Origin of the sequence: Inquilinus limosus (genome assembly GCF_002195995.1) — a bacterium.
GTDB lineage: Bacteria > Pseudomonadota > Alphaproteobacteria > DSM-16000 > Inquilinaceae > Inquilinus > Inquilinus limosus_C.
Genome location: NZ_NHON01000036.1, coordinates 1 through 54,602, shown reverse-complemented (window position 1 = coordinate 54,602; position 54,602 = coordinate 1). Strand labels below are relative to the sequence as shown.

The following is a 54,602-nucleotide window of genomic DNA, read 5'->3' as shown; positions in this document are numbered from 1 at the left end:
TCAGGAAGATCCGGTCGTTGACCAGGCCGACATCGATCCGCAGGGTGGTGCCGGCCAGCAGGGCGGGCAGCGCCGCCTCGGGCGTCAGCGGGATGCCCAGGTCGTGGGCGAGCAGGTTGGCGGTGCCCAGCGGCAGGATGCCGAGCGGGCGGGCAGGACGGCCGGCCCGGCTCTCCACCAGCAGCCGCTCGGCCGCGGCGATGATGGTGCCGTCGCCGCCGCCGACCAGGATCGCCTCGGCGTCGGAAGCCATGGCGGCGTCGAGCGCCCGGCACAGCGCCGGCCCCTCGGCCATGGTCACCCGGCCCTCGGCCCCGGCCTCCGCCAGGATCCGGTCCAGCGGCGCGGTGATCGCCTCCGGCGTCCGGCCCAGCAGGGCGCCGGCGGCGCCGTTCAGCACCAGCGCCACCCGCATCGCATCCTCAGCGGGCCGTGCCGGTGTTGCCGCCCTCGCAGGTGCAGGACGTGCTGGGGATGGCGCCGCCGGGGATCGGGCAGCTGCCAACCATCGTGACGCAGCGCTGCGCCATGCCGGCCGATGGCAGCGGCAGCAGCGGCGTGCCCGGCACCTTGCGGCCCAGGCTCTCCGCCCGGCGCGGCCGGGGAACCTCCAGCCGCGGGGGCGGCGCCAGCTGCGGTGGGGTCAGCTGCCCCGGCGGCGTGATCTGCAGCGGGGCGGGGGGCTGGCTGCGAATAAGCGGCGGCGAGCCGATGCCGCCGGCGCAGGGGCTGCCGATCTGGGATGGATCGACGATGCATTGCGCCGTCGCGGGCGCCGGAATGGCGGAAGCGGCCGCCACGGCGAGGCCGGTGGCGAGCGCGAGACGGATCAGCGGGCTCATGCTGATGACATGTGCGGGGGGCCGCCTTCTTCAATGGTCGAAGGGCGCGATGTTTCGCTGCGTTTCCGTCCCGTTTCGTTCTAAGCTCAGGCCAGAATCAGGAGTCGGGCGCGGTGCCGGGCCTTTTCCGGCCGGCCGATCGCGCAAGCCGAGCTTCAAAAGACTGTCGCAGATCCCATCGATGCACGCAGCCGGCCGGCGCTGTCCAGGTCGGCCGGCCGTGTCCTATCAGCCCCAGCCACCGAGAGGCAGCCATGGCTTTCACGTTGAAGATCAACGGCACACCGCATGAGGTCGATGTCGACGGCGACACCCCGCTGTTGTGGGTGCTGCGCGACGTGCTCGGCATGACCGGGACCAAGTTCGGCTGCGGCCAGGCGCTGTGCGGCGCCTGCACCGTGCATGTCGACGGCGCGGCGACGCGGTCCTGCATCACTACGGTCGACAGCGTCGGCGACAGCGCGGTCACGACGATCGAGGCGATCGGGCAGACGCCGCAGGGCGCCGCCCTGCAGAAGGCGTGGCTGGAGCTGGAGGTGGTGCAGTGTGGCTACTGCCAGTCCGGCCAGATCATGTCGGCGGCGGCGCTGCTGAAGGACACGCCGAAACCAACCGACGACGACATCGACGCCGCCATGTCGGGCAATGTCTGCCGATGCGGCACCTATCAGCGGATCCGCGCCGCGATCCACAAGGCCGCGGCGTGAGGGAGGGACGGATCATGCCTGATGGCTCTCACACCCTCGACCGCCGCGGGTTCCTCAAGGTCAGCGCTGCCGTGGGCGGCGGGCTGGCCCTCACCGTTGCCCTGCCATCCTCGTTGCGGCCCGCCCTGGCGGCGGCCGAGGCATCCGGCTTCGCGCCCAACGCCTTCATCCGCATCGACCGCCAGGGTCTGGTGACGCTGGTGATTCCGTCGGCCGAGATGGGGCAGGGCATCTACACTGCCGAGGCCATGCTGCTGGCGGAGGAGCTGGAGGTTGGGCTCGACCAGGTCCGGCTCGAGCACTCGCCGCCCAGCGACGCGCTCTACGGCAATCCGCTGATCGGCGCCCAGCTGACCGGCGGTTCGACCTCGATCCGCGGCTTCTGGACGCCGCTGCGCCAGGCCGGCGCCGTGGCGCGCACCCTGCTGGTCGCCGCCGCGGCCAAGCAGTGGAGCGTCGACCCGTCGACCCTGAAGGCGCAGCACGGCCAGGTCACCGACGGCAAGCGCTCGCTGGGCTATGGCGAGCTGGCCGATGCCGCGGCCAAGCTGCCGGCGCCGGACCCGAAGGCCGTGGTGCTGAAGGACCCGAAGGACTTCACCCTGATCGGTAAGCCGGCCAAGCGGCTGGACTCGCCGGGCAAGGTCAACGGCACCGCCGAATTCGGCATCGACACCAAGCTGCCGGGACTGAAGGTGGCGGCGATCGCCATCTCCCCCGTCCTCGGCGGCAAGCCGAAATCGGTGGACGAGGCCGCGGCGATGGCGGTCAAGGGCGTGCGCCAGGTGGTGAAGACCGACGAATCCGTGGCGGTGGTCGCCGACCATATGGGCGCGGCCAAGAAGGGGCTCGAGGCCGCGGCGATCCAATGGGATGACGGTCCGAACGCCAATGTGAACAGCTCCGACCTGATCCGCCAGCTCGAGGAGGAGTCGAAGAAGCCGGGCGCCGTGGCCCGCAACGAGGGCGACGCCGAAAAGGCCCTGGCCGGCGCGGCGCACAAGCTGGAGGCGGTCTACCAGGTGCCGTTCCTGGCGCATGCGGCGATGGAGCCGATGAACTGCACCGTGCATGTGCAGAAGGACAGCTGCGAGATCTGGGTCGGCACCCAGGTCCCGACCATGGCCCAGGCCGTGGCGGCGCAGGTCGCCGGCCTGCCGAAGGAGAAAGTGCAGGTCCACAACCACCTGATCGGCGGCGGCTTTGGCCGGCGGCTCGAGGTCGACGGCATCGCCCGCGCGGTCGCGGTGGCCAAGCAGGTCGACGGCCCGGTGAAGGTGGTCTACAGCCGCGAGGAGGACATCCAGCACGACATGTACCGGCCGTATTACTACGACCGGTTCGCGGCCGGGCTGGACGCGGAAGGGCGGCCGGTGGCCTGGACCCATCGCATCGCCGGCTCCTCGATCATGGCGCGCTACTTCCCGGCGGGCTTCAAGGACGGCGTCGATGCCGACGCGGTCGAGGCCGCGGCCGAGCCGCCCTATGCCTTCCCGGCGATCCGGGTCGAATATGTCCGGGTCGAGCCGCAGGGCGTGCCGACCTCCTGGTGGCGCGGCGTCGGCCCGACCCACAACGTCTTCGTGGTCGAGAGCTTCGTCGACGAGCTCGCGGCGGCGGCGAAGCAGGACCCGGTCGCGTACCGCAAGTCCCTGCTGGGCCACAATCCGCGCGCCCTCGGCGTGCTGACCCTGGCGGCGGAGAAGGCGGGCTGGGGCACGCCGATGCCGAAGGGCCATGGCCGCGGCGTGATGGTGCAGTTCGCCTTCGGCAGCTATGTCGCGATGGTGGCGGAGGTCGAGGTCGCCGGCGACGGGTCGATCAAGGTCCACCGCCTGGTCTGCGCCGTCGATTGCGGCCTGGCGGTGAACCCGGACACGATCGAGGCGCAGACCCAGGGCGGCTCCCTGTTCGGCCTGACCGCGGCGCTGCACGGCAACATCACCTTCGCCAACGGCCGGGTCGAGCAGGCGAATTTCGACACCTACCTGCCGATGCGGATCGACGAGGTGCCGGTGATCGAGACCCATCTGGTCAAGAGCGCCGAGACCCCCGGCGGCATCGGTGAGACCGCCACGGCCGCCGTCGCCCCGGCGGTCGGCAACGCGATCTTCGCCGCCACCGGCAAGCGCCTGCGCAGCCTGCCCTTCGACACGGAGTCGCTGAAGACGTCGTCCTGAGAAACCGTCCGATACCGCTACTGGCGTGGCCGTCTGATGGCGGCTTCTCCGCTTCCGGTGCTCACGGACCTATGTCCGCTGCGCTCCGGTTCTCGAAGCCACCACCAGCCGACTCACGCCAGCGCAGTCTCGAACGGTTTCTGGGCATCGGAAGGATGAAGAAGGAACAATCATGAAGCTGACGCAATGGGCCCTCGCGGCCCTGCTGACCGCCGGTGCCGCGTCGCCGGCCCTGGCCGATGGCGATGCGGCGCGCGGCCAGACCCTGTTCTCGCGCTGCAGCGCCTGCCACACGGTGACCGACCAGAACAAGCTCGGTCCGCACCTGTCCGGCGTCTTCGGCCGCGTGGCCGGGACGCTGGCCGGCTACACCTTCTCCAAGGCCATGGTCGCCTATGCCAAGGCCTGGGACGAGACGACGCTGGACGCGTTCCTGGCCGGACCGGCCAAGGCCGTGCCTGGCACCAAGATGGCGGCGCCGCCGATCGCCAACCCGCAGGACCGCGCCGACATCATCGCCTATCTGAAGACGCTGACGGCGTCGTAAGCGGGCCTCTGGCTTCCGAACCGTCATGGCGAGCCTCGCAGGGGCGTGGCCATCCAGGGCTGCACGCGCCGGCCTCTGGATGGCCGCAGCGCTCCGCGCCTCGCCATGACGAATTCAAGCCAGCCGGCGCCAGCCTCTCCAGCAGGATCCCGCGGTCGCCCCTCGCCGCCTTGCGGAAGCGCTGCGGCGAGACACCGGCGGCACGGTGGAAGCTGCGCACGAAGTTCGACAGGTCGCCGAAGCCGACATCGTAGGCGATGTCGGTCACCGGCCGTGCATCCTCCGCCAGCAGACGGGCGGCGCGGCGCAGCCGGGCGCGGACCAGGTACTGGTGCGGGGTGACGCCCAGGCTGCGGGCGAAGAGGCGCAGGAAGTGGAACGGGCTCAGGCCGACGGTGCGGGCCGCGCCGTCCAGGTCGACCGGCTGGTCGGCGTTGGCGTCGATCCACAGCGCCGCCTCCACCGCCCGGCGGCGGTCGCGCGCCGCGGGCTCGGTCCGGTGCGGCGGCCGCCCGGTCACCAGGGCGACGAAGCGGGCGGCGAAGGCGATGCCGACCTCGTCCAGTCCCAAATCGCTGCGGCCCTCGGCCGTGGCCTGGGCCAGCTCGCCCAGCACCATCAGCCCGGGCAGCGGCGGCATCGCCCCGGCGCGCCAGGCCGTGCGATCGTCGCTGATCGCCTCGACCAGCGCAGGGGCCAGCTCGAAGGACAGGCACTCGTCGCCGCCGTGATGGTGCTCATGGGTGCAGGTGAACTCGTCGCCCGGATGGCCGACCAGCACCGACCCCGCCACCAGCTCGTCCGCCCGGCCCAGCTGGCGGCAGCCGAAGCTGCCGCGCCGGACATAGGAGACGGAATGGCCCGCATGCAGCTCGGTGAAGGGGCGGTCGCCCGGGCCGGCGCTGCACCGGTAGTCGAACACCGCCATCATGGGGCGTTGCAGGATCGTCTCGGCGGGCATGCGCCGGCTCTGCGCGCGGCCGCCGTGCCGGGCAACGGGTTTCGGGCGGTCAGAACAGCGACGGCTGGCCGCCGGGGGCGGCGCCCTCGATCTGCAGCATGCGCAGCTTGGTGTCGACCCCGCCGGGGGCGGAGAAGCCGCCGGGCTTGCCGCCGGCGGCCAGCACCCGGTGGCAGGGCACCACGATCGGGAACGGGTTGTGCCCCATCGCCTGGCCGACGTCGCGGGCCAGCAGCGGGTCGCCCAGCCGTTTCGCGATCTCGCCATAGGTCATGGTCGACCCCGGCGGGATGGCGCGGGCGATGGCGTAGACCCGCTGCTCGAACTCCGGCACGCGGCCGAGATCGACCGGCACGTCCGACAGGTCGATGCGCTCGCCGCGCAGCAGGGCGCCGATGCGCTCGATCACCCGGGCGATGTCGGGCGGGGGCGCGCCTTCTTCGGCGCCGGGGCAGCGGCGGAGGAGGCGCATCCGCGTCTTCTCCGCAGTCGACCCCGGCAATTGCACGCCGGTGATGCCGCGCGGGCCCCAGGCAATGCCGCAGGGGCCGATGGCGGTCTCGAACAGGGTGTAGAGATGTTCGCTCATGGGACGGATGCTAGCACCGGGCCGGAAGGCGGTCGGCCCGGTTCTTGCGGTCAAATTCAGTGCCCGATGGTGGCTGGGTTCGGCTCCGCCGCCTCCACCTCGCGCGGCGCCGCGCTCGCCGGGCGCGGGGCGATCGGGATCAGCCAGATGGTGACGAAGGTCAGCACCGCCATCGCCACCACGCCCAGGAAGGTCCAGTGCAGCGCCTGGTCGAAGACGTCGCGGACCGACGGGTTGGCGGCCAGCTCGGCCAGCCCCTCCGGCTGGTTCAGCACGTCGTGCACGCTCGCCGCCAGCGCGCCGCTGCCGAAATGGACGATGCCGATGTTCAGGATGGCGCCCAGCGCGGTGGCGCCGATGGTGCTGCCCAGGTTGCGGCCGAAGATGATCGACGCCGTGGCGCTGCCGCGCATCGACCATTCGACGCTGTCCTGCACCACAGCGATGGTGGTCAGGCTGATCAGCCCCATGCCGAAGCCCATGATGAAGGCGCCGGTGCCGGCCACGGCCGGATGGGTCTGCGGTGTCAGGAACAGGAGGAAGCTGGCGCCGACCGGGAACAGCAGGCTGCCCGCCCGCAGGGTGCGGCGCACGCCGAAGGCGCGGTACAGCCGCTGCGACAGCATCACCGCCAGGGGCCAGCCGAACACCAGCATGCTCAGGGTGAAGCCGGCGGTGATCGGCGACCGGCCCAGCACGCCCTGGACATAGACCGGCAGGATGGTGGTCAGGCCGATCAGCGCCATGCCGGCCAGCACGGTGGCGATGTTGCTGGTGGCGACCAGCCGGCGGCTCCACAGCTCCAGCGAGATGATCGGCTCGGGCGCCCGCCGCTCCTGCCACAGGAACAGCCACCCGGCGACCAGGAACAGCAGCCCCAGCCCGCCCAGCAGCCAGCCATCGGCCTCGGTCTCGGTCAGGATCACCAGCAGCGACACGATGGCGACCGAGAACAGCGCGGCGCCGGTGTAGTCGATCCGGACCTTGCGCGGTTCGATCTGCTCCTTCAGGAACAGGATGAAGCCGGCGATGGTCAGCACGCCGAACGGCAGGTTGATCCAGAAGATCCAGGCCCAGGACAGGGTGTCGACGATGACGCCGCCGGCCAGCGGCCCGATGACGGCGGAGGTGGCCCAGACGCTGGCCATCAGGCCCTGCGCCCGGCCGCGCTCCTCCAGCTTGTACAGGTCGCCGACCACGGTCATGGTCACCGGTGTGATCGCGCCGGCGCCCAGGCCCTGCAGCAGCCGGAACAGGATCAGCGACCCCATCGACCAGGCGAAGCCGCACAGCACCGACCCGATCAGGAACAGGATGGTGCCGCCGACCAGCACCGGCTTGCGGCCGAACACGTCCGACATCTTGCCGTAGATGACGGTGGTGGTGGATTGGGCCAGCAGGAACGCCGAGAACACCCAGCTGTAATAGGTGAAGCCGCCCAGCTCGCCGACGATGCGGGGCATGGCGGTGGCGACGATCGTCGCCTCGATCGCGACCATGAAGGTCGCCAGCATGATCGAGGCGATGACGAACGGGCGCTTCGATCGATCGACGGCAGTGGACATCGGCGTTCCTCCGGGCCTCGGGCGGGCCGGTGCGGCGGGCGGGGGTCTCTGCGGATGACGGATGGCTCATCCTACATTCGACACCGGGCGCTTGGCGTGGGGGTGCAACGCAGCCATGCATCCCCCCGCCCGCCCCTTGTTCCGGCCGCCGGGATTGCCCATGGGCGCCGCCGGCCCAGCTTTCTGGACGGGCTCAGCACGGGGAGGGGACCATGCTCTACAAGGGAAGCTGTCATTGCGGCCGCGTCGCCTTCGAGGTCGAGGGCGAGCTGACCGGCGCCGTGTCCTGCAACTGCTCGATCTGCGCCCGCAAGGGCGCGCTGCTCTGGGCCGTGCCGCATCTCGACCTGCGGGTGCGGGCCGAGCCGGTGGATCTCGGCACCTATCTGTTCAACCGCCACGTCCTCCAGCACCGCTTCTGCCGGAACTGCGGCATCCATGTCTTCGCCGAGGATGCCGCACCGGGGACCGACCGGTCGGCCTATATCAACATCCGCTGCCTGGAGGACATCGACCTCGCGGCGGTGCCGGTGCATGAGTTCGATGGGCGATCGATGTAACGCTTTGGATGGTTGGGCCGGAGCTGCCCCCTCACCCGAAATCGCTGGCGCGATTTCGACCTCTCCCCAAGGAGAGGTGAGGGGGGCGCCGGCCTTGTTTCCCTCTCCTCGGGGAGAGGGAGGGGCCCATTCGCGTTGGCGAATGGGAGGGTGAGGGGGCTACCGCTCCAGCCCCGGGATCCGCGGCAGCTCGGCGGCCAGGTGGTCGACGAAGGCGCGGACCCGGCGCGGCACGAAGCGGGCGGAGGGGTAGACGGCATGCACCTCCAGCGGGGCATAGGCATAACCCCGCATCACCCGCACCAGTTCGCCGCGATCCAGCAGCGGCTGCACCAGCGGCAGCTGGGCGCCGCCGATGCCGATCCCGGCGCGGATCGCCTCGATCAGCACGAAGGCGTTGTTGGCCAGGAAGCGCGATTGCACCCGCACCTCCAGCGGCCCGTCCGGCCCGGCCAGGGGCACCGCGTCGCCCGCCGCCGCCCAGCTGAAGCGGACATGCGGGTGGTGGGCGAGATCCTCCGGCGTCTCGGGGCTGCCTCGGGCCGCGACATAGCCGGGTGAGGCCACCAGGATCCGGCGCAGCGTCGCCAGGCGGCGCGCCACAAGGCCGGGCGAGGCCAGGGCGCCGAGGCGGATGGCGACGTCGACGCCCTCGCCGATCAGGTCGGCATAGCGGTCGTCGGCGATCAACTCGACCGCCAGCGCCGGGTGGCGCTGCTGGAAGCCGATCAGGATCGGCGCCAGATGCGCCTGGCCCAGCCCGGCCGGGGCATGCACCCGCAGGCTGCCGCTCAGCACGTCGGAGGCCTCGGCCAGCCCGTCTTCGGCCTCGGCCACCGCCTCCAGGATGCGGCGGGCCTGGGCGTGGTAGCGCTCGCCGGCCTCGGTCAGGGCCAGGCGGCGGGTGCTGCGGTTCAGCAGGCGGACGCCCAGCCGCCGCTCCAGCGCCGCCACCTGCTGGCTCACCGCCGGCTGGGTCAGGCCCAGCGCCCGCGCCGCGGCCGACAGGCTGCCGAGCTCCGCCACCCGCACGAAGGTGGCCATGGTGGTGAAGCGGTCCATCCGGCGATCATCTCAAAGTCTTGCTTATGGATGATAGTCGATTCGGCTGCCTACTCAATCCAGTCGAAATGAATGATCTCTGGGCCAGGACACAGGCACGGAGAGAGAGCGATGGACCGGAAGACGGCGCTGGTGGTCGGGGGCCAGGGGGTGATCGGCCGCAACCTGGTGGAGCATCTGGCGACGCTGGAGGATTGGGACGTGATCGGGCTTTCGCGCCGCGGCGGCGAGGCTGCGGGCCGCGTCCGGCACATCGCCGTGGACCTGCTCGACCCCGCCGATGCGCGGGCGAAGCTGGGGGCTTTGCGCGACATCACCCACATCTTCTATGCCGCCTTCCAGGACCGGCCGAGCTGGGCAGAGCTGGTGGCGCCGAACCTGGCCATGCTGGTGAACGCGGTGGAGGCCGTCGAGGCTGCGGCGCCGGGGCTGCGCCATGTCAGCCTGATGCAGGGCTACAAGGTCTATGGCGGCCATCTCGGCCCGTTCAAGACGCCGGCGCGGGAGGATGATCCCGGCCCGATGCCGCCGGAATTCATGATCGACCAGCTGGCCTGGCTGCGCGAGCGTGCCGCCGCGCGCGGCTGGGGCTGGTCGGCGATCCGCCCGGCGGTGGTCGGCGGCACGGCGCTGGGCAACCCGATGAACCTGGCGGTCGCCATCGCCGTCTACGCCTCGATGGCGAAGGAGCTGGGGCTGCCGCTGCGCTTCCCGGGCAAGCCGGGCGCCTATGACAAGCTGCTGCAGATGACCGATTCCGGCCTCCTGGCCCGGGCCACGGTCTGGGCCGCGACCGACCCGCGCGCCGCCGGCCAGGCCTTCAACATCGCCAATGGCGACCTGTTCCGCTGGGCGGACCTATGGCCGCGCCTGGCCCGCTTCTTCGAGCTGGAGACGGCGCCGCCGCTGCCGATGCCGCTCGACACCATGATGGCGGACAAGGAGCCGCTGTGGCGGTCGATGATCGCGAAGCACGGCCTGGCGCCGACGCCGTATCGCGACGTCTCGTCCTGGCGCTTCGCCGATTTCATCTTCGGCCTGGACTACGACATGTTCGGCGACACCACCAAGGCCCGCCTCTTCGGATTCCATGACACGGTCGACACCGAGGCGATGTTCCTGGGGATCTTCCGCGACCTGCAAAGGCGGCGGATCATTCCGTGACGGCTTGCTGCCGGGCTGGGAACGGACGAGGATCAATTTGCTCCTATGTCGTCCCGGAGATGCGGGACGGACGGGTTCGCACGGATCTCTTCCCGATCATGAGACCTTTTCAGAACTCCCAACACCGTCATTGCTTCGCCTCCTCGCAATGACGGCGAGGAGTTGGGCGTTGTGAAGATGTCTCGATCATGGGGGATTGAAGAATGAGCGGAGAGACCGATTTGCGAGCGGTTATCGAGCGCGCGGTGGGTGTTATTCGCGAGCGGCTGAAGGCGGGAATTCCAGATGTCGATATATTCTGGTTCGGTGCCATAGATCTGAGTCCGAGGCATCTCGCGATTTGGGCGCGGGTTGGAACAGATGCGCAGCGAGATTTTCTGCTTGAGGACTATTCGGATCTCACGGCAGAGATTCGTGGAATCGTAAAGGGCTGTGGCTATCCGGAAGAGGCGTCGTCATTTGTCGGCTTCGCCGTGGAGTCCGATGAGACGGTGAACCGTGACTTCGATGGCAGCTGGTGGAATTGCATCAAATAGGCCGGCCTCGGCTTTGCCATACCTGCCGGGTCTTCACCTCCGGCTGGAAGGTCTGATCACTCCCGGGGGCACTTACCTCCGGATCCTTGCCGCGATGCCGTCGAGCAGCAGGCCGAGGCCATGGTCGAACTCGGCGTCCGGGTCGGCGTCGCGCACCGCCGCCATGCCCTCGGCCAGCCTCGGATAGGCGGCCAGGTCGGCGGCGGCCATGCGCTCGCCCTCGCCCTCGCCCTCGCGCTCGGCGGCGTCGGCGGCATCGGCCTGCTCCTCCAGCACCCAGCCGACGACGTAGCGGCCGATCGCGATCTGGGCGCGCAGCGCGTCGGCCGGGGCGAGGCCGGCTGTACACAGCAGGGCGGTCTCGGATTCGACCGCGGCGAACTCCGCCGGCTCCGGCCGGGTGCCGGCATGCAGCCGGGCGCCGTCGCGCCGCGACAGCAGCGCCCGGCGGAACTGGCGCGCATCCGCTGCCAGCCAGTCCCGCCAGTCGGCGCCGGGCTCGGCCGTCCGCCGCATCCCGCCCTCCTCCATCATCGCCGCGGCCATGGCGTCCAGGAGGGCGCGCTTGTTCTTGAAGTGCCAGTAGAGCGCCGGGGACTGCACGCCCAGCCGCTCGGCCAGGCGCCGGGTGCTCAGGCCATCGATGCCGACCTCGTCCAGCAGGTCCAGCGCCGTCCGGATCACCGTGTCCCGCTGCAGCTTCATCGCCCGCTCCCAGGGCGGGCTGTTCTCCCCGCGTCATTGTGAGGAGCGGAGCGACGAAGCAATCCAGGGGCCGGTGCGAGCGGCCCTGGATTGCTTCGCTGCGCTCGCAATGACGGTTTGGGGTGGGTCATCCGGTGTCGGTCCTGGTCGATCGAGCCACTTGACAGGCTAGTCCCAATCGGCTCCTTATCAATGATAAATTTATCATCGATAAGGACTCTCCATGACCTCCCTCGCCCCGGCCGCAAGGCTGGAGAGGATCCCGGCCGCGCTGTGGCGCCAGGCCGCGGTCCTGGTCGTCGGCGGCTTCCTGTCGCGGCTCACCACCTCGATCGTGAACATCGGCCTTGCGCCGATGGGCGAGGGCTTCGGCGTGCCGCTCGACACCATGCAATGGGTGGCCACCGGCTATCTGCTGGCCCTGGCCGCCGCGATCCCGATCAGCGCCTGGGCGGCGCGGCGGGTGGGGCCGACGCGGCTATGGTTCGCCAGCCTGGCCCTGTTCATCCTGGTCTCGGTCGCCTGCGCCCTGTCGGCCACGGCCGGGCAGTTGATCGCGACGCGGGTGCTGCTGGGCCTGTGCGGCGGCCTCTTGGTGCCGGTCGGGCAGATGCTGCTCGGCATGGCGGCCGGGCCCGGGCGGATGGGCCGGCTGATGGGTACGATGGGCATCGTCGTGGTGCTGGCCCCGGCGATCGGCTCCACCGTCGGCAGTGCGCTGCTGGCCTGGCAGGGCTGGCCCTGGCTGTTCTGGATCAACGTGCCGCTCGGCCTCACCGCCCTCCTGGCCGGCTGGCGCTGGCTGCCGCGCACCGAGCCCGGCGCGGCCGGGGCCGCCGGGCGCCTCGACCTGCCGGGCCTGCTGCTGCTGACCCTCGGCCTGCCGCTGATGACCTGGAGCGTCGCCGCCATCGCCCAGGCCGGCGGCTTCGGCGCCGCGGCGGCGGATGGCGCGCTGCTGCTCGGCCTCGTCCTGATCGCCGGCTTCGTGCTGCGGGCGCGGGGGATGGAGGCGCCGCTGATCCGCATCGGCCTGCTGCGCCACCGCATCTTCGGCCCGGCCGGGCTGATCCTGTTCTGCGGCGGCTTCACCGTGTACGGGGCGCAGATCGCGCTGCCGCTCTACTACCTGCTGGTGCGGCACGAGACGGTGTTCATGACCGGCCTCTTGATCCTGCCGCAGGATCTCGGCATCGCGCTGGCCATGCCGCTCAGTGGCCGGCTGGCCGATCGCTTCGGCGGCGGCCGGCTGGTGCTGGCCGGCATCGTCCTGACCGTGCTCGGCACCGTGCCGCTGGCCTTCCTGGAGGCGCATACGAGCTACCTCTGGCTCTCCGCCGTGCTGGCGGTGCGCGGCTTCGGCATGGTGCTGTCGGGGATGCCGGCGATGACCGTGGCCCTGGCCTCGCTGCCGAAGGAGCGGGTGCCGGACGGGGTGCCGCTCTTGAACATCCTCGACCGCACCGGCGCCTCGATCGGCGCGGCGTTGGCGGTGGCGCTGTTCGGCCTGTTCCTGCCGCCGGGGCCGACTTACCTGATGGGGGCGCTGGCCGCCTTCGACATCACCCACGGCTTCCTGGCGCTGGTCGCGGCGCTGCCGCTGCTGCCGGCGTTGATTCTGCTGCGAGCCGAACGGCAGCGCTAACGACCCCGGCCGCGGCGCTGCTGCGGCCGGCGGCGGTCGGGCCGGGGACCCGTGGGACGGGACGGCCGGGCCGGCTGGGTGGCGCGATAGCGGTCGAGCATCCGGGCGAAGCTGGCGAGCAGCGCGGCCTCGATCTCCGGCCGCTCCTCCAGCCGGCTCAGCAGGAAGGCCGCGGATTCCAGCGTCGACAGCGCCTCGCGCCGCGGTTCGCGCCGCAGCTTGCCGTAGAGCGACGGGCGCTGCGGCCTCAGCGCGATGCGGCGGCCCTTCAGCATCCAGGCGTTGCGCCACCACAGCGTCTTGGCCTGGCTCCAGGTGCCGTCCAGCACCACCACGCCCTCGATCTCCTCCAGCGCCCCCTCCTGCTCGGGCAGCGGCGCGCCCTTCCGGTCCAGCACCACCAGTTCGCGCCCCGGCGGGAAGTCCTCCGGCCGCATCGAGCCGAGATACAGCACGGCCCAGCGCTTCGGGTCGGCCGGCCGGCCCAGCGCCGCGGCCAGGCTGGGCCAGGACAGGCCGATCTTGAACACGGCGTTGGTCAGGTGCAGCGCGGCCAGCCGGGCGGTGCCCAGCTCCTTCGCCTGCTCCTGCGGGTGCTGCAGGATCAGGAGGCCGATGCGGTTCTCAATCGGCACCACCGTATCGCAGATGCACAGCGCCGCCGGCTTCAGGCAGCGCGGGCAGTCGGCCTCCGCCGCCGCGGGCTCGGGGGCGATGTCGTCGGTGTCGAAGGGATCGGTCATCCCGGTGTTGAACCGCAGTCTCGGCGCTCTGGCAAGCCTACAGCCATCCCCAGCGCTTGAACCGCCAGTACAGGAAGCCGCACAGGCCGACGATCACGCCCAGAATCATATAGTAGCCGTAGGGCAGGCGCAGCTCCGGCATGTTGTCGAAGTTCATGCCGTAGATGCCGGCGATCGCCGTCGGCACCGCCAGGATCGCGGCCCAGGCGGCGAATTTCCGCTGCACCTGGTTCTGGCGCGAGGATTCCAGCAGGAGGCCGGCCTCGAAGGTGTGGGTCACGATCTCGCGCAGCGCGTCGATATGGTCGCTGACCCGCTTCACATGGTCGGCGACGTCGCGGAAATAGGGATGCATCGCCTCGTCGATGCACTCCGATTCGGAGTGCTCCAACTGCTTGCACACCTCGGCCACCGGCGTGACCGTGCGGCGGATCACCATCAGCTCGCGGCGCAGGGCATGGATGCGCTCGATGTCGGCGGCGGTCAGCGGCACGCTCAGCACCCGCTGCTCCAGCGCCGTCACCTCGGTCTCGATCGCCTCCACCACCGGCGTGTAGTTGTCGACCACGAAATCGAGGATCGAATACAGCACGAAGTCCTCGCCGTGCTTCAGCAGCGAGGGATTGGCTTCCGCCCGCTCCCGCACGGTCGAGTAGGAGGAGGACGGGCCGTGCCGCACCGAGATGACATAGCCGGGGCCGATGAAGACATGGGTCTCGCCGAACTCGGTCGTATCCATCTCCCTGTGCGCGGTGCGCAGCACCACGAACAGGCCGTCGCCATAAGTCTCCAGCTTCGGCCGCTGATGGGCGTTCAGCGCATCCTCGATCGCCAGGGGATGCAGCCCGAATTGCTGCGCCAGCTCGCGCAGCTCGGCTTCCTTCGGCTTGCGGATGCCGATCCAGACGAAATGACCCGGCTTCTGCGACCAGGCTCGTCCCTCCGACAGGGCGATATCGGCGACCCGCCGCCCCTCGGCATAGGCGACAGCCGCAATCACACGATACAAGGCGTTCCTCCGGTTTCCGGCTCGGCGGCACGATAGCACGGCGCCCGGGCACCGCCAGCCGGCCGCCGCGGGCAATGCTCCCAAAGCCGGGAGCAATTGAGATTCCACCTTCATCGACAATTGTAACAAGTTGATGTTACGGTGATTCGCAATTCGGCCGGACGGTCCGAAGACCGTGGCTCAAGACGGTGCAATGCCTGCCAGAACGTGCAGACACTCGATTGCCGCTCTCCTTCTGGTTTCAATGCTGGGGCTCGGCGGCTGCGGCTCCCTGATGCATGAGGGCACGGCGGATCTTGCCGGCGTCGGCGGCGCGGCGGCGGCCAGCGCCGTCACCAAGAACGCGCTGGTGGCCACCGGCATCGGCCTCGGTGTCCGCTCGGCCGCCAGCGCCGCGCTGCAATATGGCGAGCGCGAGGTGCACCAGGCCGAGCAGGACCGCATCGCCTCGGTCGCCGGCGCGCTGGCAGTGGGCCAGGTGGCGCGCTGGGACGTCTCGCATGACGTGCCGATCGAGGCGGACGAGCAGGGCGACGTCACCGTCAGCCGGCTGATCGGCGCGGCGCCCCTGGCCTGCAAGGAGATCGTGTTCTCGGTCGAGGCAGAGAAGGACAAGGCCTTCTACGTCGCCGTCATCTGCCAGAACGGCGAGGCCTGGAAATGGGCTTCGGCCGAGCCGGCGACGGAGCGGTGGGGATCGTTGCAGTGACCGGGCGACGGCGCCGTCTTCCCCGGCTGGCGCGCCTGCTGCCCGCGCTGGCCTTGCCGCTCGGCGGCTGCGCCAACATGGTGGCGGATGTCAGCGGCATCGCCACCGGCGGCACGGTCGGCGCGGTCACTGCCAACCCGATCGTCGGCTACAGCGTCGGCATGGGCACCCGGGCCGCGGTCGCGGCCGGGGTGAAATACGTGATGCGCGACCTGCACAAGGACGAGCAGGACGTGATTGCCGGCGTCGCCGGCCGGATGCGCGAGGGCGACACCCAGCTGTGGCGGGTCGAGCACGACCTGCCCTTCGGCTATGCCGACGAGAACGGGGCGGTCCAGGTCACCCGCGCGATCGAGACGCCGATCGCCAGCTGCAAGGAGGTGCTGGTGACGATCGAGGAGGGCGAGGGCGCGAAGGCCACCCGCACCATCGTCGTCGGCAGCATCTGCCGCCAGGGCGACACCTGGAAATGGGCCAGCGCCGAGCCGGCCGTGGAGCGCTGGGGGTATCTGCAGTAGGGGCTCTGCCCCTCCCTCGCCGTCATTGCGAGGAGGCGAAGCCGACGAAGCAATCCAGGGGCCACGTCAAACGGCCCCTGGATTGCTTCGCTGCGCTCGCAATGACGGTGTTTGGGACTTGAAAGGCCTCAACGGGAGAGGCCGCGCGTTCCCATGCCTGCAGGTGCTCTCGCCCCTCGATGGGCGAAGCCCGCCGCCTACTCCCGCGGCATCGCGGCGATCATCTCGATCTCGACCTGGGCGCCAAGCGGCAGGGCCGCCACGCCGATGGTCGAGCGGGCCGGGTAGGGCGCCCGAAAGTGGCGCTCATAGACCGCGTTCATGGCGGCGAAATCCGCCATGTCGGTCAGGAACACATTGACCTTCACCACCGCGTCGAAGGTCAGGTCCGCCGCCTCCAGCACATGGCGCAGATTGGCCAGGCACTGCTCGGTCTGGGCCGTGGCGTCGCCCTCGACCAGGCGGCCGGTGGCGGGGTCGATCGGGGTCTGGCCGGAGAGGAAGAGCAGGTCGCTGCGCCCGACCACGCCGTGCGAATAGGGGCCGATGGCCTGCGCCTGCGCACTGGTCACAGCCTTGCGAGCCATCGTACCCCCATCTCGCCCCCTCAGGCGTGTCGCGCGTATCGGCGCGGGGCGATGATGCAATGCCCGGGCGGTGGTTGGAAGACGGTTTTGCGAGACCGGCAAGATTTCATGGTGATGGCCGTCGGAATCTTGCACGCCCCGTCGTTTGTCGGCCGTCCCTGACCGATCGCAATCCCGCTTGCCCGCCACCGGCCGCTCCATGACACTTCGTCCCGCGTCCCGCGTCGGAACCGATGGTGGGGCGGCGATGCGGAGTTCGGGGGCAACAATCGGGCGGGACGTCGGCAGCCGGGCGAAACCCGGCACGGGCGGCCCCGATCGGGAGCGGGGAGAGACACATCATGCACAGCTTGCCGGCCGTTCCGGCCGGGACATCGCGCGCCGTGCCGGCGCCGCGGACCGACGCGGCGCGCGGGGGCATGTGGCGCCGCGGCCTCATCGCCCTGGCCGGCCTGCTGCTGGGTGCCTGCCAGACCAGCGGTGCGCAGATGGCGGCGATCGGCGGCAGCAACCAGCAGCTGCCGGGTCTGGTCCGGGCGCCGCTGTCGCTTGAGGTCACCATGCCGGACGGCGACCGCGAGACGCTCGACGCCTTCGTCACGCGGCCGGCCGGGCCCGGCCCCTACCCGGTGGCGCTGATCACCCACGGCACGTCGGAGGACGTGTACAACCGCGCGCTGACGCCGACCCGGTATTCATCCACGGCGATCGGCTTCGCCCGCCGCGGCTATGCGGCGGTCATGGTGCTGCGGCGCGGCTACGGCAACTCGACCGGGCGCGACATGGTCACCGGCGTCAGCTGTGACAACCCCGGCCATCAGCGTGCAGGAGAGGTGGCGCGCACCGACCTGCTGGCAGCGCTGGAGGCGATCCGCCGCCAGCCCTGGGCCTCGCCGGACAAGGCGGTGCTGCTCGGCTCCTCGACCGGCGGCTGGGCGGTGCTCGCGGCCGCGGCGGTGAACCCGCCGGGCGTGCAGGCCGTGCTCGACTTCTCCGGCGGGCGCGGCGCCTCCTGGGTGAATGTCTGCGGCAAGGACGCGCTGCTGGAGGCGGCGGGCGCCTTCGGCCAGACCGCGCGGACGCCGGTGCTGTGGGTCTATGCCGAGAACGACAAGGAGTTCCCGCCGGCGCTGGCCCGCGAGATGTTCGCCCGCTACCAGGCGGCCGGCGGCGCCGGCGAGCTGTTCGTGACGCCGGCGTCCGGCGAGAACGGGCATTTCATCATGTCGTCGGCGCCGCCCACCCTGTGGTGGCCGCGGGTCTGCGACTTCCTGGCCGCCCGCGGGCTGCCCTCGGCCGAGCTGGTCAAGGCCCAGACGGCGGAGCTGCCGGTACCGTCGGGGCTGACGGAGGAGGGCAAGAAAAGCTTCGCCCGCTATGTCGCCAGCGCGAGCTACGAGAAGGCCTTCGCCACCAACGGGCGCGACTACTGGTCCTGGAACTCGAGCTACCGCACGCAGCAGGCGGCGGCGCAGGCCGTGCTGTCCTACTGCCGCCAGCGCGCGAGCGACTGCGTGCTCTACGCCGTCGGAGACAGGCTGATCCCCGTCGCCGCGCCCTGAGGAGGATGGCGGCGGTCCTCCCTGCGAAGGACCGCCGCCGGCCGCTACTCCGCCGCCTGGGCCAGCGGGGCGTCGGGCGTCCAGCGCAGCACCGGCTTGCGGGCGGCGCCGGTCTCGTCCAGGCGTCGGCGCGGGGCGTGGTAGGGCGCGCCCTTGAACCACTCCGCCTGGCCGGACTTCGCCTTCTCCACCAGCGACCGCATCATGCCGATGAACTGGTCCAGCGTGGCCTTGCTCTCGGTCTCGGTCGGCTCGATCAGCATCGCGCCGTGCACGACCAGCGGGAAGTACATGGTCATCGGGTGGAAGCCCTCGTCGATCATCGCCTTGGCGATGTCGAGCGTGGTCACGCCCGTGTCCTTCAGCGCCCGGTCGTCGAACAGCGCCTCATGCATGCAATAGCCGTTGTCGAAGGCCGGGGTCAGCACGTCCTTCAGGCGGGCCTGCACATAGTTGGCGTTCAGCACCGCGTCGCTGGCCACCTGCCACAGCCCGTCGGCGCCGTGGCTCATCATGTAGGCCAGGGCGCGGACGAACATGCCCATCTGGCCGTGGAACGCCTTCAGCCGGCCGAAGCTGTGCTCCGGCGCGCCGTCGCGGCCCTTGTGCTCGGCGACGCGGAAGCCGTTGGCGTCATGCACCACGGCCGAGATCGGGGCGTAGGGGGCCAGCGCCGCCGACAGCACCACCGGGCCGGAGCCCGGGCCGCCGCCGCCATGCGGGGTGGAGAAGGTCTTGTGCAGGTTGATGTGCATGGCGTCGACGCCGAGGTCACCCGGGCGCACCCGGCCGACGATGGCGTTGAAGTTGGCGCCGTCGCAGTAGAAGAAGGCGCCGGCTTCATGCACCACCCGCGCGATCTCGACGATGTCGCGCTCGAACAGGCCGCAGGTGTTCGGGTTGGTCAGCATGATCGCCGCCACGTCCGGCCCCAGCTTGGCCTTCAGCGCGGCGAGGTCGACATGGCCGTCCGCGGTCGCCGGGATGGCGTCGACGGTGTAGCCGATCGCCGCCGCCGTCGCCGGGTTGGTGCCATGCGCCGATTCCGGCACCAGCACCCGCCGGCGATGGCCCTCGCCACGGGCCTCCTGGGCGGCGTGGATCGCCATCATGCCGCACAGCTCGCCATGCGCGCCGGCGGCCGGGGACAGGGCCACGGCCGGCATGGCGGTCAGCGTCTTCAGCCAATGTGCCAGCGTGTCGATCAGCTCCAGCGCGCCCTGCACGGTCGCGACCGGCTGCAACGGGTGGATGTCGGCGAAGCCGGGCAGCCGGGCCATCCGCTCGTTCAGCCGCGGATTGTGCTTCATGGTGCAGGAGCCGAGCGGGTACAGCGCGGTGTCGATCGCCATGTTCATCCGCGACAGGCGGGTGTAGTGGCGCATCACCGTCGGCTCTGCCAGGCCGGGCAGGCCGACCCCGCCGCGCGGCTTGACGCCGCCCAGGCGCAGCTCGTCGGTCGTGGGCTCCGGCAGGTCGACGCCGCAATGGCCGGGGCTGTCCTGCTCGAAGATCAGCTTCTCTTCGATGTCCAGGCCGCGATTGCCGGTGAAGGTAGCGACTTCAGTCATCACAGCACCTCCGACAGGCCGGCGCACAGCGCGTCGATATCGGCCTCGGTGTTGGTCTCGGTCGCCGCCACCAGCAGCAGGTCGGCGAAGGCCGGGCGGTTGGCGTAGATCCGGCTGACCGGCACGCCGCCCAGGACGTTGCGCCTGGCCAGCGCGTCGATCACCGGCTCGGCCGGCTTCGGCAGGCGGATGGTGATCTCGTTGAAGAAGCTGTCGTTCAGCACCGCCACGCCCGGCACCTTGGCCAGCTTGGCGGCCAGGGTCACGGCCTTGGCGTGGTTGATCCGCGCCAGCTTCGTGAAGCCCGCCTCGCCCAAGAGGGACAGGTGGATGGTGAAGGCCAGCGCGCACAGGCCGCTGTTGGTGCAGATGTTGCTGGTCGCCTTCTCGCGGCGGATGTGCTGCTCGCGGGTCGACAGGGTCAGCACATAGCCGCGCTTGCCCTCGGCGTCGACGGTCTGGCCGCACAGCCGGCCCGGCATCTGGCGCAGGAACTTCTCGCGCGTCGCGAACAGGCCGACATAGGGGCCGCCGAAGTTCAGCGCGTTGCCGATCGACTGGCCCTCGCAGACCACGATGTCCGCGCCCATCTCGCCTGGCGGGGTCATCAGGCCCAGCGACACCACCTCGGTGACCACGACGACCAGCAGCGCGCCCTTGGCGTGGCAGGCCTCGGCCAGGGCCGACAGGTCGTGCACATGGCCGAACACCGACGGGTTCTGGACCACGACGCAGGAGGTCTCGCCGTCGATCCGGCCGGCCAGGTCCTCGACCCCGTCGGGGTTCGGCACCGCCTCGTCCAGGGTGAAGCCGGTGAAGTCGGCATGGGTGCGGCAGACGTCGCGATACTGCGGGTGCAGCCCGCCGGAGATCACCGCGCGCGACCGGCGGGTCACGCGGTTCGCCATCATGATGGCCTCGGCGCAGGCGGTGGAGCCGTCATACATCGAGGCGTTGGCGACCTCCATCCCGGTCAGCAGCGCGACCTGGGTCTGGAACTCGAACAGGTACTGCAGCGTGCCCTGGGTGACCTCGGGCTGGTACGGTGTGTAGCTGGTCAGGAACTCGCCGCGCTGGATCAGGTAGTCGACCGTGGCCGGCACGTGGTGGCGATAGGCGCCGGCGCCGCAGAAGAACGGGACCGATCCGGCCGGCACGTTCTTGGCGGCCATGGCGCCCAGCGCGCGCTCCACCTCCAGCTCGCCCTGGTGCGGCGGCAGCTCCGTCAGGGGGCCGGGCAGACGCGCGCTCTGCGGCACGTCGCGGAACAGCTCGTCGATCGAGCCGGCACCGACCGCCGCGATCATCTCGCGGCGGTCGGCTTCGGTCAGGGGCAAATAACGCATCGGTGCTTGTCACTCGGCAATGAGTTTGGCGTAGGCGTCGGGGCTGAGGAGCTTGTCGAGATCGGCCTTGTTGGACATCTTGATCTTGTAGATCCAGGCGTCGCCATACGGGTCGTCGTTCACCATCTCCGGCGATTCGGAGACATCCTCGTTGAACGCGATGATCGCGCCGCCGACGGGGGTGAAGATGTCGCTCGCCGCCTTGACCGATTCGACCACGCCGATCGGTTCGCCGGCCTCGAACTTCTTCCCGACCTCGGGCATCTCGACGAAGACGATGTCGCCCAGCGTCTTCTGCGCGTGGTCGGTGATGCCGACGGTGGCGGTTCCGTCAGCCTCGACGCGGACCCACTCATGGTCCTCGGAATATTTCAGATCGTTCGGGACGTTGCTCATGCTGCTGGCTCCCTGTCAGGTCAGCGGTGGAAGTTCGGCGCGACGAAGGGCAGGGCGGCCACCGCGGCCGGATGCGCCTTGTCACGGATCAGAAGGGTGACAGCAGTCCCAGGCGCGGCGAAGCCGGATTCGACATAACCCATTGTGACCGGGGCGCCGACCGAGGGGCCGAAGCCGCCGGAGGTGACGCGGCCGATCTCGCGGCCGTCAGCGGAGAGAATGAGGGTCCCTTCCCGCGCGGGGGCGCGGCCCTCGGGCCGGATGCCGACGCGCTTGCGCGCCGGGCCCTCGGCCAGCTGCTGCAGGATCCGCCCGGCGCCGGGGAAGCCGCCCTCGGCGCGGCGGCGCTTGCCGATGGTCCAGGACAGCCCGGCCTCGACCGGGGTGGTGGTGGTGTCGATGTCGTGGCCGTAGAGGCACAACCCCGCCTCCAGCCGCAGCGAATCGCGGGCGCCCAGGCCGATCGGCGCCACTTCCGGCTCGGCCAGCAGCAGCCGGGTGACGCGCTCGGCCTCCTCGGCCGGGACCGAGATCTCGAACCCGTCCTCGCCGGTATAGCCGGACCGGCTGATCATGCATTCCACCCGGTCGAGCGCGAAGGTGCCGGATTCCATGAAGGCCAGGTCGTCGGCGCCGAAGGCGTGGCGGGCCAGCACGGCCGCGGCCTTCGGGCCCTGCAGCGCGATCAGGGCGCGGTCGTCCAGCCGCACCAGCCGGGCGCGGCCGGCCAGCTTGGCGGCGATGTGCGCGAAGTCGGCATCCTTGCAGGCGGCGTTGACCACCAGGAACAGCCGCGCCGGGTCGACGGTTCGGGTGATCATCAGGTCGTCGAGGATGCCGCCCTCGTCGTTCAGCAGCAGGGAATAGCGGATGCGGCCCGGCGCCAGCCCGGCGATGTCGCCCGGCACCAGCGTTTCGATCAGCGCCGCGGCATCCTGCCCCGGCTCGGCCTCCAGCCAGGCCTGGCCCATATGGCTGACGTCGAACAGCCCGGCCTCGGCGCGGGTGTGCAGGTGTTCCTTGAGGATGCCCAGCGGGTACTGCACCGGCATCTCGTAGCCGGCGAAGGGGACCAGCTTGCCGCCCAGCTCGACATGCAGGTCGTAGAGCGGGGTGCGCTGCAGGGGGGTATCGGTCACGGTCCCGGGTCCTCGTCGACAAAAAGGTGGGCGTGCGGGACCATTCCCGCGCGCCACCCCCTCTGTCTGGGACCTGAGAGAATCGCCGGGAACTCTGTCCGGCTTACCCCATCGGTGAGGCCGCGACGGGCGTCGCGACCTGCTCTCCAGAGTGCCTTACCCTTGGCGGTCCTTTGGCCTGAGAGTTTCCGGGGCGTTTGCTCCTTCGGCGCCGGTTCCGCTCACGCGGTCCCGGTCTCTCCCGCCAGGGTCGTAGGCCGTATCAATGCGCTGGCGGACAGTCGTCCGCCGCGCCGGAAAAGTCAATCCGCGACGTTTCTCGTTCCGTCGCCGTCACTGCTGCCCGTCATGGCCGCCCGTCACTGGGGCGGCAGGCTGGTGTCCGGGTCGCGCGGGTCGGGGATCACCGGGGCGATGGTCCGGCGGCCGGCGGCCTGGGCCGCGGCGCCCGGCGTGCGCGGGTCGTTGCGGTGCTTGTTGAACTCGAGCTGCTGCGGCGACAGCTGGAAGCCGATCATGATCTTGTAGGAGCCGCCCTCCTGCGGGCTGGACACCGGGATCACCTGCTCCAGCGGCTCCTGAATGCTCTCCTTCGGGGTGACCTGCAGCTTGGGCATCGGGATCTTCACGTCGAACACGGCCTTGTTCAGGATCCGGTCCTGGGCGTCGGTCACGGCGACGAAGTACTGCGCCGGGACGTCCTTCTCCAGCCATGCGGCCGGGCCGCGCCAGGCGGTGAACTCGACATTCACGTCCATCGTCACCGATTTGTCGGCATAGCTGCAGCCGCCGCGGGTGTTGGTGATCCGCGCCTCGACCAGCACGTCCTTCGGGCTGGTGCTGTTGTTGCGCACCACGTCGTAGATCGCCGCCTCCTGCGGGATGACGATCTGCGGGCAGCGCAGCCCGGCCTGCTGCGCCGCATTCTCGCCACCACAGGCTGCTAGTCCTGTGAGCAGCAGGAGGGGGGCGCCGGCCCAGAATCGTCTCGAAGCGAGACACCCTGAGACGCCGTACCGCGCTTTTCTTGAGAGAGCACCTATATTAGGGTCGCGGCGCGAGACTTCGGCGGGCATCGCCCTCTCCATTCAACAACGGGTTCAGGACCATAGGAAATGGCACAGGCTGGCACAAGCGCAGGCGCGGAGGCGCGGGACGCGCGGCCGTCCTTGACGGTGATGCTGGCCTCGCCGCGCGGATTCTGCGCCGGCGTCGACCGCGCCATCCAGATCGTCGAGAAGGCGATCGAGAAGTACGGCGCCCCGGTCTATGTCCGGCACGAGATCGTGCACAACCGCTTCGTGGTCGAGACGCTGGAGGCCAAGGGCGCGGTCTTCGTCGAGGAACTGGACGAGGTGCCGGACGACGCGCCGGTCGTGTTCTCGGCCCATGGCGTGCCGAAATCGGTGCCGGCGGAGGCGGAGCGGCGCAAGCTCCTGTATCTCGACGCCACCTGCCCGCTGGTCAGCAAGGTGCATCGCGAGGCCGAGCGCCATTTCCGCACCGGCCACACCGTGATCCTGATCGGCCATGCCGGCCATCCGGAGGTGATCGGCACCATGGGCCAGCTGCCGCCCGGCGCCGTCCGGCTGGTCGAATCGGTCGAGGACGTGGCGACGCTGGAGGTCGAGGACCCCGAGAACCTGGCCTTCGCCACCCAGACCACGCTGTCGCTGGACGACACGGTCGAGATCGTCGACGCGCTGAAGGCGAAGTTCCCCACCATCTCGGCGCCGAACAAGCAGGACATCTGCTACGCCACCACCAACCGGCAGGAGGCGATCAAGGATATCGCCCCGCATTGCGACGCGGTGCTGGTGATCGGCGCGCCGAATTCCTCCAACTCGGTGCGGCTGGTCGAGGTCGCGCGCCGGGCCGGCTGCGACAAGGCGATGCTGGTGCAGCGGGCGGCCGATCTCGACTGGTCGTGGTTCGACGGCATCGGCACCCTCGGCATCACCGCCGGCGCCTCGGCGCCCGAGGTGCTGGTCGAGGAGGTGATGAGCGAGCTGCACAACCGCTATGCCGTCACCATCCAGTCCGAGCCGGTCACGGTCGAGACCATCACCTTCAAGCTGCCGCGCGAGCTCAGCCCCGCCTGATCATGCCCAAGGACGGACATCTCCCGCCGCAGCGCCTGCGGAGCCCCGAGGCATTGGTCGAGGCCGGCCTGGCCGGGCATGAGCGGCTGCAGGAGCTGCGCGACGTGGCGTCGCGCTACGCCATCGCGGTGACGCCGGCGATGGTGGATCTCGTCGATCCGGCCGATCCGCACGACCCGATCGGGCGCCAGTTCGTGCCCGGCGCGGCCGAGCTGGAGACGAGGCCGGAGGAACTGGCCGACCCGATCGGCGACGGGGCGCACAGTCCGATCCCGGGGCTGGTCCACCGCTATCCCGACCGGGTTCTGCTGAAGCTGCTGCACGCCTGCCCGGTCTATTGCCGCTTCTGCTTCCGGCGCGAGATGGTCGGGCCCGGCGGCGAGGCGATGGGCGAGGACGACCTCGCCGCCGCGATCGGCTACATCCGCGCCCGGCCGCAGGTGTGGGAGGCGATCCTGACTGGCGGCGACCCGCTGATGCTGGCGCCGCGCCGCCTGGCCGACGTGGTCGCGCGGCTCGATGCCATCCCGCATCTCGGCGTGGTCCGGCTGCACAGCCGCGTGCCGGTGGTGGAGCCGGAGCGGGTGACGCCGGAGCTGGTGGCCGCGCTCAAGGCGCAGGACAGCGCCGTCTGGCTGGCCATCCACAGCAACCATCCGCGCGAGCTGACCCCCGCGGCGCGCGACGCGATCCGCCGGCTCGCCGATGCCGGTGTCGCCCTGGTGTCGCAGACCGTGCTGCTGCGCGGCGTCAACGACGACCCGGCGGTGCTGGAGCAGCTGTTCCGCGATTTCGTGCGCCTGCGCATCAAGCCCTATTACCTGCATCACGGCGACCTCGCCCCCGGCACGGCGCAGTTCCGCACCGGCATCGAGGATGGCCGCCGGATCATGAAGGCGCTGCGCGGCCGGCTGTCCGGCCTGGCCCAGCCGACCTATGTGCTCGACATCCCGGGCGGCCGCGGCAAGGTGCCGATCGGGCCGGACCATCTCGACGGCTCCGACGCCGGGGGCTGGACCGTCGAGGATCCGAACGGCTGCCGCCACGTCTATCCGCCGAAGGGCTGAGCCCGGGGCGGTCGGTCGTGGCCGACGCCGATCGATTATTACGCCTGTAATGATGAATTCATTATGAATTCCATGAATTCTCCTTAACGAAAGTTTACTTCCGATCCGGCGATGCCCAATTCCGGAGGGCAGGACAGCGGCGGACGCCCCGTCACGGCGACGCTCCGGCACCGGCCCTGCAGTTCCATACCTGTCGATCCGGCGTTGCCGCTCCGAGGGAGCGGTGCCGGGTCTCCGTTCAAGAGGAACAGATCATGTCGTTCGTGAAGATCGTCCGCCCGATCGGCCTCGTCGCCCTGCTGGCGCTGGGTGTCGCCGCCGCCTCCGGCGTCGCCGAGGCGCGCACCGGCTTCCACTCGCAGCATGGCCCGAGCGCGCTGCAGAGCGCGGACCCGCACGGTCCTGCCTATCCGCAGTCGGGTCGCTGACCCGGCCTTGCCGGTTGCAGAGAAAGGGCGGCCGCGGATCTCCTCGGCCGCTCTTTCCGTCTGACCGGCCCGCGCCGGGCCTGCCGCGCACGGCGGCATCCCGCGCCGGTCCCCTCTCTTCCTTCGACAAGCCGTCCCCTCTCGCTCTATGAAGGCGGGCTCAGCCGCTTTCACCCGGGCGATCCATGGCCGTCTACACCGAAGTCACCGACGAGGATGTCGCCGCCTTCGTGGCGGAATACGACATCGGCACCGTGCTCTCGCTCAAGGGCATCGCCGAGGGCGTCGAGAACTCCAACTACCTGCTGGTGACCACGGCCGGCCCCCATATCCTCACGCTGTACGAGAAGCGGGTGGCCGAGGCCGACCTGCCGTTCTTCCTCGGCCTGATGCAGCATCTGGCGGCGCGCGGCATCGAATGCCCGCAGCCGGTTGCCGCCCGCGACGGGCAGGCGCTGCGCCGCCTGTCCGGCCGGCCGGCGGTGATCGTCACCTTCCTCGACGGGCTGTGGCCGAAGCGGATCCAGCCCTGGCACTGCCAGGCCCTGGGCCCGGCGCTGGCCCGCATGCACGCCGCCGGGGCCGATTTCGCGATGACCCGGCCGAACAACCTGTCGCTCGGCGGCTGGCGCCGGCTGGTCGCCGATTGCGCCGGCCGTGCCGACACGGTGACGCCGGGCCTGGCCGAGGGCATCACCCGCGAGCTGGAGTTCCTCGAGGCGCATTGGCCCACCGACCTGCCGGTCGGGCTGATCCATGCCGATTTGTTCCCCGACAACGTGTTCTTCCGCGACGACCGCCTGTCCGGGCTGATCGACTTCTACTTCGCCTGCACCGACATGCTGGCCTATGACCTGTCGATCTGCCTGAACGCCTGGTGCTTCGAGCCGGACGGCGCCTTCAACGCCACCAAGGCGCGGCTGCTCCTGTCCGGCTACCGGGCCGAGCGGCCGCTGTCGTCGGCCGAGGTCGCGGCCCTGCCGATCCTGGCGCGCGGCAACGCGCTGCGCTTCCTCCTCACCCGGCTCTACGACTGGCTGAACCATCCGCCGGGCGCCTTCGTGAAGCCCAAGGACCCGCTCGAATACTGGCGCAAGCTGCGCTTCCACCAGCAGGTCACCAGCGTGGCCGCCTATGGGATCGACCCGTGACCGACACCGCCGCGACGACGAAGAAGCCGATGAAGCTGCCCAAGGTCGAGATCTTCACCGACGGCGCCTGCAGCGGCAATCCCGGCCCCGGCGGCTGGGGCGTGCTGCTGCGCATGGGCGAGACCGAGCGCGAGCTGTATGGCGGCGAGACCCTGACCACCAACAACCGGATGGAGCTGATGGCCGCCATCCAGGCGCTGGAGGCGATGAAGCGCCCGGTCGATGCGGTGCTGACCACCGACAGCCAGTATGTCCGCAACGGCGTGATGACGTGGATGAAGGGCTGGAAGGCCCGTGGCTGGGTCACCGCCGACCGCAAGCCGGTGAAGAATGTCGACCTGTGGCAGCGGCTGGAGGCGGCGACGGCGCCGCACAAGGTCCGCTGGGAATGGACCCGCGGCCATGCCGGCCATGCCGAGAACGAGCGGGTGGACGAGCTGGCCCGCAAGGGCCTGCGCGAATTCGGCCGCGGCCTGGCGCCGGCCGAGGCTTGAGCAGGCCTGCTGCCTTCCTCCCCCTGTGTCATGCCCGGGCTTGACCCGGGCATCCAGGACATGTCGATGCCGCTCCGGGTGGCCCTGGATTGCCGGGTCAAGCCCGGCAATGACAAAAAGGGAATGCGCCACCGCTTGATCAGTCGTGCTTGCTCTCCATATTACTGATAGTAACTTACCATCTGTAATAATGCCGCCATGCCCGATGCCTGGCGGCCTGGGGAAGGGAAGCATCATGGTTCAGCGAGTCCTGATCGCCGGCGGTTATGGCGCCGTCGGCGGCACCGCCGCACGCTATCTGCGCCGGCTGGCGCCGGATCTCGAGATCATCCTGGCGGGCCGGTCGGCGGAGGCCGGCGCGGCCCTGGCGCGGGAGATCGGAGCGACGACCCTGCGGCTCGACGTCGCCGACCCGGCCGCGGCGCTGGCGGAGGTCGGTCCGGTCGACCTGATCCTGGCCACGCTGCAGGACCGCGGCGACGCGCTGATCCAGGCGGCCATGGCGCAGGGCGCCGCCCATATCGGCATCACCAAGGTGGTGGAGGAGACCGGGCCTGCGGTGTTCGCGGCGCTGCATGCGCCGCCGCGGCGGCCGGTCGTGCTGGCCGGCCACTGGGCGGCCGGGGTGCTGATCCTGGCGGCCCGGCCGGCGATCGCGGAGTTCGACCGGGTCGACTCCGTCGCCATGGCCGCCCTGTACGACATGGCCGACGCGGTCGGGCCGATGAGCGCCGCCGACGCCGAGGCCTTCTCCAGCCGCGCCCTGCTGCGCCGGGCCGGTCCATGGGCGTGGGTCGATGGCGGCGACCACGGCCGCGCCGTAGGCTTCGCCGGCGGTCCCGAGGCGGCGATGCAGCCCCTCGCCGCGCTCGACGTGCCCAGCCTGGCGGCGCTCACCGGCGCGCCCGACATCCGCTTCGATTTCGGCATCGGCGACTCGATCGGCAGCCGGGCCGGCGGCCGGGCCTCGCATGACGCGCTGATCGAGATCGATGGGGTGCTGCGGTCGGGGCGGCGGGCCCGGCGCCGGGTCCTGGTGTCGGACCCGAAGGGCGTGGGGCACATGACGGCGCTGGGCGCCGTGGTCGTCGCCGAGCGCGTGCTGGGCCTGGACGGCCTGCCGCTGCCGACCGGCGGGCTCTACCTGCCCGAGACCCTGGTTGCGTCCGAGAGGGCGCTGGCGCGGTTCGAGCAGCACGGTGTCCGGATCACGACGGAGACCGATCCGGCATAACGGCCCTTCGGCCCGAGACCCCCTCACCCTCCCGCCGCCAACGCGGCGGGCCCCTCCCTCTCCCCGAGGAGAGGGAAAACATCACCTCTCCTCGGGGAGAGGTCGAAATCGCGCTGCGATTTCGGGTGAGGGGGTGGCTCCGGCCGTTGAGTATCAGAGCGCCGCCAGGATGGCTTCGCCGCTCGACACCTCGAAGGCGCCCGGCTTCTCGACGCCGAGATGGGTGACGACGCCGTCCGTGGCGATCAGGGCGAAGCGCTGCGACCGGGTGCCCAGGCCGTAGCCCGACCCGTCCATCTCCAGCCCCAGCGCCTTGGTCAGGGTGGCGTTGCCGTCCGGCAGCATGAACACGGTGTCCGGCGACACCTCGTTCTTGTCGGCCCAGGCCTTCATCACGAAGGGGTCGTTCACCGACAGGCAGACGATCTGGTCGACGCCCTTGGCCTTCAGCGCCTCGGCGTTGCTGGTGAAGCTCGGCAGGTGCTTGGCCGAGCAGGTCGGGGTGAAGGCACCCGGCACCGCGAACAGCGCCACGGTCTTGCCCGCGAGCAGCTCGTCGGTCTTGACCTCGGCCATGCCCTCCTTGCCGAGATACTTCAGCGTGACCGACGGGATGCGGTCGCCAACCTTGATCGTCATGGGGTTCTCTCCACCAGAATCTGTGAGGCCGGCCCGCAGCCGGACATCAGGAACTCGCGCCGCGGGCCTGTTTCAGCGCGTCCAGGACCGCCTCGGTGCTCAAGAGCTCCGGCAGCAGGATCCCGTCCGGCGCCCCCGGCCCGTACACGGCGTTGAACGGTATGCCGTAGCGGCCATGCGCCGCAAGGTAGTCGGCGATCGCCGGGTCGGGATTGGTCCAGTCGGCCAGCAGCGGCGCCACGCCGGGCTGGCCCAGGGCCGCGGCCACCGGGTCGCGGTCGATCACCAAGAGCTTGTTGACCTTGCAGGTCAGGCACCAATCGGCGGTGACGTCGACGAACACCACCTTGCCCTCGCGCACCAGCCCGGGGATGGCGGCGCGGTCGAATCGGATCCAGGGGATGGCCGAGGCAGCCTGCATCGTCGCCGCGTCGGACCGGTCGAAGCGCAGCGGCAGCAGCACCGCCGCCAGGGCCAGGACCATGGCGGCCGCAGCGCCGGCGCGCCGGATGGCGATGCCGCCGCGCCGGCGCAGCCACAGCACCAGCACGATCGCCGCCAGCGCCGCCGCCACCACGGCGGCCGCTTCCGGCGGCACCTGCACCGCCAGGACCGTCAGCAGCCAGGCCGCCGTGCCGAACAGGGCCAGGCCCAGCACCGCCTTGACCCAGACCATCCAGCGGCCGGGACGCGGCAGCAGCCGGGCCAGGCCCGGCACCGCGGCGATCAGCAGGTAGGGCAGGGCCATGCCGAGGCCCAGCGCGGCGAAGATCGCCCCGATCTCGACGGGGCCGCGCGACAGGGCGAAGCCCAGCGCGGTGCCGACGAAGGGGGCGGAGCAGGGGGTGGCCAGCAGGGTGGCGAAGGCGCCGGTCAGGAACGGCGCCACGAGGCCGTCCCGCTCCGGCTGCCCGGCGCCGCTGGCGCGGGCCGCGGCGTCCATGGCGCGGCCGGGCAGGGTGACCTCGAACAGCCCCAGCATGTTGGCGCCGAACAGGGTGACGATCACCGCCATCGCCGCCAGGAACACCGGCTCCTGGAACTGGATGCCCCAGCCGACCGAGGCGCCGGCCGCCTTCAGCGCCACCGCGCCGCCGGCCAGCAGCAGGAAGGAGGCGACGATGCCGGCCGCGGTGGCCAGGAGGCCCAGGCGCTGCCGGCGCGGCGTCCCGGCCTCGGCGCCCCCGAGCTTCACGATCGACAGCAGCTTCAGGGACAGCACCGGCAGCACGCAGGGCATCAGGTTCAGGATCAGCCCGCCCAGCAGGGCGACGCCGAGGATGCCCAGCCAGCCGGCCGCGCCCGTCGCCGTCGCGGCCGTCGCCGCGCCGACCGTCGCTTTGGCCTCGACGCTGCGCGGCCCGTCGACCAGGGTCAGGACGACCGGGCCGCCGCTCAGGGCTTTGGGCGGGTCGTCCGCGGCCTGGATCCGGTCGATCTCGGCCACCAGCCTGCGGCCACCCTCGCTGGTGGCGATGCGCGGCGCGGCGAAAGCGTCGCCCGGCGCACCCTCGACGAAGATGTCCGGCGCGGCGAAGGGCTCGCGCGCCGTCGCCTCGATCCGCAGGCCCCCATTCGGGCCGGCCGTGGTGGCCGCGACCGCACCGATCGCGAGGCCGGCGGCGGCGCCGTCGCCCGGCACCGTGTTGGCGTAGCGGTCGATCAGGTTGGCCGCGTCCGGGTCGGGCGATGCCGGGCCGGCCGGCAGGTCCAGCGCGAAGGTGAAGTTGGCCGGGATGCAGATGTCGCTGCACACCAGCACGGTGGCGGCCAGGGCCAGATGCTGCGGCTGCCCGGCCTGCGCCACCGGCAGGGTCAGCGGGAACACCACCTCGGTCTCGTAGCCATAGGTCTCGAGGCCGAACAGCTGGAACCGGTGCGGCGCCGGATAGGCCAGCGTCGCGGTGCCGAGATTCTGCGAGCCCTTCCAGTCCAGCGCCGGCGGCAGCCCGGCATCGCCGGGAGACCGCCAATAGGTCTTCCAATGCGGATCCAGCCGGATGTGCAGCCCGGCCGGGATCTCGCCGAGCGTGCCGGTGCCGTCGACCGCCGTGACCAGCCGCGCCGACGCGCCCTTGGCCTGCTGCCACGGCGTCTCGGCGGCCCCGGCCGGGCCGGGACCGGCCAGCGCGGCGAGGCCGAGCGCGGCAGCCGCCAGGAATGCGAGCCTAGACCTCATCGAATCTCCGGCACCATGAAACTGCCTTTCTTTGGCCTATATAGTCGTTCGGAACCAGCCCGGCGCGGGTTAGCCTTAGTGTCGCGGCCGGAAGCGGAAAACGGAGCAGTGGTCGGTATGAGTCGGGCGAAATCCTCCAAGGCCGTCAAGGTGCCGGCGGATGGCAGCTACCTCACGGGGCAGCTGCTGATCGCCATGCCCACCCTGATCGCGCCGCCTTTCGCCCGCACGGTGATCTATCTGTGCGCCCATAACGATCAGGGCGCCATGGGGCTGGTGGTGAACAAGCCGCTGCAGACCATCGACTTCCCGACGCTGCTGGACCAGCTCGGCATCCCGCATGGCGACCTCCTGGGCAGCACCCGGGTGCAGTTCGGCGGGCCGGTCGAATCGGGCCGCGGCTTCGTGCTGCATTCGACCGACTACAAGGCCGAGAAGACGGTGGTGGTCGGCGACGTCGCCGTGACCTCGACGCTGGAGGTGCTGCAGGCCATCGCCGGCGGCACCGGCCCCAGCCGGCACATGCTGGCGCTGGGCTATGCCGGCTGGAGCGCCGGGCAGCTCGATGCCGAGATCCAGGCCAATGGCTGGCTCAACGTGCCCTGCGATTCCGACATCCTGTTCGGCGAGGACCTGTCGGTGAAGTGGGAGCGCGCCATCGCCAAGCTCGGCATCGACCCGATGATGCTGTCAGGCGAGGCTGGACACGCCTAGAGGCCATCCGCAAACGCGCCGGCGCGGCCGTCTGATGGCGGCGCCTCCGCTTCCGGTGCTCACGCACAAACGTGCGCTGCGCTCCGGTTCTCGGCGCCACCACCAGCCGACTCACGCCGCCACGTTTTCGGACGGCCTCTGAGCCGGCTACTGCGCCTCGCCCAGAAACTCCGGCGGCACCATCTTCGTCAGCCAGACGCCGTTGTCGGCGCGGTGGAAGACGAAGCCCTGGCGGTGCATCGCGCCGGCGGCGACGGTCAGCACCACCGACTGGCCGTGGCGACGGCCGACCGCCGTCGCGGTCTCGATATCCGGCGACAGATGGACGTGGTGGCGGGAGCCGGCGATCAGCCCCTCGGCCCGGATCGAGGCCAGGAACCGCGTCGCCGTGCCGTGGAACAACTGCTCCGGCGGCTCCGCCGGCGCATAGGCGATCGCCACCTCGGCGGTCGAATGGCCCTGGACGGCGCGGATCCGGTCGCCGTCAGGGCTGATCGCGAAACGCTTCTTGTCGCTGGTGTCGACCACGGCGCGGATCAGGTCGCGGTCCAGCGCCCGGCCATTCGCGGCCGCGGCGGCGATCAGCGCGTCGACCCCCGCCCAGCCCTCGCTATCGAGCGCCAGGCCGATCGCCTGGGGCTGGTGACGCAGGACATAGCTCAGGAACTTGCTGGTCTCGGTCAAGCGGTCGGCCATGGCGGGTCTCTCGAAGGTCGGCCGCCGGAGCCTATCACACCCGCCCGGCCAGCCAGGCGCCCCAGAACAGGCTGGAGAAGAAGCCGGTCGGGGGGCCGAAGCCGGTCTCGGCCAGCAGGGCGGTGACGGCCTCCTCGGAGGGCGGCGGGTCGGCGCCCTGCAGGATCTTGCCCAGCTTGGCCTGCACCTCGTCCGGCCCGGCGCCATGCATGCGCCAGCGCTCGCCCCAGGCCTTGAGCAGCAGCGGCTTGCCGGCATAGGCGAAGCGGTTGCCGGCCAGGATCAGCGGCGCACCCGGCCTCAGCCGGCCGGCCAGCGATCGCAGGATCGCCCGCTTGGCGTCGTCGCCGGGCAGGTGGTGCAGCACGCCGATCAGCGTCGCCGCGTCGAAGCGCCGGTCCGTCGGCAGGTCATCGACCGTGCCCAGCACGATTTCCGTCCGCCCGTCCAGCCCGGCTTCCCGCACCCGCGCGGCGGCCAGGTCCAGCATCGGCTGCGACGGGTCGACGGCGGTGAAGCGCCAGCCCGGTTCCAGCGCCCCGGCGGTGACGATCTCGCGCGCCCCGCCGCCGGCGCCGGCGACCAGGATCTCCGCAGTGCCGCCCGAGCCCAGCACGGCGGCCAGCATGCAGGCAGACAGCTCGTGGCAGGCATCGTAGCCGGCCAGGGCGATGCGGCTCTGCACCTCGTATTCGCCGGCGCGGGCCGGGTCGAATTTGCGTGCGGAGTCGGCCGGTGCGGCCATGGCGGAGGCTCCGGGCGTGGATGCGCCTTCCCTGTCATGCCCGGGCTTGACCCGGGCATCCAGGAGGTGTCGACGCTCTCTGGATTGCCGGGTCAAGCCCGGCAATGACAGGTAGGGATCAGTTCAGCTCGCGCACATCGGTCAGGTGGCCGGCGATCGCCGCGGCCGCGGCCATGGCCGGGCTGACCAGATGGGTGCGGCCGCCGCGGCCCTGGCGGCCCTCGAAGTTGCGGTTCGAGGTCGAGGCGCAGCGCTCGCCGGGCGACAGCTTGTCGGCGTTCATCGCGAGGCACATCGAGCAGCCGGGCTCGCGCCAGTCGAAGCCGGCCTCCTTGAACACCTGGTCCAGCCCCTCGGCCTCGGCCTGCTCCTTCACCAAGCCGGAGCCTGGGACGATCATGGCGTAGACCGTGCCGGCCACGCGCCGGCCGCGGGCGATGGCGGCGGCGGCGCGCAGATCCTCGATCCGGCCGTTGGTGCAGGAGCCGATGAACACCTTGTCGACCGGCACCTCGCTCAGGCGCTGGCCGGGCTTCAGGCCCATATAGTCCAGGCTGCGGCGCCAGGCGCTGGCCTTGTTGGCGTCGGGCGCGGCCTCCGGGTCCGGCACCACGCCGGTGATCGGCGCCACATCCTCGGGGCTGGTACCCCAGGTGACCATCGGCACGATGTCCCTGGCCTTCAGCACGACCTCGCGGTCGTAGCGCGCGCCCTCGTCCGAGGGCAGGGTGCGCCAGTACTCGACCGCCTGGTCCCAGGCCTCGCCCTTCGGCGCCAGCGGCCGGCCCTTGACATAGGCGAAGGTGGTGTCGTCCGGCGCGATCAGCCCGGCGCGGGCGCCGGCCTCGATCGACATGTTGCAGACCGTCATCCGGCCTTCCATCGACAAGGCGCGCACCGCCTCGCCGGCATATTCGATGACATGGCCGGTGCCGCCGGCGGTGCCGATGGTGCCGATGATCGCCAGGATCATGTCCTTCGCGGTCACGCCCAGCGGCAGGTCGCCCTCGACCGTGATGCGCATGTTCTTGGCCGGCTTCTGCAGCAGCGTCTGGGTGGCCAGCACATGCTCCACCTCGCTGGTGCCGATGCCGAAGGCCAGGGCGCCGAAGGCGCCGTGGGTCGAGGTGTGGCTGTCGCCGCAGACGATGGTGGTGCCCGGCAGGGTGAAGCCCTGCTCCGGCCCGATGATGTGGACCACGCCCTGGCGGATGTCGTTCATGGTGAAGATCGGCACGCCGAAATCGGCGGCGTTCTTCTCCAGCGTTTCGACCTGGATCCGGCTCTCCTCGTCGGCGATGCCGCCGGCGCGGTCGGAGGTCGGCACGTTGTGGTCCGGCACGGCCAGGGTGGCCTGCGGCTGGCGCACCTTGCGGCCGGCCATGCGCAGCCCCTCGAAGGCCTGCGGGCTGGTCACCTCATGCACGAGGTGGCGGTCGATATAGAGGATGCACGTGCCGTCATCCTGGCGGTGGACGACATGGCTGTCCCAGATCTTGTCGAACAGTGTCTGCGGCGCGCTCATCTCTCACATCTCCGTACGTCCGGCGCTGTGGCCGGTGGCCCTTTCGGCCGACGCTGGACCATAGCCGAGCGCAAACCGAGGCAAAAGCTGGAATAATTTCAAAGTTGTCACCCTTCCCGCGGTGCAAATCGCGACGATGGACAGGATTCCGGTCCGGCCGCATCCTCGGGGGAGAAGCAACAAACAAGATATGGGAGCGCCCATGACCATCCGCAGCGCCGTCTCCGCCCTCGGCCTCGTCGCCGGCCTGGCCATCGCCCTCGCGGCCCCGGCCGCTTCCGCCGCCGGCGGCATCAAGGGCTTCTGGCGCACCGGGGATGGCCGGTCGGTGATCGAGATCCTGGACTGCACCAACGGCATCTGTGGCCGCATCGCCGGCCTGCCGCCGGACGCTCCCGCCACCGACGTGCACAACCCGGACGAGGGCAAGCGCGGCCAGGCGCTGTGCAAGCTGATCATGCTGCACAGCTTCACCCAGGTCTCCGACACGGAGTGGGAAGACGGCACGATCTACGACCCGAAGAGCGGCAAGACCTACGACGCCAAGATGCACCTGACCGGGCCGGACACGCTGGATCTGCGCGGCTATGTCGGCATCAGCCTGCTGGGCCGCACCGACAGCTGGACGCGGGTGCAGCCGGGCAGCTTCAAGGCGTGCTGAGGATTTGAACCGACACTTTTTGCGTTGCCTCTCCCGCCGGACGCGGGAGAGGTCGGGCGCCCGCAGGGCGACCGGGTGAGGGCTGGTCCAGGCCTCGACGAAATTCCCTCACCCGGAGCCGCTTCGCGTCTCCGACCTCTCCCGCAAGCGGGAGAGGCAACGCGTTAATCAGTCAGCTACGCCGCGCCGCGGCGACGGCGGCCAGCCACTCCGCGGTGTCGTCGACGGCGATGTCGATATGACCGTCGCCGGGCAAGGGCTGGCCCCAGTCGGACGGGGTGCGCACCCACACCGTGGTCATGCCCAGCCTGTGCGCCGGCAGCAGGTTGCGGGCCATGTCCTCGACCATCACGGTCGAGCGCGGCGCCAGGCCGTAGCGGTCCAGCATCGTCCGGTACGGCCCGGGGTCGGGCTTCGGCACGTAATCGGCGGCGACGATGTCGAAGATGCCGTCGAACTGCGCCACGACGCCGAGGCGGGTCAGGACCCGCTCGGCGTGGCGGACCGAGCCGTTGGTGAACACGATCTTGCGGCCCGGCAGGTCGCCCAGCGCCGCCGCCAGCGCCGGGCTGGGCCCGATCGCCGAGATGTCGATGTTATGGACATATTCCAGGAACGGGCCGGGGTCGATCGCGCGCTCCCGCATCAGCCCGTTCAGGGTGGTGCCGTAGTCGCGGAACAGCCGCTTCTGCAGCGCCCGCGCCTCGTCCGGCGGCAGGTCGAAATGCTCGCGGATATACTCGCCCATGCGCCGGTCGATCTGCGCGAACAGGTTGGTGCGGGCGGGGTACAGGGTGTTGTCCAGGTCGAACACCCAGTGCTCGACATGCCGCAGCGGGTCGGTCGGCTGCATGGTCATTCGGCCGGCTTGGTCTGGTGTCGCATCAACACCGGCATCTGCGCCATGGCGAAGACCAGCGTCAGCGGCAGGATGCCGAACAGCTTGAAGCCGGCCCAGAACTCGGTCGAGAAGCCGCGCCACACCACCTCGTTGATCACCGCCAGCACGACGAAGAACACGGCCCAGCGCCAGGTCAGGATGCGCCAGCCCTGCTCGGTCAGCTCGAACACCGTGCCCATCATCAGCTTCAGGAAGTTGCGGCCGGTGGCCAGGCCGGTGAACAGGATCGCCGCGAATAGCAGGTTCACGACGGTCGGCTTCAGCTTGATGAACAGGTCGTTGTCCAGCCACAGCGTCAGGCCGCCGAAGACCAGCACGAAGACGCAGCCGACTATCGGCATGATCGGCCAGCGCTTCTCCAGCCGCACCGACAGCACCACAGCGACCACGGTCGCCACCATGAACACGGCCGTGGCCGGCATGATGCCGGCTGTCTGGTTGGCGATGAAGAACAGCAGCAGCGGCCCGGCCTCCAGCGCCAGGCGCAGGAACGGGCCCTTTTCGGGCTTGGCGACGGCCTGCGTGTCGGCCCGCGGCTGGGTCTGGTCGATCATGGCCGCACCCTAGACCAAGCGCCGTTTGCTGGAAACCGCGATCCAGCCGGAGCGACAAGATGGGCGAGAGCGTGGCCGTGCGGATGGTGATCCCATGCCGCGCGACGATGGCAGCACTGCCCACAGCGCTCTTGTACGACAAGTGCTGGAAGCGAAGGTTAAGGGGCTCGGGGCGCTTCGCCGCCGCCGACCCCTTTCCCTCGGCCCCCCGCCTTTGGAACGCCGCACCATGTCCGCACACAGTCCGGCGGTCGCCGCTCCGGCGCCGCTCGACCACGCCACCGTCCGGTCGATCATCATCGGCATCATGCTGGCCATGCTGCTGGCCGCGCTGGACCAGACCATCGTCGCCACCGCGCTGCCCACCATCGGGCAGGAGCTGGGCGACGTCGAGCACCTGTCCTGGGTGGTCAGCGCCTATCTCCTGGCCTCGACCGCGGTGACGCCGCTCTACGGCAAGTTCAGCGACATCCATGGCCGGCGGGTCACGCTGCTGGTCAGCATCACCGTGTTCATCGTCGGGTCGGTGGTCTGCGCCCTGGCGCCGACCATGCTGGCGCTGATCCTGGCCCGGGCGCTGCAGGGCCTCGGCGGCGGCGGGCTGATCTCCCTGGCCCAGACCATCATCGCCGACGTGGTCTCGCCGAAGGAGCGCGGGCGCTACCAGGGCTACATCGCCAGCGTCTTCGTCACCTCCAGCGTGGTCGGGCCGGTGCTGGGCGGGCTGTTCGCCGACCATCTGCACTGGTCGGTGATCTTCTGGATCAACCTGCCGCTGGGCCTCGGCGCCTTCTGGATGGTGTGGGGCGCGCTGCGCCGCCTGCCGCGGCACGAGCGGCGGCACAGGCTCGACGTGCTCGGCGCCGTGCTGATGGTCGGCGCCACCGTGGCGGTGATGCTGGCGCTGACCTGGGGCGGCACCCGCTACGCCTGGGATTCGGCGGAGATCCTGGGCCTGTTCGCCGTGTCGCTGGTGTTCTGGGTGCTGTTCGCGCTGCGCCTCTTGAAGGCGGATGAGCCGCTGATCCCGCTGGCGGTGATGGTCAATCCGGTGGTCGGCACCGGCACCGCCGCCGCCTTCTGCGTCATGGGCACCTTCATCGGCCTGTCGATCTACGTCCCGGTCTATCTCGAGGGCATCCTCGGCCTCTCCGCCTCCAATGCCGGCCTGGCGCTGATGCCGCTGATGGCCGGCACCGTGACCGGCGCCAACATCGCCGGCCGCTTCATGGCCCGGATGACGCATTACAAGCGCACGCCGCTGGTCGGGCTGGTGATCGCCGCGGCGGCGCTGGTGCTGCTGGCCCTGGACCCCGCCGGCCGGCCGATGTGGGTGGTGGAGGTGCTGCTGGCCGCCATCGGCCTCGGCCTCGGCACCGTGCTGCCGGTCACCACCATCTCGATCCAGAACGCGGTGGCGATGCACCAGCTCGGCACCGCCACCGGCTGCATGAACTTCTTCCGCTCGCTGGGCAGCGCCATCGTCGTCGCCGGCTTCGGCGCCATCGTGCTCGGTGCCATCGGCGGCGGCGGGCCGGGCCGGTCGGCGGAGAATCTCGGCGACCTGACCCCGGCGATGCGCGAGGGGCTGGTCGGCGCCTTCCACTGGCTGTTCCTGGCCGCGGCGGTGGGCCTGGCCCTCGGCTTCGTCTGGCTGCTGCTGATGGAGGAGCGGCCGCTGCGCAGCGGCGCCGCCGCCCATGCCAAGGAAGCCCTGGTGGAATAGGGGCGTGAGGTGAGGGGCCGGCGCTCCCGGATCGTCTCAGATCCGGGAGCGTTCGCGCTTCCCTGCCGGGTCCCGCACGTTTAGGGTCCAGGCCTCCAGACCGACCGACGGTCCGCATCCCGGCGCCGCCTTTCCCGGGCGCCGGGATGCATTTTTCAGTTCAATAGCGCTGGCCGGCGTCCATCTCCTCACCGTCATGGCGAGCCCCGAAGGGGCGTGGCCATCCAGGGGCCGGTGCGAGCGGCCCTGGATGGCCACGTCGGCTTCGCCTCCTCGCCATGACGGATTTGGAAGAGGCGAGACTGTTCCCGTGTGGCGCCCGCTACCCCTTCACCGCGCCGGCGGTGAGGCCGGAGACGATGCGGCGCTGGAAGATCATCACCAGCACGATCAGCGGCACGGTCACCACCACCGACGCCGCCATGATGTTGCCCCAGGGGATGTCGAACTGGGTGGCGCCGGAGATCAGGGCGATCGCCACCGGCACGGTCCGCACCTCGTTGGTCAGGGTGAAGGTCAGGGCGAACAGGAACTCGTTCCAGGCGGCGATGAAGGCCAGGAGGCCGGTGGTGGCCAGCGCCGGGCCCAGCAGCGGCAGGAACACCTTCACCAGGATCTGCAGCGGCGAGGCGCCGTCGACGATCGCCGCCTCCTCCAGCTCGCGCGGCAGCTCGCGGATGAAGGTGGTCAGCACCCAGACCGAGAAGGGCAGGGTGAAGATCATGTAGCTGACGATCAGCGAGCCGAGCTGGTTGTAGAGGCCGGCCCAGCGCACCAGCTCGAACAGCCCGGTCAGCACCGCGACCTGCGGGAACATCGACACACCCAGCGTGATCATCAGGATGGTGCTGCGGCCGCGGAACCGCACCCGGCCCAGCGCATAGGCGGCGCTGACCGACAGCGCCAAGCAGACCAGCACGGTCGCCCCGGCGACGATCAGCGAGTTGACGATGTTGGTCAGGAAGGGCTGCTCGCGGAACACGCTGACATAGTTGTCGAGCGTCGGCGAGGGCGGGGTCAGCTCGGTGCCGAACAGCTGCTGGCCGCTCTTCAGCGACGAGATCACGGCCCAGTAGAACGGGAACACCGTGTACAGGATGATCGCGGCGACCAGCAGGTAGAAGAAGGTGCGGCCGACGGTGCGTCGGGTGGCCCGGGTCATCGTCGCCCCCTATTTGTCGAAGCGCACGCGGCCCGCCACCATCCACAGGGCGGCGATCACGGCGATGATGACGAAGAGCAGGGTCGAGGCGGCGGAGCCGAAGCCGACATTGCCGAAATCGATGCTCTGCTGCCGGGCGAAGACCGACATGCTCATGGTGTTGATGCTGTTCGAGGTCAGCACGTAGATCAGGTCGAACACCCGCAGCGAGTCCAGCGCCCGGAACAGGATCGCCACCATCAGCGCCGGCCAGATCAGCGGCAGGGTGATGCGGGTGAAGACGCGCCAGGGCCGGATGCCGTCGACCTTCGCCGCCTCATACACCTCGTTCGGCAGCATCTGCAGCGCCGCCAGGATCAGCAGCGTCATGAACGGCGTGGTCTTCCACACATCGACCGCGATCACCGAGGCCAGCGACAGCGACGGGTCGGCGGTCCAGGCAATGCGGGTCGAGATCACGCCGAGCGACAGCAGCACCTCGTTGATCACGCCGTACTGGTCGTTCAGCATCCAGCCCCACATCTTGGCCGAGACGATGGTGGGGATGGCCCAGGGGATCAGCACCGCGGCCCTGAGCAGCCCCCGTCCCGGCAGATGCGCGTTCAGGGTCATGGCGATGACGAGGCCGAGGATGGTCTCGATCAGCACCGAGATCACGGTGAACAGGATCGTGTTCCAGGCCGACCGCCACCACACCGGGTCGACCAGCAGCCCTTGCCAGCTGAAGATGCCGCTGGTGTCGACCTCGTAATCGACCGGCTTGTTCTGGTCGATGTCCCAGAACCTGCCCTCCTCCGGCTTCCACACCAGGTTGGTGCCCTTGGGGTCGTAGAAGACGTAGTAGCCGCCCAGCTTGTCGTCCCAGTCGGCGCGGTTCGGGCCGTAGAACAGGTAGTTGTCAAAGCCGACCAGGCGGGTCGGCCGCTCGGCCTTCAGGGTCGCGTCGGTGAAGCTCAGCGCGACGGTCCGCACCAGCGGCCAGCCGGCGACCAGCGCCAGCACCAGCAGCATCGGGATCAGGAACATCCAGGCGGCGCGGATGCGCTGCCGGCTGAGCCGGGAGACCGCCGGCTTGGCGGCACGGGCGGCCGCGGCGGGGGTCGAGGTGGCGACGGTCATTCGGATCCTCCCCGAAGTCGGTGGCAGAGGTTGCGCTCGGATGGCGGGGTCGGAGCCGCCCCCTCACCCGGAACCGCTGCGCGGTTCCGACCTCTCCCCGAGGGAGAGGTGTTGTTCCCCTCTCCTCGGGGAGAGGGAGGGGCCCGTTCGCGTTGACGAACGGGAGGGTGAGGGGGAGAGCCGCCCCGCCCTTACCAGCGGCCGCCGCGGCTCAGCCGGTTCAGGTCCTTCTGCAGCTGCGCCAGGTTGGCGGCGCCGTCGCCCTGCTTCGACAGGGTGTTGTGGACCGCGTTCCAGAACAGGGTCGAGACCTCGTTGTAGCGCTCGCCGGTGATCGCCGAGGGGCGGGGCACCGCGCTCTCGAACGCCGCCTTCAGGTCGGCGAAGAAGGGCTGGGCCTTCAGCACGTCCGGGTCGTCGTACAGCGCCGGGATCGTGGTCTGGAAGGTGGCCTCGATGGCGCGGCGCTTCTGCTCCTCCTTGCCGGTCAGGTACATGACCAGGTCGGCGGCCTCCTTCGGATGGGTCGAGTATTTCGACACCGCCAGGTTCCAGCCGCCCAAGGTCGCGGCGTGGCGCGCGCCCTCGCCGTCGCCCTTCGGCAGCGCGCCGGTGCCGATCTTGCCCTTGACCGGGCTGTCGCCGGAATTGACCAGCGAGTAGGCGTAGGGCCAGTTGCGCATGAAGGCGGCGTTGCCGGACTGGAACACGCCGCGCGCATCCTCCTCCATGTAGTTCAGCACGCCGTCGGGCGCGATGGTGCCGACCCAGGAGGCCGCGGTGTCCAGCGCCTTGGCGGCCTGCGGGTTGTTGATCGTGATCTTGCCGTCCTGGCCGACGATGGCGCCGCCGCCGAAGCTGACGACCCATTCCAGCGCATCGCAGGTCAGGCCCTCATAGGCCCGGCCCTGGAACACGAAGCCGAAGAAGCGGTCGTTGCCGGCCTTGCGCTCGCCTTCCTGGATGGTCTTGGCGCTCTCGGTCAGCTCGGCCCAGGTCTCGGGCACCTTGAGCTTGTACTTGTCCAGCAGATCCTTGCGGTAATACAGCAGCCCGGCATCGGTGAACCAGGGCAGGGCCAGGAGATGGCCGTCGACGGTCAGCCCCTGGATGATGCTGGGGAAGTGCTGGTCGATCGTCGCCTGGTCGACATAGGGCTTCAGGTCGACGAAATGGCTGCCCAGGATGCCGGGCCAGATCACGTCGACCTGGAACACGTCGACATCGGCGGATTTGGCCGTGAGGATCTGCTGGTACAGGGCCAGCTGGTCGGAGGTGGATTGCGGCGCGGCGACGACGTCGACCGTGTTGCCGGTCTTCGCCGCCCAGGCCTTGGCGCCCGTCTGGCACTGCGCCTGCTCGGCCCCGGCCGAGCCGCAGGAGATGGTGACCTTGACCCCTTCCGCCTGCGCGGCGGCGCCGGCCAGGACAATGGCGAGTCCAAGGGGGGCGAGGCCAAGGTGGGCGAGGCTGAGGGGAAGGATGGCGCTCCTCGACATGTCTCCTCCGTCTGCTTTTGGCAGCGGGGGAAGACCGGCGCGCCCCCCGCGTGCTTGTCTTGGGCCAGAAGGGTGACTCGCCGGGCCGGCCTCTGGCGAGTCCAAATGAAACAAAGTCTCAGGCGGCGTTCTGTTCCGCCTGAATCGCCTCGGCGGCCAATGCGCCGAAGAAAGCGGCATAGGGCGGCAGCGCCACCCGGCCGCCATCCAGCTTCGCGCCCAGCCCTGGCGCGTCGGTCGGGGCGATCTGCGTCGGCGGCGCGGTCCAGATCCGGGTCTCGCCGGTCAGGTTGAAGACGCAGAGGATGCGCTCGTCCTCCAGCACCCGCTCGAAGGCCAGCACCCCGTCGGCGGTGTCGAGGAAGCGCAGCGACCCGGTGGCGAAGGCCGGGTGGGCGCGGCGCCAGCGCAGGAACTGGCGGGTGAAGGCCAAGGTCGAGTCCGGGTCTCCCGCCTGCGCGTCCACGGCCAGGCGGCGATGCGCCTCCGGGATCGGCAGCCAGGGCTCGGCGGTCGAGAAGCCCCCCTGGGGGCCTTCGGCCTGCCACGGCATCGGGGTGCGGCAGCCGTCGCGGCCCTTGAACTCCGGCCAGAAGGTGATGCCGTAGGGGTCCTGCAGCTTGTCGTATGGCACCTCGGCCTCGGGCAGGCCCAGCTCCTCCCCCTGGTACAGGAAGGCGGTGCCGCGCAGCGAGGTCAGCAGCGCCACCAGCAGGCGCGGCAGCCGCTGGTCGGCCTCGGCCCCGCCCCAGCGCGACGCCACCCGCCGGACGTCGTGGTTGGAGAAGGCCCAGGACGGCCAGCCATCGGTGGTGGCCGCCTCGAAGGCGGTCAGTGCGGTGGCGATGTGCGACGCGCTGAAATTCTCGTTCAGCAGGCTGAAATTATAGGCGGTGTGCAGCAGGTCGGCCTGGACGTATTCGGCGGTGCGGCCGATCGGGTCGTCGTCGCCGATCTCGGCCACCGCCATCCGGTCCGGATAGCGGTTCATCAGCTCCCGCATCCGGCGCAGGAACATCAGATTCTCGGGCTGCGACTTATCGAACAGGTGCAGCTGCATGTAGTAGGGGTTGTCCGCCCGGTCGTCCCCGGTCGGCGCCCGGTCGGCCGGCTTGCCCGGATTGTCGCGCAGCAGCCGGTCGTGCATGTAGAAATTCGCGGTGTCCAGGCGGAAGCCGTCGGCGCCGCGCTGCAGCCAGAATTCCAGCACGTCCAGCACCGCCTGCTGCACCTCCGGGTTGTGCAGGTTCAGGTCGGGCTGCTGGGTCAGGAAGTTGTGCATGTAGTACTGGCGCCGGCGGGTGTCCCACTGCCAGGCCGAGCCGCCGAAGATCGACAGCCAGTTGTTCGGCGGGTTGCCGTCCGGCTTGGCATTGGCCCAGACGAACCAGTCCGCCTTGGGGTTGTCGCGGCTCGACCGGCTCTCGGTGAACCAGGGATGCTGGTCGGAGGTGTGGCTGATCACCTGGTCGATGATCACCTTCAGGCCGAGGGCATGCGCCTTCTCGACCAACCGGTCGAAATCGGCGAGCGTGCCGAACATCGGGTCGACGTCGCGGTAATCGGACACGTCGTAGCCGAAATCCTTCATCGGCGATGTGAAGAAGGGCGAGATCCAGATCCCGTTGACGCCGAGATCGGCGATGTGGTCGAGCTTGGCGGTAATGCCGGCCAGGTCGCCGATGCCGTCGCCATTGGTGTCCAGGAAGCTGCGCGGATAGATCTGGTACATCACCGCCCCGCGCCACCATTCGCGCATTCGTCCCCTCCGCATGTCCCCCTGCATCCTCGCGACGACCTCCGCGCCAGCCCTCCGGCCAGGGTCATCTGAATGCATTCAGTTTTTACAGTAACAGAGACTTTCTTGATCGATCAAGAGGGAGGTTTTAGGGTGCTTGCATGAGCGACGGATCGGAGAAGCGGCGGGGCACGCTGCTGGACATCGCGGCGGCGGTCGGTGTCTCGCGCACCACGGTGTCGAACGCCTTCAACCGGCCGGACCAGCTGTCGGCCGAGCTGCGCGACAAGATCATGGCGGCGGCCCGGGCGATGGGCGTGCACGGGCCGAACCCGGCGGCGCGGATGCTGCGCACCGGCAAGGCCGAGGCGATCGGCCTGCTGTTCCACGAGACGCTGCCCTTCGCCTTCGACGACCCGGCGGCGGTCGGCATGCTGCGCGGCATCGCCAGCGCCTGCGAGAAGGCGCGCTCCGGCCTCCTGATCCTGCCGGCGGTGAAAAGCCCGGCCAGCCGCAGCGCCATCCACCGCGCCGCGGTCGACGGGTTTCTCGTCTACGGCTTCCTGAACGGGGCGGAGGCCTGGGCGCCGCTGCTGCGCCGCGGCCTGCCGGTGGTGGCGATCGACAACCAGGTGCCGGAGGGCGTGGCCTTCGTCGGCATCGACGACCGCGGCGCCGCCCGCAAGGTGGCGCAGCATGTGCTGGGCCTCGGCCATCGCCGGCTCGGCATCGTCTCGCTAGAGGCCGCGGTGGACGGCTATGCCGGGCCGCTCGACGCCGCCCGCCGGGCGAAGATGACCTTCCGCACCAGCGCCGACCGGCTGGCCGGCTATGCCGAGGCGATCGCCGCCGCCGGCCTCGACCCGGACTCGGTGCCGGTGGAGGAGCGGCCGGCCTCGAGCGAGGCGAACGGCCGCGACGCGGCGCTTTCACTGCTGCGCCGGCCGGACCGGCCGACGGCGATCCTGGCGATGTCGGACCGGCTGGCGATCGGCGTCATCGAGGCGGCGCGGTCGCTGAACCTGCGGGTGCCGGAGGATGTGTCGGTCGCAGGCTTCGACGACATCCCGCGCGCGGCGCTGGTGCGGCCGGCCCTGACCACGATCCGCCAGCCGCTGTTCGACAAGGGCGCCACGGCGGCGTCACTGCTGCTCGGCGCCGTGGCCGATGGCGGCACGATCCCGGCCGACCGCCGCCTGCTGCCGACCGAGCTGGTCGTCCGCGCCTCGACCCGGCCGCCGGGGTAGCTGTCGGAGCGGCTGTGCGCGTTGCCTCTCCCGCTTGCGGGAGAGGTCGGACCTCCGCAGGAGGTCCGGGTGAGGGCCTGCCGGCCTCACCAAGCCCATGGATCTCGCCATCGGCGAGCGCACGAGCCGCCCCATCCTGAAACGGTGATCCCGGTGTCGAGGCCGGCAGGCCCTCACCCGGAGCCGCTTCGCGTCTCCGACCTCTCCCGCAAGCGGGAGAGGCAACGCGGAGGTTGGAGGCGCAGGTGCGGTAGCCTAATTCGCCACCGCGCGCAGCACGGCGGGCTTCTTCGGCGCTTCGACGGCCTGCAGGCCCTCATAGATCGACAGGTAGTCCTGGGCCATGCGCCGGGCGGTGAAGCGCTGGTCGAAGACCTCGCGGATGCGGGCGTTCGACAGCTCGGGCAGGCGCTGCACCGCCGCCACCGCGCCGATCTCGTCCTCGACGATGAAGCCGGTGACGCCCTCGTCGATCACCTCGGGCACCGAGCCGCGGTTGTACGCCACGACCGGCGTGCCGCAGGCCATCGCCTCGATCATCACCAGGCCGAACGGCTCCGGCCAGTCGATCGGCACCAGCAGGCCGATGGCGCCGCTCAGGAACGCCGATTTCTGCGAATCGTCGATCTCGCCGATGAAGTCGACATGCGGCGACCGGGCCAGCAGCGGCTTGATCTCGGCGTCGTAGTACTCCTGGTCGGCCTTGTCGACCTTGGCCGCGATCTTCAGGGGCAGGCCGGCCTTCGCCGCGATCTCGATCGCCCGGTCGACCCGCTTCTCCGGCGCGATGCGGCCGAGGAAGGCGAGGTAGCCGCGCTCGGCCGGGACCGGCGCCAGCAACTGCGCCGGCAGGCCGTGATGCACGGTGGCGATCCAGCCGGCCTTCGGCATCGGCCGACGCTGGGCGTCGGAGATCGACACGATCGGCACATGCGAGAAGGTCTCGAACATCGGGTGCAGCTCGGGCATGTCCAGCCGCCCGTGCAGCGTGGTCACGAAGGGCACGTCGCCGCGGCTGAACAGCGAGAACGGGAAATAGTCGAGATGGCAGTGGATGATGTCGAACTCGTCCGACCGCCGGTACACCTGCTCGAACATGTGCATGTGGGGCGCGATCCAGTCGCGCACCGAGGCATCGAGCCGCATCGCCCGCGGCCAGCAGGCCTCGAGCGTGGCGGAGGTCACGGAATCGCCGCTGGCGAAGAGTGTGACGTCATGGCCGAGGGCGACGAGCTCTTCCGTCAGGAAGGAGACGACGCGTTCGGTGCCGCCATAGAGCTTGGGGGGGACCGCTTCGAACAGCGGGGCGACCTGCGCGATTCGCATGTGGGGGGAACTCCCTCCGCAGATGGGGGTTTGTCTGACATCACCGGCGGCGCTGCGGCGCAACAATGCGGCGCTGTTTCTTGTCTGGTGCTTCCGCGGCAACAGGCACTCGAAGACCACAGACAATCGGAACGGGGAAAAGTTCCGACTCTTGTCCGATAATGTTCTGTGGACCGCGCAGAGATCAGGTGCAGTGCAGCGATGCGCTGTGATCTTGAGCCCTGCTGGACCTGGACTCGCGCGGTGGCGCAGATGCGCTCGTCGACGCGGCCGAAGACAACGCAGAGGATCTGGATGGACATGATGTCGTCCACGCAGACCAGCAGCCGCTTGGCCGATGGCCACCTGGCCGGCAGCCGCCTGGAAGGCTTCCGCAGCCGGCCGATCGGCTTCATCCTGCACTATGTGCGGCAGGAGGCCGCACCGCATGCGGTGGTGATGGCCTCGGTCGTCGCCGCGGTCGCCTGCGGCATCGGCTCGCAATATGCGATCAAGCATCTGGTCGACGTGCTGGCCCTCGGCGCCTCCGGGGCGATCTGGCTGGCCTACGGCCTGCTGGTCGGGCTGATCCTGGCCGACAACATGCTGTGGCGCGTCGGCGGCTGGGTCGCCGCGCGCGCCTTCGTCGGCGTCACCGGCGCGGTCCGGCGCGACCTGTTCCGGCACCTGACCGGCCACGCGCCCAGCTATTTCGCCGACCGGCTGCCCGGCATGGTCGCCGGCCGCGTCTCGGCCACCGCCAACGCCATCTTCACCACCGAGAACACCTTCTCCTGGAACGTGCTGCCGCCGGCGCTGGCGCTGGTCGGCTCGATCTGCGTGCTGGCCACGGTCGACCCGGTGATGGCCGGGGTTCTGGTCGCGGCCTCGGCGACGCTGTCGGCCTTCATCTACCGCCTGGCCAAGCGCGGCGGGCCGATCCACCGCAGCTACGCCACCGAGGCGGCGAAGGTCGATGGCGAGCTGGTCGACGTGATCGGCAATATGGGCCTGGTGCGGCTGTTCGGCGCCACCATCCGCGAGCAGGCGCGGCTGGCCGACCGCATCGGGGTCGAGATGTCCGCCCGCCAGCACAGCCTGCGCACGATGGAGCGGCTGCGCCTGATCCATGCGGCGATCACCGCGGTGCTGACCGCCGGCCTGCTGGGCTGGGCGCTGCTGCTGTGGCAGGCGGGGCGGGCGACGCCGGGCGATATCGTGCTGGTCAGCTCGCTCGGCTTCGCCATCCTGCACGGCACCCGCGACCTGGCGGTGGCGCTGGTCGACCTGACCCAGCACATCGCCCGGCTGTCGGAGGCGATCTCGACGCTTCTCGTGCCGCACGACCTGCCCGACGCGCCGCATGCCGAGCCGCTGCCGGCGCCCCAGCATGGCGGCGGCGTGCCGATCGGCTTCCAGCATGTGCGCTTCGCCTATCCGAAGCGGCCGGCGATCCTGGACGGCTTCGACCTCAGGATCGAGCCGGGCGAGCGGGTCGGGCTGGTCGGACTGTCCGGCGCCGGCAAGTCGACCGTGCTGACCCTGGTGCAGCGCTTCTACGACATCGGCGCCGGCCGGATCGAGGTGGCGGGCCGCGACATCCGCGACCTGACGCAGGAGAGCCTGCGCGAGATCATCGGCGTGGTGCCGCAGGACATCTCGCTGTTCCACCGCAGCGTGCGCGAGAACATCCGCTACGGCCGGCCGGACGCGACCGACGCCGAGGTGCTGGCCGCGGCCGAGGCCGCGCATTGCCGGGAGTTCATCGAGGCGCTGCCGGAAGGCTTCGACACCGTGGTCGGCGACCGCGGGGTGAAGCTGTCGGGCGGCCAGCGCCAGCGCATCGCCATCGCCCGCGCCTTCCTCAAGGACGCGCCGGTGCTGCTGCTGGACGAGGCGACCTCGGCGCTGGACAGCGAATCCGAGCGCGCGGTGCAGGAGGCGCTGGACGACCTGATGCAGGACCGCACGGTGATCGCCATCGCCCACCGCCTGTCGACGCTGCGCCGCTTCGACCGGATCGTGGTGATGGAGGCCGGCCGGGTGGTCGACCAGGGCACCCCCGCCGCTCTGGCCGCCCGCCCCGGCGTCTACCGCACCCTGCTGCAGCGCCAGCTGGGCCATGCCGAGGAGGCGCATGCGGCGTGAGGCCGGGCCATTCGCACCGCGGCCCCGCCATGCTATTCACCCCGCAGGCGGCCGCGCCGGGCCGCGCCTCAGGGACGGACACCGATGCCATCGCTCGACCAGCTGCCGCGCCTGCGCCTGCAGCACGCGCCGACGCCCCTGGAGCCGCTGCCGCGGCTCACTGAAGCGCTGGGCGGCCCGCAGCTCTGGATCAAGCGCGACGACTGCACCGGCCTGGCGCTGGGCGGCAACAAGGTGCGCAAGCTGGAATTCCTGCTCGGCGACGCGCTGGCCCAGGGCGCCGACACCATCATCACCGCCGGCGGCCCGCAATCGAACCATGCCCGCCAGACCGCGGCCGCCGCGGCGCGGCTGGGCCTCGACTGCGTCCTGGTGCTGACCGACGCGGTGGCCGGGCGCGACCCGTCCTACCACGCCAGCGGCAACCTGCTGCTCGACGAGCTGTTCGGGGCGCGGATCGAGCTGCACCCCGGCACCGCCGATGCCGATGCCGAGATGGCGCGCGTGGCCGAGGAGTGCCGGGCGGAGGGCGGCACGCCCTATGTTGTCCCGGTCGGCGGCTCCAACGCGCTCGGGCTGGTCGGCTATGTCGATGCGGCGCGGGAGCTGCTGCGGCAGGGCCGCGACCAGGGCGTCGCCTTCACCCATGTCGCTCTGGCCAGCGGCAGCGGCGGCACCCAGGCCGGGCTGGCGCTCGGCCTCGCCCTCGGCGGCAGCGCGGCGCCGGCGGTCGGCTACTGCATCAGCCGGACGTCGCAGGAGCAGCGGCCGAAGGTCGCCGGGCTGGTCCAGGCCGGGGCCGAGCTGCTCGGCGTGCCGGCGCCGCTGGCGCCGGAGGACCTAGTGCTGGAGGACGGCGTGGTCGGCGCGGGCTACGGCCTGCCGACGCCGGGCATGGTCGAGGCGCTGCAGCTGGCCGCCAGCCGCGACGCCATCGTGCTGGACCCGGTCTACACCGGCAAGGCGATGGCCGGGCTGATCGCCGGCATCCGCGCCGGCCGCTACCGGCCCGACGATGTGGTGGTGTTCCTGCACACCGGCGGCGCGCCGGCCCTGTTCACCTATCCCGACGCCTTCCCGATCCATTGGGGCGAATGACGGATCAGGATCTGCCGCGCTGCGGCTGGGCGCAGGGCGGGCCGGCGATGCTGGCCTATCACGACCGCGACTGGGGCACTCCGGAGCGCGACGACCGCGCTTTGTTCGAGAATCTCAGCCTGCAGGGCACCCAGGCCGGCCTGTCCTGGCGCCTGGTGCTGGAGCGGCGCGGCAACTACCAGCGCGCCTTCCACGGCTTCGACATCGCCCGGGTGGCGGCGATGACCGACGCGGAGATCGAGGCGCTGCTGGCCGATGCCGGGCTGATCCGCAACCGGGCCAAGCTGAACGCGGTGCGGACCAATGCCCGGGCGACTCTGGCGGTGATCGAGGCCGAGGGTGGCCTCGGCCGCTATCTCTGGTCCTTCGTCGGTGGCGAACCGCTGGTCAACCGCTGGAAAGCCCATGCCGAGATGCCGGCCACCAGCGCGATCTCCGACCGGATGAGCCGCGACATGAAGCGCCGCGGCTTCGTTTTTGTCGGCTCCACCGTCTGCTACTCGCTGATGCAGTCGGCCGGGCTGGTGAACGATCACATGGTCGGCTGCTTCCGCCACCCGGAGTTCGGGCGGTAGGGGCCTCAAGGGCCTGGCAGTAGACCCAGCACCGTCATTGCGAGGAGGCGCAGCCGACGAAGCAATCCAGGGGCCGGTTTGCATTGGCCCCTGGATTGCTTCGCTTCGCTCGCAATGACGGCGAGGGAGACCCTCCACCGGTCCAACGTCACTCCCCTTGATCCCCACCGCCGCCCGGCGCCAGGATAAGCCATGGCGGAGACCAGGGCATTGCCGCCGGAGGCGCTGAAGGCGCTGTCCCGGCGGTCGGATTCGGAAGGGCTGCGGGCGCTGGCCCGGCATGCCGGGCTGATCGCGCTCGGCGTCGCCCTGGTGCTGGCCGCGCGGGGGACTCTCTGGGTGTGGCCGGCCATGGCGCTGCTCGGCGCCGCCGAGATCTCGCTGTTCGCGCCGCTGCACGAGACCACCCATCGCACGCCGTTCCGGTCATTGTGGCTGAACCGGCTGGTCGGCTGGGTCGCCGGCTTCGTCCTGGTGCTGCCGCCGGAGGGGTTCCGGCTGTTCCACATGGCGCATCACCGCCACACCCAGGATCCGGGCCGCGACCCGGAGCTGATCGGCGCAAAACCCCTGACCCGCGGCCGCTACTGGCTGATCCTGACCGGTCTGCCCTACTGGTCGAGCCAGATCATGGGCCTGCTGCGCACCGCTTCCGGCCGCGACCGCTCGCCCTGGATCCCGGCGGCCGACCGGGCCCGGGTGGCGGCGGAGGCGCGGGCCTACCTGCTGCTCTACGCCGCCGTGCTGGCCGCCAGCCTCGCCACCGGCAGCGCTCTCGCCCTCCTGCTCTGGGCCGGGCCGGTGGGGCTGGCCCAGCCGCTGCTGCGCTGGGTGCTGCTGGCCGAGCATTCCGGCTGCGTCCGCAGCAGCGACCGCTGGGCCAACACCCGCACCACCCTGGCCGGGCTGGTGCTGCGCGGGCTGTTCTGGAACGCCAGCTACCACACCGAGCACCACCTGGCGCCCGGCGTGCCGTTCCACGCCCTGCCGCGGATGCATGCCTTGGTCTCCGGCCGCCTCGCCGTGCTGTCGCCGGGCTACCCGGCCGCCCATGCGGAGATCCGCCGCGGGCTGGTATAGGTCCGGTGACCCAACCATAGACCCGTCATGGCGAGCCCCGAAGGGGCGTGGCCTCCTCGCCATGACGAGTAAGGCCGATTGCTGCCTCACCCCCGATCCGCCTGGATGAAGTCCACGAACGCCCTGAGCGGTGCCGGCATGTGGGTGCGGCTGGGGTAGTAGAGGAAGGGGCCGGAGAAGGGCTGCCACCACTCCTCCATCACCGGCACCAGCGCGCCGCTGTCGAGATCCGGCCGCAGCGCCTCCTCGAACATCGAGATCAGGCCCAGCCCGGCCGTTGCCGCCGCGAGCTCCATCTCGATCGAGGTCGCGATCAGCGGCCCCTCCGGGCTGATGCGGATCACCCGGCCGTCGCGCTCGAACTCCCAGGGCGCGACCCGGCCGCTGGGGAAGCGGTGGCGGATGCAGGCATGGTCCAGCAGGTCGTTCGGATGGCGCGGCCGGCCCCGGGCGGCCAGGTAGGCCGGGGCGGCGGCGATGACGAAGCGCTGGGTGCGCGGCCCGACCGGCACCGCGATCATGTCGCGCTCGATCCGCTCCTCGTAGCGGATGCCGGCGTCGAAGCCCTCGGCCAGCACGTCGACGAAGCTGTCGTCGCCCACCACCTCCAGCCGGATGCCGGGATGCGTCGCCAGGAAGCGGCAGGCGATCGGCGGCAGGATATGGCGGGCGACGATCGACGGCACGTTCAGCCGCAGCGTGCCGGCCGGGCTGTCGCGGACGCTGGTCACGGCGTCGAGCGCGCCGGCAATCTCGCCCAGCGCCGGGCCCAGCCGTTCGAGCAATCTCTCGCCGGCCCCGGTCGGGGTGACGCTGCGGGTGGTGCGGTTCAGCAGGCGCACGCCCAGCCGCGCCTCCAGCCGCCGCAGCGCGTCGCTGAGCGAGGAGGCGGAGACGCCGCGCAGGCCCGCGGCGCCGCGGAAGCTGCGGGCCCGGGCCACGGCGACGAAGGCGTCGAGGTCGGAGAGATCGGGGCGGCTCATCGTTCGGATATCCGTACGGCTTGTTCGCCATTGCCCGGATTATCGCACGAACCGGGCCGGCCCATATTCCCGTCGAACCATCCTCTCCAGGAGCCTGCCATGCAGTATCACCCGCTCGGCGTCACCGGCCCGCGCGTCTCCGCTTTTGGCCTCGGCGCCATGGGCATGTCCGGTATGTACGGCCCGTCCGACCGGGCCGAGAGCATCGCCACCCTGCATGCGGCGCTGGACGCCGGCATCACCCTGATCGACACCGGCGACTTCTACGGCTCCGGTCACAACGAGATGCTGATCGGCGAGGCGCTGCGGGCCACCTCGAAGCGCGATGCCGCGATCCTCAGCGTCAAGTTCGGCGGCCTGCGCGACCCGGCCGGCGGCTGGACCGGCTTCGACGCCCGGCCGGCGGCGCTGAAGAACTTCCTGGCCTATTCGCTGCAGCGGCTCGGCGTCGACCATATCGACATCTACCGCCCGGCCCGCCTCGACCCGAACGTGCCGATCGAGGACACGGTCGGCGCCATCGCCGAGATGGTGCAGGCCGGCCATGTCCGCCATATCGGCTTGTCCGAGGTCGGGTCGGAGACGATCCGCCGCGCCGCCGCGGTGCACCCGATCGCCGACCTGCAGATCGAATACTCGCTGATCTCGCGCGGCATCGAGGACGGCATCCTGGCGACGTGCCGCGAGCTCGGCATCGGCATCACCGCCTATGGCGTGCTGTCGCGCGGCCTGATCAGCGGCCGCTGGCAGAAGGGCAGCACCGGGGCGGGGGATTTCCGGGCCTACAGCCCGCGCTTCCAGGACGGCAATGTCGAGCGGAACCTCGAATTGGTCGAGGCGCTGCGGGCGGTGGCCGAGGCCAAGGGCGTTACCGTGGCCCAGATCGCCATCGCCTGGGTGGCGGCGCAGGGCCGGGACATCGTGCCGCTGGTCGGCGCCCGCCGCCGCGACCGCCTGGCCGAGGCGCTCGGCGCGCTCGACGTCGTGCTGACGCCGGAGGATCTGGCCCGGATCGAGCAGGCCGTGCCCAAGGGCGCCGCCGCCGGCGACCGCTACATGGCGGCGCAGATGGCCCATCTCGACAGCGAGCGGCCGCACCGCTGAGTCAGGTGGGCGAGGCGCCGACCTCGCCTTCTATTCTCCCCCTCCCCTTGCGGGAGGGGGGGAGTGAAACGGGGCGATGCGGGGG

53 protein-coding genes and 1 riboswitch (1 of these 54 running past the window's edge) are annotated in these 54,602 nt (G+C 70.5%); of the genes, 25 read left to right on the top strand and 28 right to left on the bottom strand.

The features are described 5' to 3' along the window. Both BWR60_RS19285 and BWR60_RS19280 read right to left on the bottom strand, forming a co-directional pair. Positions 1 to 415: the start of a diacylglycerol/lipid kinase family protein gene (locus BWR60_RS19285; protein ID WP_088152655.1), read on the bottom strand. 518 nt of this gene lie to the left of the window's left edge; the window shows 415 of its 933 coding nt (coding positions 1-415); its start codon is at positions 413 to 415; the stop codon falls past the left edge of the window. 7 nt (positions 416 to 422) lie between these two features. Further along, on the bottom strand, positions 423 to 842 hold the full coding sequence (locus BWR60_RS19280) for a hypothetical protein (RefSeq protein WP_088152654.1): 420 nt from the start codon (positions 840 to 842) through the stop codon (positions 423 to 425). A 254-nt stretch (positions 843 to 1,096) separates the two neighbouring features. On the opposite strand from BWR60_RS19280, the gene BWR60_RS19275 reads away from it, so the two are divergent. From BWR60_RS19275 to BWR60_RS19265, 3 genes are all read left to right on the top strand, one after another. Then, entirely contained in the window at positions 1,097 to 1,549 is a 453-nt protein-coding gene (locus tag BWR60_RS19275; RefSeq protein ID WP_088152653.1) for a (2Fe-2S)-binding protein, read from the top strand. A gap of 14 nt (positions 1,550 to 1,563) precedes the next feature. Beyond that, positions 1,564 to 3,729 carry a xanthine dehydrogenase family protein molybdopterin-binding subunit gene (locus BWR60_RS19270; RefSeq protein ID WP_088152652.1) on the top strand — a complete coding sequence of 722 codons (2,166 nt, stop codon included), beginning with the start codon at positions 1,564 to 1,566 and terminating at the stop codon, positions 3,727 to 3,729. 172 nt (positions 3,730 to 3,901) lie between these two features. Then, entirely contained in the window at positions 3,902 to 4,276 is a 375-nt protein-coding gene (locus tag BWR60_RS19265) for a c-type cytochrome (RefSeq protein WP_088152651.1), read from the top strand. Here BWR60_RS19265 and BWR60_RS19260 read toward each other — a convergent pair. Genes BWR60_RS19260 through BWR60_RS19250 form a run of 3 tightly spaced genes read right to left on the bottom strand, consistent with a single transcriptional unit; the run spans position 4,242 to position 7,391 of the window. Then, complete coding sequence (locus BWR60_RS19260; protein WP_088152650.1) at positions 4,242 to 5,237, bottom strand: helix-turn-helix domain-containing protein; 996 nt, start codon at positions 5,235 to 5,237, stop codon at positions 4,242 to 4,244. The two genes, BWR60_RS19265 and BWR60_RS19260, sit on opposite strands and share 35 nt — an antisense overlap. A 49-nt stretch (positions 5,238 to 5,286) precedes the next feature. Beyond that, positions 5,287 to 5,826 (bottom strand): methylated-DNA--[protein]-cysteine S-methyltransferase, encoded by a 540-nt coding sequence (locus BWR60_RS19255; protein ID WP_088152649.1) that lies wholly within the window; start codon positions 5,824 to 5,826, stop codon positions 5,287 to 5,289. A 56-nt stretch (positions 5,827 to 5,882) separates the two neighbouring features. After that, a complete protein-coding gene (locus BWR60_RS19250; RefSeq protein WP_088152648.1) occupies positions 5,883 to 7,391 on the bottom strand; it encodes an MDR family MFS transporter in 1,509 nt (502 codons plus the stop codon). 212 nt (positions 7,392 to 7,603) lie between these two features. Between BWR60_RS19250 and BWR60_RS19245 the strand changes: the two genes are divergently transcribed. Then, positions 7,604 to 7,951 carry a GFA family protein gene (locus BWR60_RS19245; RefSeq protein WP_088152647.1) on the top strand — a complete coding sequence of 116 codons (348 nt, stop codon included), beginning with the start codon at positions 7,604 to 7,606 and terminating at the stop codon, positions 7,949 to 7,951. A gap of 159 nt (positions 7,952 to 8,110) precedes the next feature. Here BWR60_RS19245 and BWR60_RS19240 read toward each other — a convergent pair whose 3' ends face one another. Further along, positions 8,111 to 9,013, bottom strand: a complete 903-nt coding sequence (locus BWR60_RS19240) for a LysR family transcriptional regulator (RefSeq protein WP_088152646.1) — start codon at positions 9,011 to 9,013, stop codon at positions 8,111 to 8,113. Between the two features lie 111 nt (positions 9,014 to 9,124). Here BWR60_RS19240 and BWR60_RS19235 point away from each other — a divergent pair, with 111 nt between their 5' ends. Then, the gene (locus tag BWR60_RS19235) at positions 9,125 to 10,177 is read left to right on the top strand and encodes an SDR family oxidoreductase (protein WP_088152645.1); all 1,053 of its coding nucleotides are present in this window, start codon (positions 9,125 to 9,127) and stop codon (positions 10,175 to 10,177) included. A 203-nt stretch (positions 10,178 to 10,380) separates the two neighbouring features. Beyond that, a complete protein-coding gene (locus BWR60_RS36435; RefSeq protein WP_144445670.1) occupies positions 10,381 to 10,713 on the top strand; it encodes a hypothetical protein in 333 nt (110 codons plus the stop codon). A 72-nt stretch (positions 10,714 to 10,785) separates the two neighbouring features. Here the strand turns inward: BWR60_RS36435 and BWR60_RS19230 are convergent, their stop codons facing one another. Further along, positions 10,786 to 11,418, bottom strand: a complete 633-nt coding sequence (locus tag BWR60_RS19230; RefSeq protein WP_088152644.1) for a TetR/AcrR family transcriptional regulator C-terminal domain-containing protein — start codon at positions 11,416 to 11,418, stop codon at positions 10,786 to 10,788. Positions 11,419 to 11,641: 223 nt separating this feature from the next. Between BWR60_RS19230 and BWR60_RS19225 the strand changes: the two genes are divergently transcribed. Beyond that, a complete protein-coding gene (locus tag BWR60_RS19225; RefSeq protein WP_088152643.1) occupies positions 11,642 to 13,063 on the top strand; it encodes a DHA2 family efflux MFS transporter permease subunit in 1,422 nt (473 codons plus the stop codon). Here BWR60_RS19225 and BWR60_RS19220 read toward each other — a convergent pair. Further along, positions 13,060 to 13,806 carry a tRNA-uridine aminocarboxypropyltransferase gene (locus BWR60_RS19220; protein WP_088152642.1) on the bottom strand — a complete coding sequence of 249 codons (747 nt, stop codon included), beginning with the start codon at positions 13,804 to 13,806 and terminating at the stop codon, positions 13,060 to 13,062. The two genes, BWR60_RS19225 and BWR60_RS19220, sit on opposite strands and share 4 nt — an antisense overlap. A gap of 37 nt (positions 13,807 to 13,843) precedes the next feature. Next, positions 13,844 to 14,806, bottom strand: coding sequence for a magnesium/cobalt transporter CorA (corA, locus tag BWR60_RS19215; protein ID WP_230983108.1), 963 nt, complete (start codon positions 14,804 to 14,806; stop codon positions 13,844 to 13,846). 253 nt (positions 14,807 to 15,059) lie between these two features. On the opposite strand from corA, the gene BWR60_RS19210 reads away from it, so the two are divergent. Both BWR60_RS19210 and BWR60_RS19205 read left to right on the top strand, forming a co-directional pair. Next, the gene (locus BWR60_RS19210) at positions 15,060 to 15,524 is read left to right on the top strand and encodes a hypothetical protein (protein WP_230983107.1); all 465 of its coding nucleotides are present in this window, start codon (positions 15,060 to 15,062) and stop codon (positions 15,522 to 15,524) included. Continuing rightward, positions 15,521 to 16,042 (top strand): hypothetical protein, encoded by a 522-nt coding sequence (locus BWR60_RS19205; protein ID WP_088152639.1) that lies wholly within the window; start codon positions 15,521 to 15,523, stop codon positions 16,040 to 16,042. The genes BWR60_RS19210 and BWR60_RS19205 overlap by 4 nt, the downstream gene beginning before the upstream one ends. 197 nt (positions 16,043 to 16,239) lie before the next feature. On the opposite strand, the gene BWR60_RS19200 is transcribed toward BWR60_RS19205, so the two are convergent. Beyond that, entirely contained in the window at positions 16,240 to 16,629 is a 390-nt protein-coding gene (locus BWR60_RS19200) for a Rid family detoxifying hydrolase (protein WP_088152638.1), read from the bottom strand. Positions 16,630 to 16,970: 341 nt separating this feature from the next. Between BWR60_RS19200 and BWR60_RS19195 the strand changes: the two genes are divergently transcribed. Then, positions 16,971 to 18,191, top strand: a complete 1,221-nt coding sequence (locus tag BWR60_RS19195; RefSeq protein WP_179221840.1) for an alpha/beta hydrolase family protein — start codon at positions 16,971 to 16,973, stop codon at positions 18,189 to 18,191. Positions 18,192 to 18,235: 44 nt separating this feature from the next. Here BWR60_RS19195 and gcvPB read toward each other — a convergent pair whose 3' ends face one another. The 5 genes from gcvPB to BWR60_RS19170 all read right to left on the bottom strand — a co-directional run bounded on the left by gcvPB (position 18,236) and on the right by BWR60_RS19170 (position 23,719). Next, on the bottom strand, positions 18,236 to 19,762 hold the full coding sequence (gene gcvPB / locus BWR60_RS19190) for an aminomethyl-transferring glycine dehydrogenase subunit GcvPB (RefSeq protein WP_088152636.1): 1,527 nt from the start codon (positions 19,760 to 19,762) through the stop codon (positions 18,236 to 18,238). Continuing rightward, positions 19,762 to 21,108: an aminomethyl-transferring glycine dehydrogenase subunit GcvPA gene (gcvPA, locus tag BWR60_RS19185; protein ID WP_088152635.1), complete on the bottom strand. Its 1,347-nt coding sequence runs from the start codon at positions 21,106 to 21,108 to the stop codon at positions 19,762 to 19,764. Before gcvPA ends, gcvPB begins: the two co-directional genes overlap by 1 nt. Positions 21,109 to 21,117: 9 nt before the next feature. Continuing rightward, a complete protein-coding gene (gcvH, locus tag BWR60_RS19180) occupies positions 21,118 to 21,504 on the bottom strand; it encodes a glycine cleavage system protein GcvH (protein WP_088152634.1) in 387 nt (128 codons plus the stop codon). A 20-nt stretch (positions 21,505 to 21,524) separates the two neighbouring features. After that, entirely contained in the window at positions 21,525 to 22,643 is a 1,119-nt protein-coding gene (gene gcvT, locus BWR60_RS19175; RefSeq protein WP_088152633.1) for a glycine cleavage system aminomethyltransferase GcvT, read from the bottom strand. A gap of 156 nt (positions 22,644 to 22,799) precedes the next feature. Then, positions 22,800 to 22,897, bottom strand: a riboswitch (glycine riboswitch). 105 nt (positions 22,898 to 23,002) lie between these two features. Further along, entirely contained in the window at positions 23,003 to 23,719 is a 717-nt protein-coding gene (locus BWR60_RS19170) for a hypothetical protein (RefSeq protein ID WP_144445669.1), read from the bottom strand. A 39-nt stretch (positions 23,720 to 23,758) separates the two neighbouring features. Between BWR60_RS19170 and ispH the strand changes: the two genes are divergently transcribed. The 6 genes from ispH (at position 23,759) to BWR60_RS19145 (ending at position 29,119) form a co-directional block, all read left to right on the top strand. Then, positions 23,759 to 24,745 (top strand): 4-hydroxy-3-methylbut-2-enyl diphosphate reductase, encoded by a 987-nt coding sequence (ispH, locus tag BWR60_RS19165; protein WP_088152631.1) that lies wholly within the window; start codon positions 23,759 to 23,761, stop codon positions 24,743 to 24,745. Between the two features lie 2 nt (positions 24,746 to 24,747). Next, positions 24,748 to 25,812, top strand: coding sequence for a lysine-2,3-aminomutase-like protein (locus BWR60_RS19160; protein ID WP_088152630.1), 1,065 nt, complete (start codon positions 24,748 to 24,750; stop codon positions 25,810 to 25,812). Positions 25,813 to 26,066: 254 nt separating this feature from the next. Further along, positions 26,067 to 26,240 (top strand): hypothetical protein, encoded by a 174-nt coding sequence (locus BWR60_RS37130; RefSeq protein WP_179221839.1) that lies wholly within the window; start codon positions 26,067 to 26,069, stop codon positions 26,238 to 26,240. 185 nt (positions 26,241 to 26,425) lie between these two features. After that, the gene (locus BWR60_RS19155; RefSeq protein ID WP_088152629.1) at positions 26,426 to 27,391 is read left to right on the top strand and encodes a homoserine kinase; all 966 of its coding nucleotides are present in this window, start codon (positions 26,426 to 26,428) and stop codon (positions 27,389 to 27,391) included. A 29-nt stretch (positions 27,392 to 27,420) separates the two neighbouring features. Beyond that, entirely contained in the window at positions 27,421 to 27,885 is a 465-nt protein-coding gene (gene rnhA, locus BWR60_RS19150) for a ribonuclease HI (protein WP_088152663.1), read from the top strand. 235 nt (positions 27,886 to 28,120) lie between these two features. Then, on the top strand, positions 28,121 to 29,119 hold the full coding sequence (locus BWR60_RS19145; RefSeq protein ID WP_088152628.1) for a saccharopine dehydrogenase NADP-binding domain-containing protein: 999 nt from the start codon (positions 28,121 to 28,123) through the stop codon (positions 29,117 to 29,119). Positions 29,120 to 29,272: 153 nt separating this feature from the next. Here the strand turns inward: BWR60_RS19145 and BWR60_RS19140 are convergent, their stop codons facing one another. Both BWR60_RS19140 and BWR60_RS19135 read right to left on the bottom strand, forming a co-directional pair. Beyond that, a complete protein-coding gene (locus BWR60_RS19140) occupies positions 29,273 to 29,758 on the bottom strand; it encodes a peroxiredoxin (protein ID WP_088152627.1) in 486 nt (161 codons plus the stop codon). 46 nt (positions 29,759 to 29,804) lie between these two features. Continuing rightward, the gene (locus BWR60_RS19135) at positions 29,805 to 31,937 is read right to left on the bottom strand and encodes a protein-disulfide reductase DsbD family protein (protein WP_088152626.1); all 2,133 of its coding nucleotides are present in this window, start codon (positions 31,935 to 31,937) and stop codon (positions 29,805 to 29,807) included. Positions 31,938 to 32,054: 117 nt separating this feature from the next. Here BWR60_RS19135 and BWR60_RS19130 point away from each other — a divergent pair, with 117 nt between their 5' ends. Further along, complete coding sequence (locus tag BWR60_RS19130) at positions 32,055 to 32,651, top strand: YqgE/AlgH family protein (RefSeq protein ID WP_088152625.1); 597 nt, start codon at positions 32,055 to 32,057, stop codon at positions 32,649 to 32,651. A 147-nt stretch (positions 32,652 to 32,798) separates the two neighbouring features. Here the strand turns inward: BWR60_RS19130 and BWR60_RS19125 are convergent, their stop codons facing one another. The 3 genes from BWR60_RS19125 to leuC form a co-directional block, all read right to left on the bottom strand. Continuing rightward, positions 32,799 to 33,347, bottom strand: a complete 549-nt coding sequence (locus BWR60_RS19125; protein ID WP_088152624.1) for an RNA 2'-phosphotransferase — start codon at positions 33,345 to 33,347, stop codon at positions 32,799 to 32,801. Between the two features lie 34 nt (positions 33,348 to 33,381). After that, positions 33,382 to 34,092, bottom strand: coding sequence for an SAM-dependent methyltransferase (locus BWR60_RS19120; RefSeq protein ID WP_088152623.1), 711 nt, complete (start codon positions 34,090 to 34,092; stop codon positions 33,382 to 33,384). 118 nt (positions 34,093 to 34,210) lie between these two features. Next, entirely contained in the window at positions 34,211 to 35,617 is a 1,407-nt protein-coding gene (gene leuC, locus BWR60_RS19115) for a 3-isopropylmalate dehydratase large subunit (protein ID WP_088152622.1), read from the bottom strand. Between the two features lie 202 nt (positions 35,618 to 35,819). On the opposite strand from leuC, the gene BWR60_RS19110 reads away from it, so the two are divergent. Beyond that, positions 35,820 to 36,278 (top strand): DUF2147 domain-containing protein, encoded by a 459-nt coding sequence (locus BWR60_RS19110; protein WP_088152621.1) that lies wholly within the window; start codon positions 35,820 to 35,822, stop codon positions 36,276 to 36,278. A gap of 172 nt (positions 36,279 to 36,450) precedes the next feature. On the opposite strand, the gene BWR60_RS19105 is transcribed toward BWR60_RS19110, so the two are convergent. Then, complete coding sequence (locus tag BWR60_RS19105; RefSeq protein WP_230983106.1) at positions 36,451 to 37,137, bottom strand: pyrimidine 5'-nucleotidase; 687 nt, start codon at positions 37,135 to 37,137, stop codon at positions 36,451 to 36,453. Next, on the bottom strand, positions 37,134 to 37,733 hold the full coding sequence (locus BWR60_RS19100) for a septation protein A (RefSeq protein ID WP_088152619.1): 600 nt from the start codon (positions 37,731 to 37,733) through the stop codon (positions 37,134 to 37,136). The genes BWR60_RS19105 and BWR60_RS19100 overlap by 4 nt, the downstream gene beginning before the upstream one ends. A 229-nt stretch (positions 37,734 to 37,962) precedes the next feature. On the opposite strand from BWR60_RS19100, the gene BWR60_RS19095 reads away from it, so the two are divergent. Then, positions 37,963 to 39,459, top strand: a complete 1,497-nt coding sequence (locus BWR60_RS19095; protein ID WP_088152618.1) for an MDR family MFS transporter — start codon at positions 37,963 to 37,965, stop codon at positions 39,457 to 39,459. A gap of 322 nt (positions 39,460 to 39,781) precedes the next feature. On the opposite strand, the gene BWR60_RS19090 is transcribed toward BWR60_RS19095, so the two are convergent. The 4 genes from BWR60_RS19090 to BWR60_RS19075 form a co-directional block, all read right to left on the bottom strand. After that, on the bottom strand, positions 39,782 to 40,621 hold the full coding sequence (locus tag BWR60_RS19090; protein WP_088152617.1) for a carbohydrate ABC transporter permease: 840 nt from the start codon (positions 40,619 to 40,621) through the stop codon (positions 39,782 to 39,784). 9 nt (positions 40,622 to 40,630) lie between these two features. Continuing rightward, the gene (locus BWR60_RS19085) at positions 40,631 to 41,740 is read right to left on the bottom strand and encodes a carbohydrate ABC transporter permease (RefSeq protein ID WP_230983105.1); all 1,110 of its coding nucleotides are present in this window, start codon (positions 41,738 to 41,740) and stop codon (positions 40,631 to 40,633) included. A 191-nt stretch (positions 41,741 to 41,931) separates the two neighbouring features. Next, entirely contained in the window at positions 41,932 to 43,239 is a 1,308-nt protein-coding gene (locus tag BWR60_RS19080; RefSeq protein ID WP_088152616.1) for an ABC transporter substrate-binding protein, read from the bottom strand. A 118-nt stretch (positions 43,240 to 43,357) separates the two neighbouring features. Continuing rightward, the gene (locus BWR60_RS19075) at positions 43,358 to 44,998 is read right to left on the bottom strand and encodes an alpha-glucosidase family protein (RefSeq protein ID WP_088152615.1); all 1,641 of its coding nucleotides are present in this window, start codon (positions 44,996 to 44,998) and stop codon (positions 43,358 to 43,360) included. A gap of 140 nt (positions 44,999 to 45,138) precedes the next feature. Between BWR60_RS19075 and BWR60_RS19070 the strand changes: the two genes are divergently transcribed. Then, on the top strand, positions 45,139 to 46,224 hold the full coding sequence (locus BWR60_RS19070) for a LacI family DNA-binding transcriptional regulator (RefSeq protein WP_088152614.1): 1,086 nt from the start codon (positions 45,139 to 45,141) through the stop codon (positions 46,222 to 46,224). 255 nt (positions 46,225 to 46,479) lie between these two features. On the opposite strand, the gene BWR60_RS19065 is transcribed toward BWR60_RS19070, so the two are convergent. Then, positions 46,480 to 47,550 carry a glycosyltransferase family 4 protein gene (locus BWR60_RS19065; RefSeq protein WP_088152613.1) on the bottom strand — a complete coding sequence of 357 codons (1,071 nt, stop codon included), beginning with the start codon at positions 47,548 to 47,550 and terminating at the stop codon, positions 46,480 to 46,482. Positions 47,551 to 47,850: 300 nt separating this feature from the next. Between BWR60_RS19065 and BWR60_RS19060 the strand changes: the two genes are divergently transcribed. The 4 genes from BWR60_RS19060 to BWR60_RS19045 all read left to right on the top strand — a co-directional run bounded on the left by BWR60_RS19060 (position 47,851) and on the right by BWR60_RS19045 (position 52,430). Next, positions 47,851 to 49,677 carry an ABC transporter ATP-binding protein gene (locus BWR60_RS19060; RefSeq protein ID WP_230983104.1) on the top strand — a complete coding sequence of 609 codons (1,827 nt, stop codon included), beginning with the start codon at positions 47,851 to 47,853 and terminating at the stop codon, positions 49,675 to 49,677. A gap of 84 nt (positions 49,678 to 49,761) precedes the next feature. Then, positions 49,762 to 50,775, top strand: coding sequence for a D-cysteine desulfhydrase (locus BWR60_RS19055; RefSeq protein ID WP_088152612.1), 1,014 nt, complete (start codon positions 49,762 to 49,764; stop codon positions 50,773 to 50,775). Next, positions 50,772 to 51,350 carry a DNA-3-methyladenine glycosylase I gene (locus tag BWR60_RS19050; RefSeq protein WP_088152611.1) on the top strand — a complete coding sequence of 193 codons (579 nt, stop codon included), beginning with the start codon at positions 50,772 to 50,774 and terminating at the stop codon, positions 51,348 to 51,350. Before BWR60_RS19055 ends, BWR60_RS19050 begins: the two co-directional genes overlap by 4 nt. Before the next feature lie 192 nt (positions 51,351 to 51,542). Then, positions 51,543 to 52,430, top strand: a complete 888-nt coding sequence (locus tag BWR60_RS19045; protein WP_088152610.1) for a fatty acid desaturase — start codon at positions 51,543 to 51,545, stop codon at positions 52,428 to 52,430. A gap of 86 nt (positions 52,431 to 52,516) precedes the next feature. Here the strand turns inward: BWR60_RS19045 and BWR60_RS19040 are convergent, their stop codons facing one another. Then, positions 52,517 to 53,413, bottom strand: coding sequence for a LysR family transcriptional regulator (locus BWR60_RS19040; protein ID WP_088152609.1), 897 nt, complete (start codon positions 53,411 to 53,413; stop codon positions 52,517 to 52,519). 99 nt (positions 53,414 to 53,512) lie between these two features. On the opposite strand from BWR60_RS19040, the gene BWR60_RS19035 reads away from it, so the two are divergent. Next, entirely contained in the window at positions 53,513 to 54,517 is a 1,005-nt protein-coding gene (locus BWR60_RS19035) for an aldo/keto reductase (RefSeq protein ID WP_088152608.1), read from the top strand. Positions 54,518 to 54,602 lie beyond the last annotated feature (85 nt).

Bases quoted from the DNA above. Each gene is read 5' to 3' on its own strand.
- BWR60_RS36435 (WP_144445670.1), top strand. From the start codon at position 10,381: ATGAGCGGAGAGACCGATTTGCGAGCGGTTATCGAGCGCGCGGTGGGT.
- BWR60_RS19065 (WP_088152613.1), bottom strand. From the start codon at position 47,550: ATGCGAATCGCGCAGGTCGCCCCGCTGTTCGAAGCGGTCCCCCCCAAG.
- BWR60_RS19195 (WP_179221840.1), top strand. From the start codon at position 16,971: ATGCACAGCTTGCCGGCCGTTCCGGCCGGGACATCGCGCGCCGTGCCG.
- BWR60_RS19070 (WP_088152614.1), top strand. From the start codon at position 45,139: ATGAGCGACGGATCGGAGAAGCGGCGGGGCACGCTGCTGGACATCGCG.
- BWR60_RS19170 (WP_144445669.1), bottom strand. From the start codon at position 23,719: ATGCCCGCCGAAGTCTCGCGCCGCGACCCTAATATAGGTGCTCTCTCA.
- BWR60_RS19220 (WP_088152642.1), bottom strand. From the start codon at position 13,806: ATGACCGATCCCTTCGACACCGACGACATCGCCCCCGAGCCCGCGGCG.
- BWR60_RS19240 (WP_088152646.1), bottom strand. From the start codon at position 9,013: ATGGACCGCTTCACCACCATGGCCACCTTCGTGCGGGTGGCGGAGCTC.
- BWR60_RS19050 (WP_088152611.1), top strand. From the start codon at position 50,772: ATGACGGATCAGGATCTGCCGCGCTGCGGCTGGGCGCAGGGCGGGCCG.
- rnhA (WP_088152663.1), top strand. From the start codon at position 27,421: ATGAAGCTGCCCAAGGTCGAGATCTTCACCGACGGCGCCTGCAGCGGC.
- BWR60_RS37130 (WP_179221839.1), top strand. From the start codon at position 26,067: ATGTCGTTCGTGAAGATCGTCCGCCCGATCGGCCTCGTCGCCCTGCTG.
- BWR60_RS19120 (WP_088152623.1), bottom strand. From the start codon at position 34,092: ATGGCCGCACCGGCCGACTCCGCACGCAAATTCGACCCGGCCCGCGCC.
- BWR60_RS19275 (WP_088152653.1), top strand. From the start codon at position 1,097: ATGGCTTTCACGTTGAAGATCAACGGCACACCGCATGAGGTCGATGTC.
- ispH (WP_088152631.1), top strand. From the start codon at position 23,759: ATGGCACAGGCTGGCACAAGCGCAGGCGCGGAGGCGCGGGACGCGCGG.
- gcvPB (WP_088152636.1), bottom strand. From the start codon at position 19,762: ATGACTGAAGTCGCTACCTTCACCGGCAATCGCGGCCTGGACATCGAA.
- BWR60_RS19130 (WP_088152625.1), top strand. From the start codon at position 32,055: ATGAGTCGGGCGAAATCCTCCAAGGCCGTCAAGGTGCCGGCGGATGGC.
- BWR60_RS19135 (WP_088152626.1), bottom strand. From the start codon at position 31,937: ATGAGGTCTAGGCTCGCATTCCTGGCGGCTGCCGCGCTCGGCCTCGCC.
- BWR60_RS19280 (WP_088152654.1), bottom strand. From the start codon at position 842: ATGAGCCCGCTGATCCGTCTCGCGCTCGCCACCGGCCTCGCCGTGGCG.
- BWR60_RS19075 (WP_088152615.1), bottom strand. From the start codon at position 44,998: ATGCGCGAATGGTGGCGCGGGGCGGTGATGTACCAGATCTATCCGCGC.
- BWR60_RS19270 (WP_088152652.1), top strand. From the start codon at position 1,564: ATGCCTGATGGCTCTCACACCCTCGACCGCCGCGGGTTCCTCAAGGTC.
- BWR60_RS19255 (WP_088152649.1), bottom strand. From the start codon at position 5,826: ATGAGCGAACATCTCTACACCCTGTTCGAGACCGCCATCGGCCCCTGC.
- BWR60_RS19225 (WP_088152643.1), top strand. From the start codon at position 11,642: ATGACCTCCCTCGCCCCGGCCGCAAGGCTGGAGAGGATCCCGGCCGCG.
- BWR60_RS19265 (WP_088152651.1), top strand. From the start codon at position 3,902: ATGAAGCTGACGCAATGGGCCCTCGCGGCCCTGCTGACCGCCGGTGCC.
- BWR60_RS19080 (WP_088152616.1), bottom strand. From the start codon at position 43,239: ATGTCGAGGAGCGCCATCCTTCCCCTCAGCCTCGCCCACCTTGGCCTC.
- BWR60_RS19145 (WP_088152628.1), top strand. From the start codon at position 28,121: ATGGTTCAGCGAGTCCTGATCGCCGGCGGTTATGGCGCCGTCGGCGGC.
- BWR60_RS19235 (WP_088152645.1), top strand. From the start codon at position 9,125: ATGGACCGGAAGACGGCGCTGGTGGTCGGGGGCCAGGGGGTGATCGGC.
- BWR60_RS19090 (WP_088152617.1), bottom strand. From the start codon at position 40,621: ATGACCCGGGCCACCCGACGCACCGTCGGCCGCACCTTCTTCTACCTG.
- BWR60_RS19155 (WP_088152629.1), top strand. From the start codon at position 26,426: ATGGCCGTCTACACCGAAGTCACCGACGAGGATGTCGCCGCCTTCGTG.
- BWR60_RS19210 (WP_230983107.1), top strand. From the start codon at position 15,060: ATGCTGGGGCTCGGCGGCTGCGGCTCCCTGATGCATGAGGGCACGGCG.
- BWR60_RS19040 (WP_088152609.1), bottom strand. From the start codon at position 53,413: ATGAGCCGCCCCGATCTCTCCGACCTCGACGCCTTCGTCGCCGTGGCC.
- gcvH (WP_088152634.1), bottom strand. From the start codon at position 21,504: ATGAGCAACGTCCCGAACGATCTGAAATATTCCGAGGACCATGAGTGG.
- BWR60_RS19035 (WP_088152608.1), top strand. From the start codon at position 53,513: ATGCAGTATCACCCGCTCGGCGTCACCGGCCCGCGCGTCTCCGCTTTT.
- BWR60_RS19060 (WP_230983104.1), top strand. From the start codon at position 47,851: ATGATGTCGTCCACGCAGACCAGCAGCCGCTTGGCCGATGGCCACCTG.
- leuC (WP_088152622.1), bottom strand. From the start codon at position 35,617: ATGAGCGCGCCGCAGACACTGTTCGACAAGATCTGGGACAGCCATGTC.
- BWR60_RS19160 (WP_088152630.1), top strand. From the start codon at position 24,748: ATGCCCAAGGACGGACATCTCCCGCCGCAGCGCCTGCGGAGCCCCGAG.
- gcvPA (WP_088152635.1), bottom strand. From the start codon at position 21,108: ATGCGTTATTTGCCCCTGACCGAAGCCGACCGCCGCGAGATGATCGCG.
- BWR60_RS19245 (WP_088152647.1), top strand. From the start codon at position 7,604: ATGCTCTACAAGGGAAGCTGTCATTGCGGCCGCGTCGCCTTCGAGGTC.
- BWR60_RS19105 (WP_230983106.1), bottom strand. From the start codon at position 37,137: ATGACCATGCAGCCGACCGACCCGCTGCGGCATGTCGAGCACTGGGTG.
- BWR60_RS19200 (WP_088152638.1), bottom strand. From the start codon at position 16,629: ATGGCTCGCAAGGCTGTGACCAGTGCGCAGGCGCAGGCCATCGGCCCC.
- BWR60_RS19085 (WP_230983105.1), bottom strand. From the start codon at position 41,740: ATGACCGTCGCCACCTCGACCCCCGCCGCGGCCGCCCGTGCCGCCAAG.
- BWR60_RS19045 (WP_088152610.1), top strand. From the start codon at position 51,543: ATGGCGGAGACCAGGGCATTGCCGCCGGAGGCGCTGAAGGCGCTGTCC.
- BWR60_RS19260 (WP_088152650.1), bottom strand. From the start codon at position 5,237: ATGCCCGCCGAGACGATCCTGCAACGCCCCATGATGGCGGTGTTCGAC.
- BWR60_RS19140 (WP_088152627.1), bottom strand. From the start codon at position 29,758: ATGACGATCAAGGTTGGCGACCGCATCCCGTCGGTCACGCTGAAGTAT.
- BWR60_RS19125 (WP_088152624.1), bottom strand. From the start codon at position 33,347: ATGGCCGACCGCTTGACCGAGACCAGCAAGTTCCTGAGCTATGTCCTG.
- BWR60_RS19230 (WP_088152644.1), bottom strand. From the start codon at position 11,418: ATGAAGCTGCAGCGGGACACGGTGATCCGGACGGCGCTGGACCTGCTG.
- BWR60_RS19095 (WP_088152618.1), top strand. From the start codon at position 37,963: ATGTCCGCACACAGTCCGGCGGTCGCCGCTCCGGCGCCGCTCGACCAC.
- BWR60_RS19100 (WP_088152619.1), bottom strand. From the start codon at position 37,733: ATGATCGACCAGACCCAGCCGCGGGCCGACACGCAGGCCGTCGCCAAG.
- BWR60_RS19250 (WP_088152648.1), bottom strand. From the start codon at position 7,391: ATGTCCACTGCCGTCGATCGATCGAAGCGCCCGTTCGTCATCGCCTCG.
- BWR60_RS19055 (WP_088152612.1), top strand. From the start codon at position 49,762: ATGCCATCGCTCGACCAGCTGCCGCGCCTGCGCCTGCAGCACGCGCCG.
- BWR60_RS19110 (WP_088152621.1), top strand. From the start codon at position 35,820: ATGACCATCCGCAGCGCCGTCTCCGCCCTCGGCCTCGTCGCCGGCCTG.